The 56,333-nt window shown below is 68.4% G+C and carries 56 protein-coding genes and 6 tRNA genes (1 of these 62 only partly in view); 32 read left to right on the top strand and 30 right to left on the bottom strand.

Annotated elements, in window-relative coordinates; translation table 11 throughout:
• From sucC to purH, 6 genes are all read left to right on the top strand, one after another.
• Window positions 1–630 carry the 3' portion of an ADP-forming succinate--CoA ligase subunit beta gene (gene sucC, locus IEY88_RS10920; RefSeq protein WP_189154469.1) on the top strand. It extends 537 nt beyond the left edge of the window, so the window shows 630 of its 1,167 coding nt (coding positions 538–1,167); the start codon falls outside the window, past its left edge; the stop codon is at window positions 628–630.
• A gap of 5 nt (window positions 631–635) precedes the next feature.
• Window positions 636–1,523 carry a succinate--CoA ligase subunit alpha gene (gene sucD, locus IEY88_RS10915; RefSeq protein WP_189154468.1) on the top strand — a complete coding sequence of 296 codons (888 nt, stop codon included), beginning with the start codon at window positions 636–638 and terminating at the stop codon, window positions 1,521–1,523.
• A gap of 175 nt (window positions 1,524–1,698) precedes the next feature.
• The gene (locus IEY88_RS10910; RefSeq protein ID WP_189154467.1) at window positions 1,699–2,415 is read left to right on the top strand and encodes a DUF5336 domain-containing protein; all 717 of its coding nucleotides are present in this window, start codon (window positions 1,699–1,701) and stop codon (window positions 2,413–2,415) included.
• A gap of 118 nt (window positions 2,416–2,533) precedes the next feature.
• A complete protein-coding gene (locus IEY88_RS10905; RefSeq protein ID WP_189154466.1) occupies window positions 2,534–4,057 on the top strand; it encodes a cell division protein PerM in 1,524 nt (507 codons plus the stop codon).
• 45 nt (window positions 4,058–4,102) lie between these two features.
• Window positions 4,103–4,720 (top strand): phosphoribosylglycinamide formyltransferase, encoded by a 618-nt coding sequence (purN, locus tag IEY88_RS10900; RefSeq protein ID WP_268241225.1) that lies wholly within the window; start codon window positions 4,103–4,105, stop codon window positions 4,718–4,720.
• A complete protein-coding gene (gene purH / locus IEY88_RS10895; RefSeq protein ID WP_189154464.1) occupies window positions 4,717–6,288 on the top strand; it encodes a bifunctional phosphoribosylaminoimidazolecarboxamide formyltransferase/IMP cyclohydrolase in 1,572 nt (523 codons plus the stop codon). The genes purN and purH overlap by 4 nt, the downstream gene beginning before the upstream one ends.
• Window positions 6,289–6,339: 51 nt before the next feature.
• Here the strand turns inward: purH and IEY88_RS10890 are convergent, their stop codons facing one another.
• Complete coding sequence (locus IEY88_RS10890; protein ID WP_189154463.1) at window positions 6,340–6,912, bottom strand: NUDIX hydrolase; 573 nt, start codon at window positions 6,910–6,912, stop codon at window positions 6,340–6,342.
• Between the two features lie 225 nt (window positions 6,913–7,137).
• Between IEY88_RS10890 and imuA' the strand changes: the two genes are divergently transcribed.
• The 9 genes from imuA' (at window position 7,138) to IEY88_RS10845 (ending at window position 20,189) form a co-directional block, all read left to right on the top strand.
• The gene (gene imuA', locus IEY88_RS10885) at window positions 7,138–7,908 is read left to right on the top strand and encodes a DnaE2-dependent mutagenesis accessory factor ImuA' (protein WP_229693247.1); all 771 of its coding nucleotides are present in this window, start codon (window positions 7,138–7,140) and stop codon (window positions 7,906–7,908) included.
• Complete coding sequence (locus tag IEY88_RS10880) at window positions 7,905–9,407, top strand: DNA polymerase Y family protein (protein WP_229693246.1); 1,503 nt, start codon at window positions 7,905–7,907, stop codon at window positions 9,405–9,407. Before imuA' ends, IEY88_RS10880 begins: the two co-directional genes overlap by 4 nt.
• A gap of 60 nt (window positions 9,408–9,467) precedes the next feature.
• Window positions 9,468–12,755, top strand: coding sequence for an error-prone DNA polymerase (locus IEY88_RS10875; protein ID WP_189154462.1), 3,288 nt, complete (start codon window positions 9,468–9,470; stop codon window positions 12,753–12,755).
• A 445-nt stretch (window positions 12,756–13,200) separates the two neighbouring features.
• Complete coding sequence (locus tag IEY88_RS10870; protein ID WP_268241223.1) at window positions 13,201–13,911, top strand: Crp/Fnr family transcriptional regulator; 711 nt, start codon at window positions 13,201–13,203, stop codon at window positions 13,909–13,911.
• 110 nt (window positions 13,912–14,021) lie between these two features.
• Window positions 14,022–14,732 (top strand): Crp/Fnr family transcriptional regulator, encoded by a 711-nt coding sequence (locus IEY88_RS10865; protein ID WP_189154460.1) that lies wholly within the window; start codon window positions 14,022–14,024, stop codon window positions 14,730–14,732.
• A gap of 32 nt (window positions 14,733–14,764) precedes the next feature.
• Window positions 14,765–15,496, top strand: a complete 732-nt coding sequence (locus IEY88_RS10860; protein ID WP_189154459.1) for a hypothetical protein — start codon at window positions 14,765–14,767, stop codon at window positions 15,494–15,496.
• Window positions 15,480–17,492: a hypothetical protein gene (locus IEY88_RS10855; RefSeq protein ID WP_189154458.1), complete on the top strand. Its 2,013-nt coding sequence runs from the start codon at window positions 15,480–15,482 to the stop codon at window positions 17,490–17,492. The genes IEY88_RS10860 and IEY88_RS10855 overlap by 17 nt, the downstream gene beginning before the upstream one ends.
• Window positions 17,493–17,557: 65 nt before the next feature.
• Window positions 17,558–18,859: a hypothetical protein gene (locus IEY88_RS10850; protein WP_189154457.1), complete on the top strand. Its 1,302-nt coding sequence runs from the start codon at window positions 17,558–17,560 to the stop codon at window positions 18,857–18,859.
• Window positions 18,849–20,189: a DUF4407 domain-containing protein gene (locus tag IEY88_RS10845; protein ID WP_189154456.1), complete on the top strand. Its 1,341-nt coding sequence runs from the start codon at window positions 18,849–18,851 to the stop codon at window positions 20,187–20,189. The genes IEY88_RS10850 and IEY88_RS10845 overlap by 11 nt, the downstream gene beginning before the upstream one ends.
• 40 nt (window positions 20,190–20,229) lie before the next feature.
• On the opposite strand, the gene IEY88_RS10840 is transcribed toward IEY88_RS10845, so the two are convergent.
• The 6 genes from IEY88_RS10840 to IEY88_RS10815 form a co-directional block, all read right to left on the bottom strand.
• A tRNA-Asn gene (locus tag IEY88_RS10840) sits at window positions 20,230–20,301 on the bottom strand.
• A 17-nt stretch (window positions 20,302–20,318) separates the two neighbouring features.
• Window positions 20,319–20,407: transfer RNA gene (locus IEY88_RS10835), tRNA-Ser, on the bottom strand.
• Window positions 20,408–20,417: 10 nt separating this feature from the next.
• A tRNA-Ser gene (locus IEY88_RS10830) sits at window positions 20,418–20,502 on the bottom strand.
• 11 nt (window positions 20,503–20,513) lie between these two features.
• Window positions 20,514–20,585 (bottom strand) — tRNA-Phe (locus IEY88_RS10825).
• Window positions 20,586–20,688: 103 nt separating this feature from the next.
• Window positions 20,689–20,760 (bottom strand) — tRNA-Arg (locus tag IEY88_RS10820).
• Window positions 20,761–21,025: 265 nt separating this feature from the next.
• Window positions 21,026–21,598, bottom strand: a complete 573-nt coding sequence (locus IEY88_RS10815; RefSeq protein ID WP_308425970.1) for a dihydrofolate reductase family protein — start codon at window positions 21,596–21,598, stop codon at window positions 21,026–21,028.
• A gap of 192 nt (window positions 21,599–21,790) precedes the next feature.
• Here IEY88_RS10815 and IEY88_RS10810 point away from each other — a divergent pair, with 192 nt between their 5' ends.
• Complete coding sequence (locus IEY88_RS10810) at window positions 21,791–22,360, top strand: TetR/AcrR family transcriptional regulator (RefSeq protein WP_189154455.1); 570 nt, start codon at window positions 21,791–21,793, stop codon at window positions 22,358–22,360.
• On the opposite strand, the gene IEY88_RS10805 is transcribed toward IEY88_RS10810, so the two are convergent.
• From IEY88_RS10805 to IEY88_RS10795, 3 genes are read right to left on the bottom strand one after another with little or no spacing between them, the layout of a single operon-like run.
• Complete coding sequence (locus IEY88_RS10805) at window positions 22,350–22,643, bottom strand: DUF3017 domain-containing protein (RefSeq protein WP_189154575.1); 294 nt, start codon at window positions 22,641–22,643, stop codon at window positions 22,350–22,352. The two genes, IEY88_RS10810 and IEY88_RS10805, sit on opposite strands and share 11 nt — an antisense overlap.
• A gap of 13 nt (window positions 22,644–22,656) precedes the next feature.
• Window positions 22,657–23,505, bottom strand: a complete 849-nt coding sequence (locus tag IEY88_RS10800; RefSeq protein ID WP_189154454.1) for a bifunctional methylenetetrahydrofolate dehydrogenase/methenyltetrahydrofolate cyclohydrolase — start codon at window positions 23,503–23,505, stop codon at window positions 22,657–22,659.
• Window positions 23,502–24,422: a DMT family transporter gene (locus IEY88_RS10795; RefSeq protein ID WP_189154453.1), complete on the bottom strand. Its 921-nt coding sequence runs from the start codon at window positions 24,420–24,422 to the stop codon at window positions 23,502–23,504. The genes IEY88_RS10800 and IEY88_RS10795 overlap by 4 nt, the downstream gene beginning before the upstream one ends.
• A 207-nt stretch (window positions 24,423–24,629) precedes the next feature.
• Here IEY88_RS10795 and IEY88_RS10790 point away from each other — a divergent pair, with 207 nt between their 5' ends.
• Window positions 24,630–27,332, top strand: a complete 2,703-nt coding sequence (locus IEY88_RS10790; protein WP_444543324.1) for a glycohydrolase toxin TNT-related protein — start codon at window positions 24,630–24,632, stop codon at window positions 27,330–27,332.
• Here IEY88_RS10790 and IEY88_RS10785 read toward each other — a convergent pair.
• Entirely contained in the window at window positions 27,318–27,929 is a 612-nt protein-coding gene (locus IEY88_RS10785) for a pentapeptide repeat-containing protein (protein ID WP_189154451.1), read from the bottom strand. The two genes, IEY88_RS10790 and IEY88_RS10785, sit on opposite strands and share 15 nt — an antisense overlap.
• Before the next feature lie 95 nt (window positions 27,930–28,024).
• Between IEY88_RS10785 and IEY88_RS10780 the strand changes: the two genes are divergently transcribed.
• Both IEY88_RS10780 and IEY88_RS10775 read left to right on the top strand, forming a co-directional pair.
• On the top strand, window positions 28,025–29,005 hold the full coding sequence (locus IEY88_RS10780; protein WP_189154450.1) for a malate dehydrogenase: 981 nt from the start codon (window positions 28,025–28,027) through the stop codon (window positions 29,003–29,005).
• Window positions 29,006–29,046: 41 nt separating this feature from the next.
• Entirely contained in the window at window positions 29,047–29,859 is an 813-nt protein-coding gene (locus IEY88_RS10775) for an inositol monophosphatase family protein (RefSeq protein ID WP_189154449.1), read from the top strand.
• Here IEY88_RS10775 and IEY88_RS10770 read toward each other — a convergent pair.
• From IEY88_RS10770 to IEY88_RS10725, 10 genes are all read right to left on the bottom strand, one after another.
• Entirely contained in the window at window positions 29,856–30,047 is a 192-nt protein-coding gene (locus IEY88_RS10770) for a DUF1918 domain-containing protein (RefSeq protein WP_189154448.1), read from the bottom strand. The two genes, IEY88_RS10775 and IEY88_RS10770, sit on opposite strands and share 4 nt — an antisense overlap.
• Before the next feature lie 98 nt (window positions 30,048–30,145).
• Window positions 30,146–30,493 carry a DUF8711 family protein gene (locus tag IEY88_RS10765; RefSeq protein WP_189154447.1) on the bottom strand — a complete coding sequence of 116 codons (348 nt, stop codon included), beginning with the start codon at window positions 30,491–30,493 and terminating at the stop codon, window positions 30,146–30,148.
• Window positions 30,494–30,538: 45 nt separating this feature from the next.
• Entirely contained in the window at window positions 30,539–31,510 is a 972-nt protein-coding gene (locus tag IEY88_RS10760; RefSeq protein WP_189154446.1) for an ABC transporter ATP-binding protein, read from the bottom strand.
• Window positions 31,507–32,304, bottom strand: a complete 798-nt coding sequence (locus IEY88_RS10755; protein ID WP_189154445.1) for an ABC transporter permease — start codon at window positions 32,302–32,304, stop codon at window positions 31,507–31,509. Before IEY88_RS10755 ends, IEY88_RS10760 begins: the two co-directional genes overlap by 4 nt.
• Window positions 32,297–33,007, bottom strand: coding sequence for an ABC transporter permease (locus IEY88_RS10750; protein ID WP_229693244.1), 711 nt, complete (start codon window positions 33,005–33,007; stop codon window positions 32,297–32,299). The genes IEY88_RS10755 and IEY88_RS10750 overlap by 8 nt, the downstream gene beginning before the upstream one ends.
• 297 nt (window positions 33,008–33,304) lie before the next feature.
• A complete protein-coding gene (locus tag IEY88_RS10745) occupies window positions 33,305–34,678 on the bottom strand; it encodes a serine/threonine-protein kinase (protein WP_189154443.1) in 1,374 nt (457 codons plus the stop codon).
• 38 nt (window positions 34,679–34,716) lie between these two features.
• Entirely contained in the window at window positions 34,717–35,622 is a 906-nt protein-coding gene (locus tag IEY88_RS10740) for an esterase-like activity of phytase family protein (protein ID WP_229693243.1), read from the bottom strand.
• 109 nt (window positions 35,623–35,731) lie between these two features.
• Window positions 35,732–36,298 (bottom strand): HhH-GPD-type base excision DNA repair protein, encoded by a 567-nt coding sequence (locus IEY88_RS10735; RefSeq protein WP_189154442.1) that lies wholly within the window; start codon window positions 36,296–36,298, stop codon window positions 35,732–35,734.
• A 34-nt stretch (window positions 36,299–36,332) separates the two neighbouring features.
• On the bottom strand, window positions 36,333–37,490 hold the full coding sequence (locus tag IEY88_RS10730; RefSeq protein ID WP_189154441.1) for a toll/interleukin-1 receptor domain-containing protein: 1,158 nt from the start codon (window positions 37,488–37,490) through the stop codon (window positions 36,333–36,335).
• Window positions 37,491–37,847: 357 nt separating this feature from the next.
• Window positions 37,848–38,963, bottom strand: coding sequence for a J domain-containing protein (locus tag IEY88_RS10725; RefSeq protein ID WP_189154440.1), 1,116 nt, complete (start codon window positions 38,961–38,963; stop codon window positions 37,848–37,850).
• A 106-nt stretch (window positions 38,964–39,069) separates the two neighbouring features.
• On the opposite strand from IEY88_RS10725, the gene IEY88_RS10720 reads away from it, so the two are divergent.
• The 3 genes from IEY88_RS10720 (at window position 39,070) to IEY88_RS10710 (ending at window position 39,994) form a co-directional block, all read left to right on the top strand.
• A tRNA-Trp gene (locus IEY88_RS10720) sits at window positions 39,070–39,144 on the top strand.
• Between the two features lie 197 nt (window positions 39,145–39,341).
• On the top strand, window positions 39,342–39,713 hold the full coding sequence (locus IEY88_RS10715) for an MmcQ/YjbR family DNA-binding protein (protein WP_189154439.1): 372 nt from the start codon (window positions 39,342–39,344) through the stop codon (window positions 39,711–39,713).
• 20 nt (window positions 39,714–39,733) lie between these two features.
• Window positions 39,734–39,994, top strand: coding sequence for a metallothionein (locus IEY88_RS10710; RefSeq protein WP_030478439.1), 261 nt, complete (start codon window positions 39,734–39,736; stop codon window positions 39,992–39,994).
• Here the strand turns inward: IEY88_RS10710 and IEY88_RS10705 are convergent.
• Window positions 39,991–40,605, bottom strand: coding sequence for a TetR/AcrR family transcriptional regulator (locus IEY88_RS10705; RefSeq protein ID WP_229693242.1), 615 nt, complete (start codon window positions 40,603–40,605; stop codon window positions 39,991–39,993). The two genes, IEY88_RS10710 and IEY88_RS10705, sit on opposite strands and share 4 nt — an antisense overlap.
• 60 nt (window positions 40,606–40,665) lie before the next feature.
• Here IEY88_RS10705 and IEY88_RS10700 point away from each other — a divergent pair, with 60 nt between their 5' ends.
• Entirely contained in the window at window positions 40,666–41,001 is a 336-nt protein-coding gene (locus IEY88_RS10700) for a nitroreductase/quinone reductase family protein (RefSeq protein ID WP_189154438.1), read from the top strand.
• Between the two features lie 5 nt (window positions 41,002–41,006).
• Here the strand turns inward: IEY88_RS10700 and IEY88_RS10695 are convergent, their stop codons facing one another.
• Genes IEY88_RS10695 through IEY88_RS10685 form a run of 3 tightly spaced genes read right to left on the bottom strand, consistent with a single transcriptional unit; the run spans window position 41,007 to window position 43,101 of the window.
• Window positions 41,007–41,582: an ABC transporter permease gene (locus IEY88_RS10695; RefSeq protein ID WP_189154437.1), complete on the bottom strand. Its 576-nt coding sequence runs from the start codon at window positions 41,580–41,582 to the stop codon at window positions 41,007–41,009.
• On the bottom strand, window positions 41,579–42,055 hold the full coding sequence (locus IEY88_RS10690; RefSeq protein ID WP_189154436.1) for a TetR/AcrR family transcriptional regulator: 477 nt from the start codon (window positions 42,053–42,055) through the stop codon (window positions 41,579–41,581). Before IEY88_RS10690 ends, IEY88_RS10695 begins: the two co-directional genes overlap by 4 nt.
• Window positions 42,052–43,101: a medium chain dehydrogenase/reductase family protein gene (locus IEY88_RS10685; RefSeq protein ID WP_189154435.1), complete on the bottom strand. Its 1,050-nt coding sequence runs from the start codon at window positions 43,099–43,101 to the stop codon at window positions 42,052–42,054. The genes IEY88_RS10690 and IEY88_RS10685 overlap by 4 nt, the downstream gene beginning before the upstream one ends.
• Window positions 43,102–43,214: 113 nt before the next feature.
• Between IEY88_RS10685 and IEY88_RS10680 the strand changes: the two genes are divergently transcribed.
• Complete coding sequence (locus IEY88_RS10680; protein ID WP_229693241.1) at window positions 43,215–43,841, top strand: TetR/AcrR family transcriptional regulator; 627 nt, start codon at window positions 43,215–43,217, stop codon at window positions 43,839–43,841.
• Between the two features lie 16 nt (window positions 43,842–43,857).
• Here IEY88_RS10680 and IEY88_RS10675 read toward each other — a convergent pair whose 3' ends face one another.
• Window positions 43,858–44,568, bottom strand: a complete 711-nt coding sequence (locus tag IEY88_RS10675) for a hypothetical protein (RefSeq protein ID WP_189154433.1) — start codon at window positions 44,566–44,568, stop codon at window positions 43,858–43,860.
• 451 nt (window positions 44,569–45,019) lie between these two features.
• On the opposite strand from IEY88_RS10675, the gene IEY88_RS10670 reads away from it, so the two are divergent.
• From IEY88_RS10670 to IEY88_RS10660, 3 genes are all read left to right on the top strand, one after another.
• Window positions 45,020–46,072, top strand: coding sequence for a hypothetical protein (locus IEY88_RS10670; protein WP_189154432.1), 1,053 nt, complete (start codon window positions 45,020–45,022; stop codon window positions 46,070–46,072).
• Window positions 46,073–46,104: 32 nt separating this feature from the next.
• A complete protein-coding gene (locus IEY88_RS10665; protein ID WP_189154431.1) occupies window positions 46,105–46,716 on the top strand; it encodes a histidine phosphatase family protein in 612 nt (203 codons plus the stop codon).
• A 97-nt stretch (window positions 46,717–46,813) separates the two neighbouring features.
• Complete coding sequence (locus IEY88_RS10660) at window positions 46,814–47,644, top strand: radical SAM protein (protein ID WP_189154430.1); 831 nt, start codon at window positions 46,814–46,816, stop codon at window positions 47,642–47,644.
• A 7-nt stretch (window positions 47,645–47,651) separates the two neighbouring features.
• On the opposite strand, the gene IEY88_RS10655 is transcribed toward IEY88_RS10660, so the two are convergent.
• The 4 genes from IEY88_RS10655 to IEY88_RS10640 form a co-directional block, all read right to left on the bottom strand.
• A complete protein-coding gene (locus IEY88_RS10655) occupies window positions 47,652–48,596 on the bottom strand; it encodes a ribose-phosphate diphosphokinase (protein WP_189154429.1) in 945 nt (314 codons plus the stop codon).
• Between the two features lie 10 nt (window positions 48,597–48,606).
• Window positions 48,607–49,089: a hypothetical protein gene (locus IEY88_RS10650; protein ID WP_229693240.1), complete on the bottom strand. Its 483-nt coding sequence runs from the start codon at window positions 49,087–49,089 to the stop codon at window positions 48,607–48,609.
• On the bottom strand, window positions 49,086–50,594 hold the full coding sequence (locus tag IEY88_RS10645) for a PHP domain-containing protein (RefSeq protein ID WP_189154427.1): 1,509 nt from the start codon (window positions 50,592–50,594) through the stop codon (window positions 49,086–49,088). The genes IEY88_RS10650 and IEY88_RS10645 overlap by 4 nt, the downstream gene beginning before the upstream one ends.
• Before the next feature lie 78 nt (window positions 50,595–50,672).
• Window positions 50,673–51,479, bottom strand: coding sequence for a metal-dependent hydrolase (locus IEY88_RS10640; protein WP_189154426.1), 807 nt, complete (start codon window positions 51,477–51,479; stop codon window positions 50,673–50,675).
• A gap of 261 nt (window positions 51,480–51,740) precedes the next feature.
• Here IEY88_RS10640 and IEY88_RS10635 point away from each other — a divergent pair, with 261 nt between their 5' ends.
• The 5 genes from IEY88_RS10635 (at window position 51,741) to IEY88_RS10615 (ending at window position 56,301) form a co-directional block, all read left to right on the top strand.
• Window positions 51,741–52,964 carry an NADP-dependent isocitrate dehydrogenase gene (locus IEY88_RS10635; RefSeq protein ID WP_189154425.1) on the top strand — a complete coding sequence of 408 codons (1,224 nt, stop codon included), beginning with the start codon at window positions 51,741–51,743 and terminating at the stop codon, window positions 52,962–52,964.
• Between the two features lie 177 nt (window positions 52,965–53,141).
• The gene (locus IEY88_RS10630) at window positions 53,142–53,444 is read left to right on the top strand and encodes an SH3 domain-containing protein (protein WP_189154424.1); all 303 of its coding nucleotides are present in this window, start codon (window positions 53,142–53,144) and stop codon (window positions 53,442–53,444) included.
• Between the two features lie 10 nt (window positions 53,445–53,454).
• Window positions 53,455–53,673: a hypothetical protein gene (locus IEY88_RS10625; RefSeq protein WP_189154423.1), complete on the top strand. Its 219-nt coding sequence runs from the start codon at window positions 53,455–53,457 to the stop codon at window positions 53,671–53,673.
• Between the two features lie 11 nt (window positions 53,674–53,684).
• Window positions 53,685–54,479 carry an exodeoxyribonuclease III gene (locus IEY88_RS10620; RefSeq protein ID WP_189154422.1) on the top strand — a complete coding sequence of 265 codons (795 nt, stop codon included), beginning with the start codon at window positions 53,685–53,687 and terminating at the stop codon, window positions 54,477–54,479.
• A 160-nt stretch (window positions 54,480–54,639) separates the two neighbouring features.
• A complete protein-coding gene (locus tag IEY88_RS10615) occupies window positions 54,640–56,301 on the top strand; it encodes a TIGR03767 family metallophosphoesterase (RefSeq protein WP_189154421.1) in 1,662 nt (553 codons plus the stop codon).
• The last annotated feature ends 32 nt before the right edge of the window (window positions 56,302–56,333 follow it).

Here is a 56,333-nt window from a genome sequence, read left to right as displayed (position 1 = left end):
TTCGTCTCCGAGGACGCCACGCTGGTCGAGGTCAACCCGCTGGTCCGCGACCCGCAGGGCAAGATCGTCGCGCTCGACGGCAAGGTGACGCTCGACGAGAACGCCGACTTCCGCCACCCGGCCCACGCCGAGCTGGTCGACAAGGCGGCCGAGAACCCCCTCGAGGCGAAGGCCAAGGAGAAGGGCCTCAACTACGTCAAGCTCGACGGCGAGGTCGGCATCATCGGCAACGGCGCCGGTCTCGTGATGTCCACTCTGGACGTCGTGGCGTACGCCGGTGAGCAGTACGGCGTGAAGCCCGCGAACTTCCTCGACATCGGTGGCGGCGCGTCCGCCGAGGTCATGGCCAACGGCCTGGACGTCATCCTCGGCGACGAGGCCGTCCGCTCGGTCTTCGTCAACGTCTTCGGTGGCATCACCGCGTGCGACGCCGTCGCCAACGGCATCGTGAAGGCGCTGGAGATCCTCGGCGACTCGGCCACCAAGCCGCTCGTCGTCCGCCTGGACGGCAACAACGTGGAGGAGGGCCGCGCGATCCTCGCCGAGGCCAACCACCCGCTGGTGACCGTTGTCGACACGATGGACAACGCGGCCGCCAAGGCCGCCGAGCTCGCGGCTGCGGGGGTCTGAGTCAGATGGCTATCTTCCTCAACGAGAACAGCAAGGTCATCGTCCAGGGCATGACCGGTGCCGAAGGCACCAAGCACACCAAGCGCATGCTCGCGTCCGGCACGAACATCGTCGGTGGCGTGAACCCGCGCAAGGCGGGCGAGAAGGTCGACTTCGACGGCACCGTCCTCCCGGTCTTCGGCACCGTCAAGGAGGCCATGGAGGCCACCGGCGCGAACGTGACCGTGATCTTCGTCCCGCCGGCCTTCTCGAAGGCCGCCGTGGTCGAGGCGATCGACGCCGAGATCGAGCTGGCCGTCGTCATCACCGAGGGCATCCCGGTGCACGACACCGCCTACTTCTGGGCGCACGCCGTCGCGACGGGCCACAAGACCCGCATCATCGGCCCGAACTGCCCCGGCATCATCAGCCCCGGCAAGTCGAACGCCGGCATCATCCCCGCGAACATCGCGGGCGCCGGCAAGATCGGCCTGGTGTCGAAGTCGGGCACGCTGACCTACCAGATGATGCACGAGCTGCGGGACTTCGGTTTCTCCACCGCGATCGGCATCGGTGGCGACCCGATCATCGGCACCACGCACATCGACGCCCTGGAGGCCTTCGAGGCCGACGAGGAGACCGTCGCGATCGTGATGATCGGTGAGATCGGTGGCGACGCCGAAGAGCGTGCGGCCGCGTACATCAAGGAGAACGTGACCAAGCCGGTCGTCGGCTACGTCGCGGGCTTCACCGCTCCCGAGGGCAAGACCATGGGCCACGCCGGCGCCATCGTCTCCGGCTCGGCGGGCACCGCGCAGGCGAAGAAGGAGGCCCTCGAGGCCGCCGGCGTCAAGGTCGGCAAGACGCCGTCCGAGACCGCCGACCTGATGCGCGAGATCATGAAGGCGCTCTGAAAGTCTGACGTTTCGGGCACGTAGAGCAACGCGAGGACCGGATTCCGAGTACTTTCGGAGTCCGGTCCTCGCTCGTACGGCGGAACCGGCGTGATCAGTCCGACGTCTTAGTGGCGGGTGGCAGAGCACTGCTAGCGTCAATCGACGCACCCTGGTTTGAGGAGGAGACCTCGACATGTCCGTGCCTTACGGCGCACCCCAACAGCAGCCGCCGGGTCCGGCACAGCACCAGGCACCGCCGCCGGCCCACGGGGCCCCCGGCGCCAACAGCATCAACCTGGCCCTGATCCTCCCGCTGGTCGCGGCGGGTCTCGGCCTGGTGGCGTACCTCGTCGCGTTCGCGGACGACGTCAGCAGCGGCAACGTGGTCTACCTGCTCGCCGCGGGCCTGCTCGCCGGCCTTTCGGTGCTCCCGAGCACCCCGAAGGGCTTCATCCCGGTCGCGGCGGTCCTGGCGGGCGTGCAGACGCTGCTGCAGCTGCAGGGCGTCATCAAGTCGGCGTCCGTGCAGGGCCTCGACATCGTGCTGCTCATCGTCGCGTTGCTCGAGACGGCCGCGATCGTGCTCGCGTTCCTGCTCGCCGAGGGCATCGTGAAGTTCGAGCCGAAGCCGGCGAACCCGTACGCGGGCCACCCCGGTCAGGGCCAGCCGGGCGGCTGGAACCCGCAGTCCGGTGCGTTCCCGCAGCAGGGCCAGCAGGCCCCGCAGCAGCACGGCGCGCCCCAGCAGCAGGCGCCGCAGCAGTTCGGCCAGCAGCAGCAGTTCGGTCAGCAGCCGCAGCAGCCCGCGCAGCCGGGTCAGCCGCCGCAGCAGACCAGCTTCATGCCGCAGCCGGGCCAGTTCGGCTCGCCGGGCACGCCGCCCGGCGGTTTCGGCGGACCGCAGCAGTAGGGTCCGCACACCGTTCGACCTCAGGGGTGGTGCCGGTTCGCCGGCACCACCCCTGTCGTATGACCCGGCGTGCCTGCCTCGAATGGCCCAGCCGGCCTGACACAGTGGAGAAGTGCCCGTGCTGCAACGCGATGTGACCCGCGAGGTCAACACCGTGCGCCCACCGGAGTTCTCGCGGTCCGAACGCACGCGGGTGCTCGTCGCCGCCGCGGTCGGCTCGGTGGTCGTCGGATACGCCGCGGTCGCCGCGGTCCTCGCGCTGGTCTCTGCGACGGCCACGTACGCGGACTTCTCGACCTCCGGCGTGCTCAGCGCCGCCGCGCCCGCCTGGCTGGCGGCACACCACGTGCCGTTGCGCTTCGACTCGGGCCAGCTCGGCGTGCTGCCGCTGCTGCCGACCGCGTTGCTGATGCTGCTGGTCAGCCGCACCGCCGCGGGCACCGCCGACCGCCTCGGCCTCTACGAACCGCTGCAGGCCCGCGGGGTCGTGCTCAGCATCGCCGGGTCGCACGCCATCGTCGGCGGCGCGATCGCACTGGTGATGGGCGACGGGGTCGTGCGTGCCACACCGGCCGTGGCGTTCTTCGGCTGTGCGGCGGTCTCTGGTCTCGCGGCCACGATCGGTGTCGCACGCCGTTGCGGCCTGTACGAGGTGGTGTTCGACAAACTCGACCCGGTGGCGCTGCACGGCCTGCGCGCCGGGTTCATGGCGTTGTTCGCGCTGGTCAGTGTTGGCGCGCTGGCGGTGGCGGCCGGTCTCGCTGCCTCGTGGCCACGCACCAGTGAGCTCTTCGCGGGCGCCGGTGCGTCGTTCGGCGTCGGCCTCGGCGTGCTCCTGCTGTGCCTCGCTTACCTGCCGAACGCGATCATCGCGGGCTTCTCGTACGTCGTGGGCGCCGGGTTCTCGATGGGCGGCGTCGAGGTGACGCCGTTGAACTTCGTCGGCGGCCAGGTGCCCCCGGTGCCGCTGCTGGCGGCCATGCCGGAGAGCGAGTTCGGGTGGAGCCCCGCCGTGCTGGCCGGCGGTCTGGTGATCGGTCTGGTCGTCGGCTGGACCTGCCGCAAGGTGTCCGACCGGCCGACCTCGCGGTTCCGTGCGGTCCTGGTGGCCGCGATCACGGCGGGCGTGGGCAGTCTCGTGCTCGCCGCGACGGCCGGTGGACGGCTCGCGGGCGGCGCGTTCGACCCCGTGACGATCCCCGCCGGCCTGCTCGCGCTGGCCGTGGCGCTGTGGGTGCTGGTGCCGGGCGCGCTGGTGGCCTGGCTCGCCGGCGACCGCGGGAAGGTCGCGGTGGCGGCGGGTGCCGCCGAGTTCGCCGAGCCGGACGTCGACGAGGACGCCACCGAGGACCCGGACGTGGTGTTCGAGGACGACGAGCTCACCGAGCAGTTCGAGCAGCTCGAGGTCGTGGACTCCGACGAGTTCGAGGTCGACGAGGACCTCGAGGACGACGACTACTACGACGAGGACGAGTACGAGTCCGAGGACGAAGAGTTCGAAGACGTTGAGGACGAAGAGGAAGACGACGCCGAACCCGAGGACGAGGAGGACCTCGAGGAAGAAGAGGACCTCGACGCGGAGTTCGACGAGATGCTCGGCATGGAGGCCGAGGAGGACCTGGACGGCAAGCCGGGACGGTGACGTCATAGGCTGCTCCTGAGCTGCTGCAACGACCAGGAGTAGACGCTGAGCACCGAACTTCGGCTTCCCACACCGGCGCGCGTCGTCGTACTCGTCTCCGGTTCCGGAACCCTCATGCAGGCCCTGCTGGACGCCGACCTCCCGATCGAGGTCGTCGCGGTCGGCGCGGACCGCGAGAACATCGAGGGCCTCAAGCGCGCCGAACGCGCGGGGGTCCCCCATTTCGCCGTCAAGCTGCGCGACCACGCCGACCGCGCGGCCTGGGACGAGGCGCTGACCGAGGCGGTCGCGTCGTACGAGCCCGACCTGGTCGTGTCCGCCGGCTTCATGAAGATCATCGGTGAGCGGTTCCTCGCCCGCTTCGGCGGCCGGATGATCAACACCCACCCCGCGCTGCTGCCGTCCTTCGCCGGCGCGCACGCCGTGCGCGACGCCCTGGCCTACGGCGTGCACGTCACCGGATCGACGGTGCACCTGGTCGACGCGGGCGTCGACACGGGGCCGATCCTCGCGCAGGAGGCCGTGGTCGTCGAACCCGGCGACACCGAGGACACCCTGCACGAACGCATCAAGGTCGTCGAACGCCGGCTGCTCGTCGAGACAGTCGGCCGGCTCGCCCGCGAGGGCTGCACCGTGAACGGACGAAAGGTGAGCATTCCGTGAGCACTCCTGCCGAGAGGCGACCGGTCCGCCGGGCCCTGATCGGGGTCTCCGACAAGGCCGGCCTGCTGGAACTGGCCACCGGCCTGCACGCGGCCGGAGTCGAGATCGTGTCCACCGGCGGCACCGCCAAGGTGCTGGCCGACGCGGGCGTTCCCGTGACGAAGGTCGAGCAGGTCACCGGGTTCCCCGAGTGCCTCGACGGCCGCGTGAAGACGCTGCACCCGCGCGTGCACGCCGGTCTGCTGGCCGACCTGCGCAAGGACTCGCACGTCCAGCAGCTGCGCGAGATGGACATCGCGCCGTTCGACCTGCTGGTCGTGAACCTGTACCCGTTCACGCAGACCGTCGCGTCGGGCGCCTCCCCCGACGACTGCGTCGAGCAGATCGACATCGGCGGCCCCGCGATGGTCCGCGCGTCGGCGAAGAACCACGCCAACGTCGCCGTCGTCGTCGACCCGGCCCGCTACGACTGGGTGCTGGAGAACGTCCGCGAGGGCGGCTTCACCATGACCGACCGCCAGCGCCTGGCCGCGGACGCGTTCCGCCACACCGCTTCCTACGACGTGGCCGTGGCCTCGTGGATGGGCAACGTGCTGGCGCCGGACGACGAGGGCAGCGGCTTCCCCGGCTGGGTCGGCGCGACCTGGAACCGGTCGAACGTGCTGCGCTACGGCGAGAACCCGCACCAGAACGCCGCGATCTACACGCAGGGCGACGGCCGCACCGGCCTGGCGTCGGCGAAGCAGTTGCACGGCAAGGAGATGTCGTACAACAACTACCTCGACGGTGACGCCGCGTGGCGTGCCGCGTGGGACCACGAGCTGCCCTGCGTCGCGATCATCAAGCACGCCAACCCGTGCGGCATCGCGGTGTCCGAGATCAGCGTCGCGGACGCGCACCGCAAGGCGCACGAGTGCGACCCGCTCAGCGCGTTCGGCGGCGTCATCGCGTCGAACCGCGAGGTCACCGTGGAGATGGCCGAGTTCGTCTCGGAGATCTTCACCGAGGTCGTCATCGCTCCGTCCTACGAGGACGGTGCGGTCGAGGTGTTGCAGCGCAAGAAGAACGTGCGTCTCCTCGTCGCCGAGCCGCCCGCCCGCGGTGGCGCCGAGCTGCGTCCGGTGTCCGGCGGCCTGCTGCTGCAGCAGCGCGACGCCATCGACGCCGACGGCGACTCGCCGAAGAACTGGACGCTGGCGTGCGGCGAGCCCGCGGACGAGAAGACGCTGGCGGACCTCGAGTTCGCGTGGCGCGCCATCCGCGCGGTGAAGTCGAACGCGATCCTGCTGGCGAACGACGGCGCGACCGTCGGCGTCGGCATGGGCCAGGTCAACCGGGTCGACTCGTCGGTCCTCGCGGTGAAGCGCGCCGGTGAGCGGGCCAAGGGCGCGGTCGGTGCCTCCGACGCGTTCTTCCCGTTCCCGGACGGCCTGGAGGTGCTGCTGGAGGCCGGCGTGCGCGCGGTCGTGCAGCCCGGCGGTTCGGTGCGCGACCCCGAGGTCATCGCCAAGGCCGAGCAGGCGGGCATCACGCTGTACCTGACGGGTACGCGTCACTTCGCCCACTGACGCTCGTTGCAAGGAAAGGGGCCGCTTCCGTCGGGGGAGCGGCCCTTTTTGCTAGAGCTTGCCGACGAACTCCTCCGCGATGCCCTTCGCGGCGGCTTCGAGCTCCGCGACGTCGGGTTTGCCGCCGGGCTCCCGGGCGATGTGGCGGACCACGACGAGCCTGTTGTCCTTGCGCACGACGACCGAGATCTCGGTGAAGTGCTCGCCCGACGACCCCCGCTCCGCCTGCAGGACCGCGGCTTCGTCGCCCAGTCCTTCGAGCGGCCGCTGCCGCGGCAGGTCCGGGGCGTTGCTCAGATGCCCTCTGACGAACTCGTCGAAGTCGGCCTCTCGACCGGGGAGGACGCTGACGTCGGTGTTGCGCAGGCCCGGACCCTCGGTCCGGATCCAGGAGCAGTTCGTGCGGACGCCGTTCAGCAGCTTCGTCTCGTACGAGCCGCTCGTGTTCGGAGTCGGCGTGCGGGCTCGGGCGAGAGCGGCCGCGGAGACGTTGCCGCACACCGCGGGCTGCTCGCCACTGCCGCCATTCGTGTCGTGGACGTGGCTGACCGTGAGCGCGGCGACGACACCGCCGAACACGAGCAAGCCCGCCGCGATGCCGCCGACCAGCAGTGGCCGATTCATGGTTTCCCCAGTTCCCCCACGGTGATCGGGCCACGTTAGAGGACCTCCCGCACCCGTGTGGCCGTGTCCACCAAAAGGGTGACGATCCGGCGTTGACACAGGGGTGTGTCCACGCGCTACGATCACCCCGTTCGTTCGAACAAGAGTTCGAATAAGCAAGTCGCCGAACTTCCCTCGGCGGCCGTGCACAGGGGTGCGCACGGTCCGTGAAGGGAGGTGGGTGGAGTGTCCAGGTCGGCAACGGCGTCGTTGGCCGCGCTCGGGGTGAACCCGGCCAGCGAGCTGACCAGCACCACCACCGACCACGCCACGGGGCGGGTCCTGCCGGTTCGCGGGGAACTGGCGGGCCTGCTCCCGTGGGGCGGCTTGCGGCGTGGCAGCACGGTGTCGGTGGGCGGATCGACATCGTTGCTGCTCGCCCTGCTGGCAGGGGCGACCGCGGACGGCTGTTGGGCCGCCGTGGTCGGCCTGCCGCAGCTCGGGGTGCTGGCCGCTGCCGAGTTGGGTGTCGCCGTGCAACGGCTGGCGCTCGTGCCGCGCCCCGGTTCCGATCCCGGCCCGGTGATCGCGGCCCTGCTGGACGGCGTCGACCTGGTCGCCGTTGCCTGCCCACTTCCCCCTTCCCTCGCGCGTCGCCTGACGGCGCGTGCCCGCCAGCGCAAAGCCGTGCTCATCGCCTTCGGCTCGTGGCCCTCGGCCGACGTGGAGCTGACGGCGGAGTCCGTGGGCTGGAACGCCCTGGACGACGGCGCGGAAACGTTGCGGCGTCAGCAGATCAGCGTGCGCAGCGGCGGCCGCGGTTCGGCCGGGCGCGCCAAGCAGGTGCTGCTGACGTTCGGCGAGGAAGAGATCGAGCTCCCGCTGGTGGCCGGTGGACCGGCCCGTTCCGACGAGCCGGCTGATGCCGGTCCGGAGCGGTCCGACGAACTGGCCACCAGGCGGGCGGAAGCAATCGAACGCCTGGTCAAGCTCGCGCACAAGGGTTCCGCCACGTGAAGGACACCCGGCTGCTCGCGGTCTGGTGCCCCGACTGGCCCGTCATCGCCGCCTGCACCGCCACCGGCACCGCCCCGCACGTACCGGTGGCGGTGGTCGACGGCAACGAGGTCGTGTCCACCTCGGCCGTGGCGCGGGGTGAGGGCATCCGCCGGGCGATGCGCAGGCGCGCGGCCGAGGCGATGTGCCCCGAGCTGATCACCTTCGAGCACGACCCGCAGCGCGACGCCCGGTTCTTCGAGCCGGTGGCGGAGGCCGTCGAGGAGCTCGCGCCCGGCATCGAGGTCGTGCAGCCAGGGCTGGTCGCGGTGCCGGCGCAGGGGCCGGTCGGCTACTTCCAGTCCGCGGAGCGGGCGGCCGAACGGATCGTCGACCACATCGCCACCCGCACCGGGACCGAAGCCCAGGTGGGGGTGGCCGGCAGCCTGTTCGCGGCCACGAAAGCCGCGCACCGCAACGTGATCGTGCCGCCGGACCGGACCGCGGAGTTCCTCCGGCCGCTGGGAGTGCACGAACTCGACGCGCCCGAGCTGGTCGACCTGCTCAGGAGACTCGGGCTGAAGACGCTCGGCGCGTTCGCGGACGTGCCGGAGAACGCGGTGGCGTCCCGGTTCGGCGGGCCGGCGACGCGGCAGCACCGGCTGGCGCGCGGCTTGCCGGAGCGTCCGCTCGACAAGCGCAGGCCCGCGCCGGAGCTGGCGGTCACCGAGACCTTCGACGAACCGGTCGAGCGGATCGACTCGGCCGCGTTCGCCGCGAAGATCCTCTCGGAACGGCTGCACGAGAACCTCACGGCCCGCAGCCTCGCGTGCACCCGGCTCGGCATCCACGCGCGCACCGAGAACGGTGAGGAGCTGCACCGGGTCTGGCGGGCCGCGGAACCGTTGACACCGCGGGGAATCGCGGACCGGGTGCGCTGGCAGCTCGACGGCTGGCTCACCCGCGAACGCCTCACGTCCGGCATCCGCACGCTCACCCTCGAACCGGTCGAGGTCGTCGACGGCACCGCGCTCCAGCTCGGGTTGTGGGGCCACGACGACGAACGCGCGGTGCGGGCGTTGCTGCACGTGCAGGGGTTGCTCGGCCCGGACGGCGTGCTCACGGGGGTCATCGACGGCGGCAGGGGGCCGAAGGAGCAGGTCAGGCTCGTGCCGTGGGGTGACGAGCGGGTCCCGTCGCGGAACCCGGACCACCCGTGGCCAGGCCGGCTCACCAGGGCGCCCGCGACGCTCGCCGACGACCCCGCGGAGCTGACGGACGAGGCGGGCGGCGAGGTCGGCGTGACCGGCAGGCTCGAACTCACCGCGAGGCCGAAAGAGCTGACCGTCAAAGGGAAAACGCGCGAAGTCACCGCCTGGGCCGGGCCGTGGCCGGTCGACGAACGGTGGTGGGCGCCGGATCCGCACCGGGCCGCGCGCATCCAGGTGCAGACGAACGACCAGGCGTTCCTGCTGATCCGCAGGGACCAGAGGTGGTTTCTGGAAGGGGTGTACGACTGATGCAGGACGACTACTGGGATCTGCTGGAGACTCTGATTCCGTTGCCACGCAAGGAGATCGATGGGCTGGAATAACCCGCCGGTGCGCTGGCGGGACCTGGAGCGGGCCCTGTCCGGCAAGCCGTCCGAGCAGAAACCCGACGGCGGCGACAGCCCGGCGTGGAGCAGGCGTCGTGACCGGTACGCCGCCCCGCCGGGTTTCCGGCTGCGCGCGGACGAGATGGCGGCCACCCGCAAGCGCGTCCCGTACGCGGAGCTGCACTGCCACTCCAACTTCAGCTGGCTCGACGGCGCGAGCCACCCCGAGGAACTGGTCGAGGAGGCGCAACGGCTCAAGCTCGACGCCATCGCGATCACCGACCACGACGGCATGTACGGCGTCGTGCGGTTCGCGGAGGCGGCCAAGGAACTGGGCATGCACACGGTGTTCGGCGCCGAGCTGAGCATCGGGCTGAGCAGGCCCGCGAACGGCGAACCGGATCCCGAGGGTGACCACCTGCTTCTCCTGGCACGCCAGCAGGACGGCTATCACGCGCTGTGCCGCACGCTGACCACCGGACATCTGGAGGAGGGTGCCGAGAAGGGCAAACCCGTCTACGACATCGACCGGATCGTCGCCGACACCAAGGGCGACGTCGTCGTGCTCACGGGCTGCCGCAAGGGAACCGTCCGCCGGGCGCTCGTCAGGGAGGGCCCGGAGGCGGCCTACGAGGAGATCGTCAGGCTCACCGACCTGTTCGGCAAGGGACGTGTCCACGTCGAGCTGACCGACCACGGCCTGCCGGAGGACAGCAGGCGCAACGACATCCTCAACGCGATGGCGCAGAAGCTGCAACTCCCTGTCGTGGCAACGAATGCGGCGCACTACGCGACCCCGAGCCGTGGCAGGCTCGCCGCCGCGATGGCCGCCGTGCGCGCACGGAGCAGCCTCGACGACATGGCCGGGTGGCTGCCGCCGTCACCCGCCGCGTTCCTGCGCAGCGGCGAGGAGATGTTCCACCGGTTCCGGCGTTTCCCCGGCGCCGTGCACAACGCCGCGTTGCTCGGCATGCAGCTGGCGTTCGACCTGCGGCTGGTCGCGCCGAAGCTGCCGCCGTTCGACGTGCCGCGCGGCCACACCGAGATCACCTGGCTGCGCGAACTCACCTACATCGGCGCGCGACGCAGGTACCCCGACGGTGACGAGAAGGCGTTCCGGCAGATCGAGCACGAACTGAAGATCATCGAACAGCTCGGCTTCCCCGGCTACTTCCTCGTCGTGCACGACATCGTGGACTTCTGCAAGCGCAACGACATCCTCTGCCAGGGCAGGGGAAGTGCCGCGAACTCCGCGGTGTGCTTCGCGCTCGGCATCACCAACGTCGACGCGGTCCGGTTCGACCTGCTCTTCGAACGGTTCCTCGCCCCCGCCCGCGACGGCCCTCCCGACATCGACGTCGACATCGAGTCCGACCGGCGCGAGGAGGTCATCCAGCACGTCTACGCGAAGTACGGCCGGAGGCACGCGGCGCAGGTCGCGAACGTGATCACCTACCGCGCCCGTTCCGCGGTGCGCGACATGGCCAGGGCGCTCGGGCACTCGCCGGGCCAGCAGGACGCGTGGAGCAAGCAGATAGACAGGTGGGGCCCGCTCGGCACCACCACCGACGACTGCGACATCCCGCGTGACGTGCTGGAGCTGTCCGCGCAGCTGGAGAACTTCCCGCGCCACCTCGGCATCCACTCCGGCGGCATGGTGATCTGCGACCGCGCCGTCAGCGAGGTGTGCCCGGTCGAGAAGGCGCGCATGGACAAGCGCACGGTCCTGCAGTGGGACAAGGACGACTGCGCGTCCATCGGCCTGGTGAAGTTCGACCTGCTCGGCCTCGGCATGCTCTCCGCGCTGCACTACGCCATCGACCTCGTCCGCGACCACGAGGGCGTCGACGTCGACATGGGCCGCATCGACCTGGGGGACCAGCGCGTCTACGAGATGCTGCAGAAAGCCGACTCGGTCGGGGTCTTCCAGGTGGAGAGCCGCGCGCAGATGGCGACGTTGCCGCGCCTGAAACCGCGCGAGTTCTACGACCTGGTCGTCGAGGTCGCGCTGATCAGGCCGGGCCCGATCCAGGGCGGCTCGGTGCACCCGTACATCCGGCGCCGCAACAAGCAGGAGGAGTGGGACTACGACCACCCGTTGCTGGAGAACTCGCTGAAGAAGACGTACGGCGTGCCGTTGTTCCAGGAACAGCTCATGCAGATCGCGGTCGACGTGGGCGGCTTCACCGCCGCCGAGGCCGACGAACTGCGCCGCGCGATGGGCGCCAAGCGGTCGACCGCCCGCATGGAACGCCTGCGCGACCGCTTCTACGAGGGCTGCGCGGAACGGGGCATCACCGAGGACCTCGCCGGCCGCATCTACGCGAAGCTGCTGGCGTTCGCCAACTTCGGCTTCCCGGAGTCGCACGCCCTGTCGTTCGCGCACCTGGTGTTCGTGAGCGCGTGGTTCAAGCTCTACCACCCGGCGGCGTTCTGCGCGGCCCTGCTCAGGGCCCAGCCGATGGGCTTCTACTCACCGCAGTCGCTGGTGATCGACGCCCGCCGCCACGGCGTGACGGTGCACGGCCCGTGCGTGAACCGGTCGCTGCCCTGGGCAGGGCTGGAACCGTTCGAGGGCGCGCAGGCCGTCCGCATCGGCCTGTCGGCCGTCCGCGGCATCGGCGAGGCGGACGCTGACCGGATCGTTGCCGCCCAGCCGTTCCGCGACATGGAGGACTTCGGCACCCGCGTGCAGCTCACCGCGGCCCAGGTCGAGGCCCTCGCCACCGCGGGCGCCTTCTCCTGCTTCGGCCTGGAACGCCGCGAGGCGCTCTGGGCCGCCGGCGCGGTGGCGGCGATCCGGTCCGACCGCCTGCCCGGCACCGTGGTCGGCGTCGACGCGCCCGCGTTGCCCGGCATGGACGACGTCGAGCTGGCGGTCGCGGACGTCTGGGCCACGGGCCTGTCCCCGGACAGCTTCCCGACCCAGTTCGTCCGATCCACCTTGGACTCGATGGGCGCACTGCCGGTGGACGCGCTGGCGTCCGTCGAACCGGGCACCCGCGTGCTGATCGGCGGCGCGGTGACCCACCGGCAACGGCCGGCGACGGCGGGCGGGGTCACGTTCCTCAACATCGAGGACGAGACGGGGATGGTGAACGTCGTGTGCTCGCCGGGGTTGTGGGCGCGGTACCGGCGGGTGGCGCGGGGCAGCGGCGCGATGCTCGTGCGGGGCACGGTCGAGTCCGCCGAGGGCGTGATCAGCCTGCTGGCGGACCGGTTGCAGCACCTGGACCTGCGGATCCCGTCGAAGTCACGGGACTTCCGCTGAGCGGGGCGTGTGGGCGCGGCTCGGTCTCCGCTGTCCGGGAGAGGAAGAAACCCATCACCAAGCCGATGACGAGCGAGAGCAGGACTACCTGGATCACCTTGGAAACCTTGCACAGAACGACCACGGGCACGCTCCTCGGGAAGGGGATGAGCGACCGCTCTTCATGCGGAGCGGCGCTCGTCCCAGCATGGTGCGCGGGTGCGGATCCCACCGCGTCACGTGACCCAGCGACTCTGTGCCATGTGACCCGTTGCCGATCAGATGATCATGGGATGTTCGGAGTACCGGCCGGATCTGGTTGGTGCTGGACTTCGTTCCTGAAGTGGAGCTGAAGTTCGTAACCGTTCGGCGACGAATGAACGCCGTACGCCGCAGTAGCTAGAAATCTGCCATCGGAATGAAGCAAGGTGTCTCGCGTTGCTTCGACCGACATCCGGGGGGATGAGTGCAGGGCGCCAGTGAGCCGACGCCGGGATCGTTCCGAGGCCGTATAGGTCAGGGCGATTGGGAATGGCTCACGGACTTGGGTTCCGCGCGTACTTACGGGGCGAACGAGGCGTTGTTCCGGCACGGGGACCCTGCCGGCCACGTGCTTCTGGTCGTCGACGGCTGGGTCAAGATCACAATGACGTCCTCGACGGGATATGAGGCCGTCCTCGCGATTCGGGGCAGTGGCGACGTGCTCGGTGAAGTCGCCGTTCTGGACGGCAGAGCACGTTCCGCGAACGTGTGGACGCTCGGCGAGACCAAGGCCGTCCTGCTCGCGGCGGAACGGTTCGTCGGGGCGCTGCACGAGCGGCCCGCCCTCGCGATCGCGCTGGTCGTGCACGTCGCGGACCGTCTGAGAAGGGCCGACAACAGGCGGCTGGAGCAGGCGGCGCACAGCGCCACGGAGCGCCTTGCCGCGTTCCTGCTGAGGCTCGCGGGTCAGCACGGTGTCGCGGCGCCGGATGGCGTGGAGATCTCCGTGCAACTGTCTCAGCAGGAGGTGGCCGGGGCGATCGGCGCATCCCGTGAGGCTGTCGCACGAGGGTTGCGGACACTTCGCGAGCGTGGCGTCGTGATCACTCGACGGCGCAAATTGGTGGTCATTGCGCCGGGAGCGTTGAGCGCGATGGCGTCGAGTGTGCCATTTGACGCAGAAGAACCGTGCTGAACGACATCGCGTGAGCTCCTGCTATTGGGCAGGCTTTTGCGTGCACAGATCGTGGGTTTCTTATCCGCTTGGAATTTCGCATGCGCTGAGCGCGTGCGGAAAGGGGAGTCATGCGTGACGGAGGAAACTTCGCCACCCGTTTGTCCGCGCGGGAGCTGACCGAACTGCTCGGAAGAGGGCGAGCGGTCGAATATCAGCCGGGTGACCACCTCATGCGGCAGGGAGAGGAGGGTGACTGCGTCATCGTCGTCCGCTCGGGCGTCGTCAAGGTCATGAGCAACGACCACTCCGGCGGTACGCGGTTGCTCGCCGTGCGCGGCCCTGGCGAGTTGCTGGGCGAGATCGCATGTGTGGACGACGGAGTGCGGTCGGCGTCTGTGCTCGCACAGGGACGGGTGTCGGGCGTGAAGATCGCCCGCAGCCGATTCCTCGAATACCTCGACGACCACCCCAAGGCCGCGCGTGAAGTCACCAGGCAGGTCTCGCTCCGTCTCCGCGCTGCGGAGAACCACGCCGCGGCCATGACGTCGGAGTGCGTCGACATCCGTGTGCTGCAGGCGTTGGCGGACATGATCGTGGTCTTCGTCGAGGACTCCTCGCGGACGCAGGTCGAGGTTCCGCTGCGCCAGTGCGAACTCGCTCACCTCGCCACGGCGTCGCTCGTGGCCACGCACCGGTCGTTGCGGCGTCTGTGCGACCGGAACCTCGTCACCACCCGGTACGGCCGCGTGCAAGTCCCTTGTGCCATTTGCCTGAATCGCGCGATCTGCTCGAAAACCATCACAGGATGTGGTGGCTCGCCGGAGTGCGTCTCAGGGTGACCACCACACCACCGCAGCACCTGAGGAGTCCCGTGACCTCGCTTGCCCTTTCCCAGACGGTGATCAGCTCGGACGTGGTCGGCTCGTCCGGTGAAAGACGTCGTCAGTCCCATCTCGACTCCGCCCACAACACCGTGCTCGACCTGGCTTTCTCCGCGGCCAAGGCAGCGGGACAACCGCTGGTCTCCGCCTTCAGGCGGGTGGACGGGGACAGCGCGACGATGGTGATCAGCGCCGAGGTGTCCCGGTCCTGGATCCTCGCTGACTTCGTCCTGCGCGAGATCGCCATCGCGCTGGCAGACGTGAACCGTGTCGCCGGCGAGCAGTACCAGCTCAGGCTGCGGATGGCGGTCGACTTCGGCGAGGTCGTCCTGAACCCACCGCACGTCCAGGGAGACGCGGTGGTGCGAGCGGCGCGGTTGCGAGACGCGCCCGCGTTGCGCGAAGCCATGTCGGGATCGCCGGAGGCGCGGCTCGGCGTGATCATCTCCGACCGCTTCTACCGTGAAGTGGTCGTGCACGGCGAACGCGGTCTCGACGCCGGTGAGTTCCAGGCGGCCGAGGTGAAGGTCAAGACCTTCTCGGAACGTGGCTGGGTGCGTCTGCCGGCCGTCGCGGCGCAACCCCTGCCCTCCGCGCCCGCGCCGACCGGCAAGTCCACTTCGGACGGTCCGGCGATTCACGCCGAGGTGTTCAACAAATTCGAGGAGCGGGTGTACGCACCTCACGGAGTGTTCGGAGTGGTGCGTGACCGCCGCGGCTGAGAACGAGGGAGATCCGGTCGACGACGGACCGCCCGAGGAGAACGAACGGCCTGCGGGCACCGTAAAAGTCGGCGCGCTGAACGTGTTCAACGACATCGTGCACGCGCCGAACGGCACGTTCGGTTCGATGGAGTCCGGTGGGCGGAGCAGGCGCCTCGGCCCCGACATGGGCAAGCTCGATCCGCAGGAAGTCCGCCGGGAGCTCGAGCATTACGTGGCACCTCTGTGCCAGGCGAACGCGGAGTCGGCGCTGTCGAAGGACCACGTCGTGGCCATCAGCGGCCTGCGGGGCTCCGGCAAGCGGGCGGCCGCGTTGTCGATGCTCCGTGCTCGCACCGACGGACCCCTGGTCGCGCTCTCGCCCGTCATCACACCCCAAGAGCTCGCCACGCGGACGTACGAACCTCGTCACGGCTACATCGTGATCGACCAGGTCGACACCGCGAAGGAAGCGGACACGGACTTCGCCTGGACCGCTGTCCGAGAGGCCGTGCGAGAGGCGGGTGCGTTTCTCGTGATCACTCGCACCGCTTCCGTGGCCGATGTCTCGGGTGCGGTGAAGAACGTCTTCTGGGAGCGCGTGAGCGTCGAGACGGTCCTTCGTGCGCACCTCGACAACGACGCGGACGTCGTGAACGAACTCATGACGGTCCTTCCCGACGACTGCCCCATGGACGACCTGGCTGATGTGACGGCACGGGTCAGGTCGGGCGAGCCGGTGCAGGAAGCGTTGCGGCACCTGGACATCGCGGCTGCGCAGAGTGCACGCGAGTGGTTCGAGCAGACCCGTACCCGCAAGGAGATCTTGGAGATCGCCACGCTGGCGTTCGGGACCGGGGTGACCGAGCGCGAGTTCGAGTCGCGTCTGGCGGCGCTGGAGGCCCAGCTGGAGGTGCTGCTTCCGTTGCCGGAGCAGGAACCTGTCGAGGGTGGCACCGAACCCGTGCTCGACCAGTCCCGTGCGCGGCGGCTCGGGAAAGACAGCTTGATGAAGACCGAGAAACTGATTCGCGAGCAGACCGCGATCCGGGTCCTGACGTTCAAGGACTCCGGTTGCCGGGTCTGCGTGCTCGCCGAGCTCAACAAGAGGATGCCGACCCCGTTCTGGGACGCGGTCAAGGTCTGGATCCACGACATCGTCGAGGGCGGGGCCGACTTCGAGGTCGCCAGCGGCCTGGCGTTGCTGGCCAAGACGGATGCGGTAGAGGTCGAGGAGTCCTACCTCGACCCGTGGTCGCGCGGTGAGCTGGGCGAGGAAGGCCGTGACACGGCGGCGATCGTGCTGTGGCTGATGTGCTTCGACGAGGACACGGCGCCGGTGGCTTTGCGCATCGTCCGGGGCTGGACGATCTTCAGTTCGCGATCGCAGCGGCTCACCGCCGCGATCGCGCTCAGCGGAGAGCTGGCGGCGAGGTTTCCTTACGAAGCGGTGCGCATGTCCTGGAAGCTGCTGGAACGGAGCCCGGACTCCGACGTGGAGGCGTACGTGCAGGCGTTCGCGATGCTGTTCGCGACGCTCGTCCACGAACCTCGCCACGGTGCGATCGTGCTGGGCCTGCTCGTCCGCGTGCTCGACGACTTCGAGGTCAGACCACCTCCGCTGCACAAGCGTGAGCTGGTGACCAGGGCGATCCTGGCGGTGCTCACCGTCCGCGGCGGACCGCGGTACCAGCTGGCGATCCACCACTTCATCCGAAACCGGCCGGACCGGCTCGACCTGGTCGCTCGTGTCTGGGCCGCGGTGTTGCTCAGCCGGCCGCATCGCCGTGACGCGGTGCGCGCGTTGCTCAGATCCCTCGACCTCCTCAGACCGGACGAGGCGAGGAGTCTCGGCGAGGCGTTGGCCGATGCCGTGCCGGTCGAGGAGTTGGTGCCGTTGCGCGAGTCCCTGGACGTCGTGCGCCACCGGAACAAGCGCAGCGATCAGGACGCGCTGATCGACGTGTTGCTCGAGACGTTGCAGAACAGAAGGAAGACCGAGGGGCCGACATCATGACTCGTCCTTATCCCATCGTGACGCACCGGCCGCTGGCTCCCTCTCCGAAGCGAGGGCCACTCGGGATGGGCAGGAAGTTCCGCGAGCCGGACGAACTGCCGAAGGCCGCGGCGCACGAGACGCTCGTGTTCCGCGTCGACGGTGAGTACCTGCCGGACTTCGGCAGACTCGGCCCGCGTGACGAACAGGTCGTCCGGGCGTCCCACGTCAGCCTCGTGGACATGAGCCGCGATGCCCCGGTGCTGGTCGCCGTCAGCATCCAGAGCGGCGAGGCGAGCGCCTTCACCGTGCACGTCACGTTCACCTGCACGGTGATCGACCCCGTTGTCGTGGTGCGGGACGGCGTCAACGCCGCCACTGTGCTGCACAGCTACCTGACCAGCCATCAGCGCCTGTTCGAGCTCGGGCTGGCGCGGAAGTACTCGGACATCAACGAGGTCATCCGGGATGTCTCGGCGCAGGTCCGCGCGTACTTCGAGGTCCGGCCGATCAGCGTGCCGGGCATGATGATCAGGCTCGCCGGCGTCGAGGTGCTGACGCCGCAGGAGCTGGTCGAGTTCGAGAAGACCGTGCGGGACAAGGAACGCGAGCACGCGCTGGCGTTGAAGCAACAGGCCCAGGCCCACCGGCTCGTCTACGAGTCCGAACGCGACGATCAGACGCTGGACGAGGTCCGCAGGCGGTACCGCAACGACGTCGAGCTCGATCAGCGCGGCCACGAGCGGACCGTGCAGGTGGGTGACCAACGCCACCGGCACGACCTCGAGACCGTCGACCGCAGTCATGTGCACCTGATCGAGACGGCGGACGACCAGCACGAACTGAGGCAGGCGGCCGCGCGCCGGGAGTTCGAGCGCGACCAGTTCGAACGCGATCTGGCGCTCGTCAACGGGGACACCCGCAATGCGCTGCTGTACGCGGTGGCGACCGGAAAGCTGGACCAGCGCGAGCTCGTCAGCGAACTGCGGGTCGAAGCTGACCGGGAGAGCGCGCTGGCGGACGGCCGGGAGGCTCGTGACCGCGAGTACGAGCTGCTGAAGCTGGAACGGGATCAGGACTACCAGCGGCTCCAGCTGGAGTCGGACCGGTACGACCGGGACGCGGCGCGCGCCGAGCGGTTGCGTCGCGACACCGCCGACCGCGAGGACGAGCGACGCCGGTTCGACGCGAACGTCCAGCTCGTGCAGACCCTTGCCGCACGCGGGTTCCTGGACACCCAGAACCTCCCGGTCGAGAAGATCCTGGCGGACGTGCTCGACATGACCCCTCCCGCGATCGAGCCGGAGGTCGTCGCGGACGACAAGCCGAAGGAGATCGAGGACGAGCGGAGCGTGGCCGACGAGCTGAGGGAAGAACATGCCGACTGACGCCCTGCCGAAGGACCTCACCGAGATCCCGGTCAGCCCGTACCGGCCCGCGTTCCCCGACCTGGGGTTCGGCCGCAGACTCCGTTCTGTCATCGGGATCAAGGAGGACGTGCTCGACTGGGCGCCGGAGGAACGCCCGCGCTACACCAAGATGGGCGTGATCGTGCTGACCACGGGTGCGCTCAGCGGGTTGTCCATCCTGGTGGTGCTGAGCCAGCTGCTGGGTGGCGACGCGTGGTGGCGAGTGCTCGCCGTGGCACCGGTGGCGATGTTCTGGGCGCTCATGATCATCAACCTGGACAGCTGGCTGATCGCCAGCATGCACGGCGCGACCGGCACGCGGTTCATCGTCTTCGTGCCCCGGCTGGTGATCTCGGTGCTGCTCGGGCTCACCATCGCCGAACCCCTGGTGGTCTGGGTCTTCCACCCGGCGATCGAGAAGCAGGTCGAGGACAGCCGCGCCGACGAGATCGCGCGCTACGCCGGCGCTTGGAAAGCGTGCAACCCGTCGAACGGCGCGGTGGTGGACACCCCCGAGTGCGCCGACTTCCACCTGAACCTGACGAGCTCCCTGGGCGCCCTGCGCGGTGAGTACGACGGTCTCGTCGTGAAGCGCGACGAGCTCAAGAAGGAGGTCGACGAGTACCTGCGGAGGTGGAACGAACTCGAGACCATCGCGCAGGCCGAGTGCAAGGGCGTCGCGGGCGCGCTGACGACGGGTGTCCCGGGAGAGGGCCCGGAGTGCACGCGCAACCGCAACAGTGCTGACCAGTACCGCAAGGACACGCGGCTCGACCAGCGGCAGGTCGACCTCGGGGGTCTCGACACCCAGATCGTCGGCCTCAAGGCCAAGCTGCAGTCCGCCGAGGCGTCTTACAGCTCCGAGGTCACCGAGGCGATCGAGAAGAAGGTCGAGGAGCGCAAGGCGAACCGCATGAAGACCGGCATCCTCGAGGAGTTCGAGGCCCTGGGCGAGCTCTCCGAGGAGAGCCTGCCGGTGACCCTCGGGCACTGGGCTCTGCGGTTGTTGCTGGTGCTCTTCGACTGCCTGCCGGTGCTGGCCAAGTGGATGAACGGCTCGACGACGTACGACAGGCTGATCGCCCGCCAGATCGAGGCGGACAAGCGGTTGCACGGCGGCCACGTCAACCTGTTCGAGCGGCGGGACTCCGCGATCATGGACGTGAAGCTGGAGCGGATCGAGCGGGAACGGCAAGGGCGGATGGAACGCCTCGACGTCGCCGATCGCCAAGCCCGTGCCCAGCGTGAAAGCGAGCTGGACGAGGAGATCGAACGCCTGGCCGCGCGTCTGCGCGGCGACCCCGGCTGAGCCGGAACGGCCGGTGTCGCCAGAGCGGCACCGGCCTCGGTTCCCCTGCCAGGATTCGAACCTGGTCCTCCCGCGTAACAGTCGGGCGTGCTGCCATCAGCACTTCAGAGGACACGAACTCGGATGGAGCGGAGGATGCAGGATTCGAACCTGCGCAGCGCTCGCGCGCTGACCACTGTTTTCGAGACAGCTGCCTTACCGGGCTCGGCCAATCCTCCTTTCAGGACACGGAGGGCGCGCGGATCGAACGCGCGCCAGACATCGCTGGACCACGGATTAGCAATCCGGTGCCTTACCACTCGGCCAGCCCTCCCTCGTCCTGCGCGGCTCCCCGGGGAGTCGAACCCCGACCACCGGATCTTCACCCCGGTGCTCTGCCAGTTGAGCTAAAGAGCCTTGCGCGCCCCGAAGGGCGCCTTTCCGTCGGATGCCCGCGAGTCGAACGCGGTGTGTCCTCATCCCAAATGAGGTGGGTTGCCGTCTCCCTCGCACCCGGAAGTACCCCTGCCAGGAGTCGAACCTGAATCTCGGCGTTCGTAGCGCCGCACTCTCTCCATTGAGCTACAAGGGCAAGAATTAAATGCACGACAAAGAAAGAGAGCCGCCCATCGGTTTCCCGATGGGCGGCTCCCTGAGTGGCCTTGGTGCTCGTGCCACTACAAGGAGCTCACCTGCGAAAACGGTCGCGAGGAGCTGGGACGTCGTGATGAGCGCACGCACGCGACGAAGCTGCTAAAGCTCTCGCCCCGCATCTCCTGGCTGCTCATCGCGATCCCCTTCGGCTTGGTGTGTGGCACAAGTATTACGGCGAACACTGCTCGCCGTCAATCAATTTCTCAACTGCGTTCGTAAGTCATGAACGAAACTCCGCTCTCGAACAGCTGCGCATCGGTGCGCTGGAACTTCCTGATGTCGGCTTTCCCGTCGAACAACGGGATGCCGCGCCCGAACACCACGGGGTGGATCTTCAGCAGCATCTTGTCGATCTCGGGCAGCAGTTCGGCGGCCAGCTTGCCGCCGCCGCACAGCCAGATGTCGAGGCCGTCCTCCGCCTTCAGCGCGCGCACCCGCCCGGCCACGTCGGAGCGGATCACCTCGACGTCGGACGGGGTGTCGGTCACCTGGGTCGACACGACGAACTGGCGCAGGTGCGCGTACGGCGAGGCCAGGCCGCCGGGCACCTGGTAGGTGTGGCGGCCCATCAGAACCGTGTCGAAGTGCTGGTTCGGTGCGTCCGTCAGGCCGAACGGCTCGCGGAGCTGCGTCGGCAGGGTCTCCGGGTAGTGCGCGTTGATGCCGGCCATGTGGTCGCCTTCGAAGATGAAGCCGTCGAAGGTGCCGTCCTCGGCGGCGATGAAGCCGTCGAGAGTCACTGCCACGTAGTAGACGAGCTTTCGCAAAACGATCATCCCCTCAGTGTCTGATTGCCGCTGCTCCGCAGGCGGCGGCGAGCTCGCCGGGAAGTCGGTCGTCCGGCCTCCGCTCCGGCCCGAATCGCCTGCGGCGGTTGACCCGAAGAGGAAACCGGACGACCGACGCGAACTCGCGTCTAACCACGACAACTGTAGTACTATGCCTGTAGTGGTTGTCAAGGAGGCATCGTGGTCCGGAACGAAGCACGGCGAACTGCTCTGCTGGACGCGGCGATCGACGTCCTGGCGCAAGAGGGCGCACGGGGGCTGACCTACCGCGCGATCGACGCGAAAGCCGCGACACCGGCGGGCACGGCGTCGAACTACTTCGCGAACCGCGACGAGCTGATGTCGGAGGTCATGACGCGCGTGCACGACCGGCTCATGCCGTCGGACGAGTCGGTGGCGGAGTCGTTGTCGCTCCCGCGCGACCGGCGGCTCACGGTCAAGTTCATGCACGACATCATCAAGCGGGCGGACGCCGACAAGGCCTGCTACCTCGCGATGATGGAGCTGCGGCTGGAGGCCACGAGGAGGCCGGAGATCCGCCAGGCGCTCACGAGGACGATCGCCGGCAACATCGAGGCCAACGTCGCGTTCAACGAGGACTCGAAGCTGCCCGGCGACCGGATGACCGTCGTCTCGCTCTACTTCGCGATGACGGGGCTGATCTACGAACGGCTGACGCTGCCGGACGTGGTCGCGTCCATGGACCTCGACGAGCTCGTCGAGGTCATGGTGAACCGCGCTATCGGCTGAGTGGACCGCCGGTGATCGTCAGTGCGACGGCGATCACCACGATGCCCAGCGTCGAGTACAGGAACGCGTCCATGCCGCGGCCGCGGATCTTGATCAGACCGGCCTGCTCGTCGGTCACGAGGATCCGCAGCACGGCCGCGACCAGCAGTGCCACGCCGAGCAGCACGGCGCCCTGCCGCCAGTGGTACTGGAAGGTCCGCACCAGCCCGAGCGCGCCGATGCCCAGCACCAGCGCGAACGGCAGGTGCTTCGCGGGGCCCGAGCGCCAGCGCTGTTCCGGCATGAGCGCCTCGGCGTCAGACCGCTGCATGGGCGCGCTCGGCGGCTTCGACGGTGTTGGTCAGCAGCATCGCGACGGTCATCGGTCCGGAGCCACCGGGGATCGGGGCGAGCCAGCCGGCGACCTCGCGGACCTCGGGGGCAACGTCGCCGACGAGGCCGGCCTCGGTGCGGGTGATGCCGACGTCGACGACGGCTGCGCCGGGCTTGACCATGTCCGCGGTGATCAGACCGGGGCTGCCGGCTCCGGCGATCACGATGTCCGCGCGGCGCACCTCCGCCGCCAGGTCCTTGGTGCCGGTGTGGCACAGCGTCACGGTGGCGTTCTCGGAACGACGCGTCAGCAGCAGGCCGATCGGGCGGCCGACGGTGACGCCACGGCCGACGACGGCGACGTTCGCGCCCGCGATCGGCACCTCGTAGCGGCGCAGCAGCTCCACGATGCCGCGCGGTGTGGCGGGCAGCGGGGCCTCCTCGCCGAGCACCAGCTTGCCGAGGTTGACCGGGTGCAGGCCGTCGCCGTCCTTGGCCGGGTCGATGCGCTCCAGGATCGCGTTCGCGTTCAGGTGCTTCGGCAGCGGCAGCTGGACGATGTACGCGGTGACCTCGGGGTTCGCGTTCAGCTCGTCGATGACGGCCTCGAGCTCCTCCTGCGTGGTCGACTCGGGCAGGTCGCGCCGGATCGAGGAGATGCCGACCTTCTCGCACGCCCTGTGCTTGCCCTTGACGTACGAGTGCGAGCCGGGGTCGTCGCCGACCAGCACGGTGGCCAGGCCCACGGAACCGGGCAGCGCGGCGACCCGCGCTTTCAGGTCCTCGAACAGCGCGTTCCGGGTTTCGTTGCCGTTGAGCAGCGTCGCAGTCACACCTTCATCCTCCCACTGGGCAGCGCGGCGACGCCCACCGACACCAGCGTCAGCGCCACGCCGATCGCCGTCGGCAAGGCCAGGTGCCCACTCACCACGTCGAGCATCACAGCCCCGATGAGCTGCCCGGAAACACCGCACAGCCCGACCATCAGCACGCCGATGAACCGCACCGACGTGATCGCGCCACCCACGCCGACGATGCCCAGCAGCCCGCCGAGGTACAGCCACCAGCCGGACGGGAACGCGCCGGGCACTCCGCTCCACGTCACGGCGTTGACCAGCAGCAACGCCGCCGTGCCCACGCTGAAGTTCACCAGGATCGTCGCCACCGAGTTGGCCGCGGCCTCGCGCACCAGCCCGTTCACCGCCTGCTGCCAGCCCATCAGCAGGCCCGCGACCAGCGGCAGCACCGCGAGCCACAACCCGCCCGGCGACGTGAACCGGTCCGACACCGCGATCGCGACGGCGATAACGCCGACGGCCGCTCCGGCGACACGTGTCTTCGTGATCGGCTTCGACTCACCGGGACCGACCCCGAGGTTGTCCATGACCATGCTGCTCACGACCTGTCCGATCACGACCGCGACCGTGAAGACCGCCACACCGATGGTCGCGACCGCGAGCCCTTGCGAGCCCACGAGCACCGCGCCGCTGATGCCGCCGCCGCACTCCCACCAGCGGATGCGGCGGTGCCTCAGCGCGTCCCGCAGCCGCAGCAGGCCGTCCCGTCCGGACTGTCGCGTCAGGACCACCGCGAGCAGCACGAACCACCCGCCGGCGAAGGAGATCAACGCCGCGAGCAGGCCGTTGCCGAGCTCCTGGGCGAGCGATCCGTTGACGCGCGCCTGGACCGCGATGGCCACTCCGCCCGCTGCCGCCAGCAGACCGCCGGTCACCTGCGCGGACCGCGCCACATCGCCTCCAGACGGACCAGAAGTGTTCTTGATCAGCTTTAACCTTGCACGTCCACCGCGTTATGGTCGGGTCTCCACCGTTCGGCGCAGTGGCGGGGGACGTGTGCGATCCGGCGAGTTGCGGGGGAAGATGTTGGCGTGTCCGAGCCGAAGCCGTTGAACCCTACCGAGCAGGACGCTCTGGTTAAGCAGATCGGCCTGACTCTGATGCGGGCCGCACCAGAGGACTGGCGCAGTGTGATCGCGCAGTACCGCGCCACCGGCCGGTACTTCGAACTGGAGGCCGAGCTCCGGCTGCAGGACGGATCCAAGCGCGCGTGGGCCGTGCCCCAGGAGGTGGCCTCGCTGTTCGCGCGGCTGCGGGCCGGCATGCACCGCGAGGGCCGTGGCAGCTGGACCAACGCCAAGTACCAGCTCGATCACCCCTCCAGCTACAACCTCGACTTCGACCGCGCGGAGCCGAGCTGGCAGACCCCGCCGCCGCAGCAGGCCTACGTCGACGAGATGCGGTTCTTCCCGCGCATCGAGGAGAACGTCCCCGACTGGCTGCGCCGCAGGCTGAACCCGCCGACGCCGGTGTTCCGCACGGTCCGCGTCTTCGACGGCGCCGGACCGAACGGTCGTCCGTCGGTCAACCGCCCGCCGGTGCCGGAGCCCGAGGTCGCGCCGCTGCTCACGTACCTGTCGAACGCACCGGTCGCCGTGGCCGGACGTGGCTTCGACAACGACGTGCTGCACCCGGACGCGCCCCCGGTCGTGCCGTCCGGGTTCCAGACGGACGGTGTGTGGATCTGGCCCGCCGGGGTCTCGTACTACCTGCGCAAGTACGGCGTCCCGCCCGAGCCGGAGCTGGTCGAACGGGCGCGTGCCGCCGGGTTCGGCCTGCCGGAGGTGAGCGAGGAGTCGAGGCTCGCCGCCGCGGCGAACCTGGGTGCTCCCGCCGCGCCTCCCGGCACCGTCGTGCCGGTGCCGGTCGAGCCCGAACCGGAGCCGGAGCCCGGACCCGCCGCGGACGCGACGCAGTTCGTCGCCGCCCCGAAGTTCGACCCGGCACCCCAGTTCGACGCCGCGCCCAAGTTCGAGGCCACGAAGTTCGAGGCCGAGGACGAGCAGGAGGAGTACGACTTCGAGCCGATGTACCCCGAGCCGCGCGCGGCCGAGGTCACGGCCGAGCAGCCGCAGTTCGCGCCGGAACCGCTGCCGGCCCGCGACGACCTGGGCGAGACGCTCGCGGTGGCCGTGCCCCCGCTGGGCGGCGACGGTCCTCCGTACCGGGTGGTCTTCGACTCCGACGGCGTGCCCGGCACGGTCGACGACCGGACCCTGCGCGACACGTACGGCGCGGGCATGGACCTCTTCGCCCCGCACCCGAGCGATCTCGCGGAGCCCGAGGCGCCGGAACCGGTCCGGCCGCCGGAGCCCGTCCGGCCGCCCGCGCCGGTCCGGGAGAGCGCACCGGAGATCGTCCGCCAACCCGTCCGCGAGGTCCTTCCCGAGCCGGTCGAGGAGTTCGTCGCCGAGAACTCGAACGAAACGGCCGCCGAGGACGAACACGAGGACGTGCACGTTCCCGAGGAACCCGAGATCCCCACCGCAGGCCCGGACGAGCCCGAGCTCCTCACGCACCACCACGACGCCGAGCTCACCGACCACCTCGACGCCGAGACCGAGGAACGTCCGCGCGACGCCATGCAGGACACGATGGCGTGGAGCCCGGTCCTCGACGAACCGCTGGAGAGCCCGGCCGAGGTCACCGAGGAGCACCCGGTCGTCGAGGTGACCGGGGACGAGCCCGATCTCGCCCCCGAGGAGGAGATCGAGTCCACGACGTCGTTCGAGGCGCAGCTCGACTCGCACTTCGAACCGGAGCAGGAGCCGGAACCCGAGCCCCTGCCCGTTCTCGCGGCTCCCGCGCCGACGCGGTCCGAGGAGACGACCCAGTTCGACGCGGCGCTGTTCAACGAGCCCGAACCGGAGCCGGAACCCGAGCCCGAGCCGGAGCCGGAGCCGGAGCCGGTCAGGCCGCCGAGGCAGGTCACGCCGGAGGAGGACCGCGAGCTGGCGGGCACCCGCCGCGCGCTGGACGACCTCAACGTGCCGCACGGCGTGTTCCGGATCGGCGGCGAACCCGCCGACCGCACCTGGACGCTGCGCCTCGACGGCGACAGCTGGGAGGTCAGCTGGTTCGACCACGGCCCGAAGAACCCGGTGCGGTTCGACAAGGTCGAGGACGCGTCGGCGTACCTCATCGGCAGGCTGGTGCTGGGCAACTTCCGCACGGTCCCGCCGAGGGCACCCCAGCCGCCGCAGCGCCCGATGACGAACGGCTTCCGCGAGGAGCCACGCCGTCCCGTGCCGCCGCCGCAGCGTCCGCCGATGCCTCCGCAGCAACCGCAGCCGCAGCCACAGCAGGCGCCGACGCAGGTGCAGCAGGCCCCGCCGATGCCGTCACCGGCAGCCGCACCGACCCAGGTGCAGCCGGTTCCGCCACCCGCACCGCAGCAGGCCCCGGCCCCCTCGCCGGTCGCCGCCGCCGTGGCGCAGGAGGAACCGTCGAAGAGGAAGTTCCCGATCTCGCCGCTCGCGGGCGAGCCGCCGCTGACGTTGTTCCGCCACAAGCAGATGTTCGAGCTGCCGGCGGGCACGGAGGTCGACCGCTACGGCGACCAGACCGGCAACCTCGTCTACGTGGCGGGGACGCCGTTCCCGGAACGCAGCCTCGTGCCGTCGTGGATCAACCGCCCGTACCGCGTGTACCGGTTGCGCCGCCCGCTCGAGGTGCTGACCGGCGTGGCCGTGCCGTGGTTCGAGCAGCCGGGCGGCGGCACCGCCTACCTGCTGCCGAAGTCCGTCGACGAGATGGTGGCCGACGGCGTCCTGGTGGAGATCACGGGATCAGCTGACAACTAGTCCGTAGGCGGCCGCGAAGGCGATCGCCTGCTCGACGTCGATCAGGGCTCCGGCGAGCTTGGCTTGCCGGAGCCCGTTCGCGTCCACCTTCGCCCCGCGCAGGTCCGCGCCTCCGAGCTTCGCGTCGAGCAGCCGCGCGCCCATCAGGTCCGCCCCGCTCAGGTCGGTGTTGCGCAGGTCGGCCTCGCTGAGGTTCGTCTCGCGGAACCGCTGACCGGCGAGCTTCAGGTCGTGCAGCGGTGCCTTCACGAACGACGCCAGGGTGAAGTCCACCTCGGTGAAGGTGACGGGCCGCAGCACGCAGTCGACGAAGTTCGAGCCCATCAGGCTGCACGAGTCGAAGCTCGACCGGGTCAGGACCGTGCGGTCGAAGGTGCACTGCCGGAACGCCGTCGCCCGGTGCTTCGACTCACCGAGGTCCGTCCGGGTGAAGTCGCAGCGGGTGAACGTGCAACCCGTCGTCTCGAGTTCGCGGAGATCGGCCTCGGTGAAGTCGCAGTCGGTGAAAGACCGCTTCTCCCAGTGCTGACCCGGCAGGTTGGCGTCGGCGTAGTCGGCACCGATCTCGGGCGCGATCTCTCCAGAGGGGTTGTCCACTCTCACACTCTGCCATCGGCCACGTGTTGGTAACGTGCGGGACGCCGGGCGACCTGCCCGACGTCAACGAGGACGATCGTCATTCGGGAAGGCTCATGACCCGCACGCCCGTGAACGTCACTGTCACCGGTGCAGCCGGCCAGATCGGCTACGCACTTCTCTTCCGCATCGCTTCCGGCCACCTGCTCGGCCCGGACACCCCGGTCAACCTGCGGCTGCTGGAGATCACCCCCGCGCTCAAGGCCGCCGAGGGCACCGCGATGGAGCTCGACGACTGCGCCTTCCCGCTGCTCAAGGGCATCACGATCACCGACGACGCGAAGACCGCGTTCGACGGCGTGAACGTGGCCCTGCTCGTCGGCGCCCGCCCCCGCACCAAGGGCATGGAGCGCGGCGACCTGCTCGAGGCCAACGGTGGCATCTTCAAGCCGCAGGGCGAGGCGATCAACGCCGGTGCCGCTGACGACGTGAAGGTCCTCGTGGTCGGCAACCCGGCCAACACCAACGCCCTCATCGCCCAGCAGCACGCGCCGGACGTCCCGCGCGAGCGCTTCACCGCGATGACGCGCCTGGACCACAACCGCGCCCTGTCGCAGCTCGCCAAGAAGCTGGGCGTCGCGGTCACGGACATCCAGAACATGACGATCTGGGGCAACCACTCGGCCACCCAGTACCCGGACCTGTTCCACGCCAAGGTCGGCGACAAGACCGCCGCCGAGGCCGTGAACGACCAGGCGTGGCTCGAGAACGACTTCATCCCGACCGTCGCGAAGCGCGGTGCGGCGATCATCGAGGCCCGTGGCGCGTCCTCGGCCGCCTCGGCCGCGAACGCCGCCATCGACCACATCTACGACTGGGTCAACGGCACCGAGTGGACCTCGATGGCCATCCCATCGGACGGTTCGTACGGCGTGCCCGAGGGCATCATCTCCTCGTTCCCCGTCCGCACCTCGGGTGGCTCGTACGAGATCATCCAGGGCCTGGAGATCGACGAGTTCTCGCGCGGCCGCATCGACGCCTCGGTCGCCGAGCTGGTCGAGGAGCGCGACGCGGTCAAGGGCCTCGGCCTGATCTGAGCTGGGCACTGATCTGAGTTTCCCGTGGCAGTGTTGGGGACGTGCTGATTCCCTGGGACGTCCCCGCGCCACAGCTCTCCGATGACGTGCACCCCGCGCTCGCCGACGCCGCCCGCGCGGCGTCGGCGGCGTACGGGCGTGCCCGATCTCTGCACACGCGCCTCGAACTCCGCGAAGAAGTGGCGGACGGCGCCGACGGAACACCGACGATGCGCGTCGACCGCATCGTCGAGGACGCGATCCTGGAGTCGATCCACCGCAGTCGCGTGAACCTCCTCTCCGAAGAAGCCGGGTTCGTCGACAACGGCTCCTCGATCACCCTCGTCATCGACCCGGTCGACGGGTCCGCGAACGCCGCGTTCGGCGTCCCTCTCTCGTGCTTCGCCGGTGCGCTCGTCGAAGACGGCACGGCAAAAGAAGCCTTGACGACGTGGTTCGACACGGGCCGTGCGTGGCATGCGCACGCAGGAGTGCCGACGTCGTTCCGCACCACCGGGCGCACGACGTTGAAGGGCGCATCCGTGTGTCTGATGCGCCCCAAGACAGGCACTCAGGACGCGTGGCTGCGCATCGCGAACAAGGCCGACCGCATTCGTGTGCTGTGCACGACCTGCCTGGAGACCATGCTGGTCGCGGAGGGCACGGTCGACGCCTTCATCGATCCAGGCAGCGACACGCACCGGATCATGGACCTCGCTACGGCGCTGGTCACCGTCCCGGCCGCGGGCGGTGTGCTGCTCGACCTGCACGGGCGGCCGTTCACGTTCGAACCCGACCTGACCCACCGGTGGTCAGGCGTGGCGGCAGCGACTCCTCAGCTGGCCGAGGAGCTGATCGCGACCGTGCTGGGTTAGACGCTTCCGCGCGACTCGACGACGCAGTCGGGTCCGGGGAACACCAGACCTTCGTGGCCGTCGTTGAAGCGGACGAGGTACGGCGGATGCCCGTCGTTCCCGCGCACTTCGAGGATCTCGCCCAGGCGCTCCTCGAGTCCGATGGAGCGGCTGTGGACGTGGAGCCTGTCACCCACTGTTGCTTGCATGGTGCTGCAACACCTCCGGTGTGCGGCGTGAGGCCTTGGCACGATTGACGCGTCAAAGCCTAGGCCGCCACCGGAGGTGCGCAACAGGGCTCTAGTGCTCATCCACCGCAGGCCGCGGAGACCTTCGCGACGAGGTCGGCCTTCTGGGTCACCCAGTCCGCCGCGGAGTTGACGTTCTGCATGCCGTTCGCGGCCTCTTCGAGAGCCTTCTTGACCTGCTCGTCCGGCGCGGAGTTCGCGAGGGTCTCGAGCTCCTTCGCCTTGGCCTGGGTGTCCTCCAGGGCCTTCTGCGGGTCGCTCATGTCCGGCGAGAAACCCACGAGCGAGATCGCGTCGGCGCACAGCTTCACCTTGTCCGCGGTGTCGCTGACGCCCTGGATCGTGTCGCATGCCGTCAAGCTGCCCAGCGCGATGACAGCCGCGGCAAGCGGTCCAACTAGGCGCATTCGCTCTCCTTGTGCCCGAAGTGTCCGTTTCAGTTACTCATGACTCTACCGATCGATGTTCAGACCGGGTTGGCGTTGGTAGAGCTTTCGGATGACGTCGTCGATTTCCGGCTCCACCACGGCGAGGTCGTGCACCTCGACCTGCTGCACCACCCGAGTGATCAACTGAGCCGCCGTCGTCTCCGCCCTCCTGAACGTGAGGTGGTGGCGCAACCCGCTGGCCTCGCTGCGCACCGCCGTCACTCCTGGGACGTCCGGTGCGGGGCCGGGTTCCCTGAGGTCGATGACGAGCTCGCGGTCCGGGGTGACCTCGGCGCGCAGCTCCTCCAGCGGGCCGTCGGCGAGCACCCGGCCGTGGTCGATCACCATCAGCCGCGGGCAGAGCCGTTCGATGTCGTCCAGGTCGTGCGTGGTGAGCAGGAGGGTGGTGCCGCGGCGGGTGTTGATGTCCGCGAGGAACTCCCTGAGGCGTTCCTTCGACTCCAGGTCCAGGCCGATCGTCGGCTCGTCCAGCACCAGCAGTTCCGGCGCGTGCAGGAGAGCGGCGGTGATCTCGCCCCGCATCCGTTGCCCCAGCGAGAGCTGCCGCACCGGGGTGATCAGAAGCTCCTGCAGGCCAAGGAGTTCGACGCACTCGTCGAGCCGCCGCCGGTAGTCCTCCGCCGACACGCGGTAGATGGACCTGAGGAGGTCGAAGCTGTCCTTGAGCGGCAGGTCCCACCAGAGCTGGCTGCGCTGGCCGAACACGACGCCGATGCGTTTCGCGAGATCGCGCCGCTGCTTCGACGGGTCGACGCCGTTCACCTTGATGTCGCCGCTGGTCGGCACCAGGATCCCGGTCAGCATCTTGATCGTCGTGGACTTGCCGGCGCCGTTCGGCCCGACGTACCCGACGGCCTCACCGGCCTGCACGCCGAACGTGACGCCGTCGACCGCCGTGACGGTCTTGTAGTTGCGCCGCAAGCCTTTGGACGTGGCGACCTTGAACTCCCTGCGGAGCTCCCTGACCTCGATCATGATCCCGTTCCCCGGTAGTGCCTGACCGCGAACCGCCACACGAACCCGGCGACGACCGCCGCCAGCGCCGCGACGAGCGGTGATGTCCAGCCGACCCAGCCAGGCAGGCCGAGCGGATCCTGCTTCCCGAGCAGCGCGAGGCTCGGGTAGTACGCGACGAACGCACCCGGCACGATGAACGCCATCAGCCAGCGCAACGGCCGCGAGTAGACGTTGATCGGGTACGACGTGAAGGCGTTGCTGCCGTAGGTGACCGCGTTGGCGAACTCGCGTCCCTCGACGATCCAGAAGCAGATCGAGCACGCCACCACCCAGACCGCGCTGTAGATGACCGCGCCGGCCAGCGGCGTCACGATCGTCAGCACGACCTTCGCCGGCGTCCAGGCGATCTCCACGTGCGTCAGCGCGTAGATCATCACCGCCAGGGCGCCGGTGATCCGCCCGATCCTCCGCAGCCGGATGTCGGAGCACATGATCTGCGGCAACGTGCCGAGCGGCCGCATCAGCAGCACGTCGAAGCTGCCCGTGCGGATGTAGGTCGGCAGGTTGTCGAGCTGCCCGGCGAACAGGTCGGCGACGCCGAACGCGGCCCCCGCGAACGCGTACATCAGCAGCACCTCGTTCTTCGAGAAGCCGCCGAGCGCGTTGATCTGGGTGAAGAGGATCAGGATGACGATCAGCTCGTACCCCTGGGCCAGCACCTGCGTCACGAAGTCCATCGCGAACGACGCGCGGTACGACAGCTGGCTCCTCAGACGCGCGCCGATGAGCTTCGGGTAGATGAACTCAGCCACCCTGCAGCACCACCTTCCGCACGGCGCGTTGCAGCGTGAAGTGGCCGATCGCGAGGACGACCACGGCCCAGAAAGCCTGCAGCAGCAGGAGTTCCACCGGGTCGCCGTGCCCGAGGAACACGTCGATCGGCGCCTGCAGCACCGCCGGGAACGGCGTCAGCCACAGCACCTCGCGCGCCCACCCGGGGAAGAACGCGATGGGTACCGTCAGCCCGCACAGCAGGCCGGACGAGATGTTCCAGAACCCGTACAGCCCCCGGTTGTCGATCAGCCAGAACGAGCTGATGTCGATCAGGAACCGGAAGCCGAAGCTGATCACGAGCGCGAGGAGCCCACTGACCAGGAACAACGGCCACTGCGCCGCGGTGGCGGGGAACTGGAACGGGAACAGCAGCATGCCGAACGCCATCGGCGGGGCGAGCCGGGTCAGGAACGCGTAACCGCCCCTGCCGACGTCTTCCGCGAGAAGGGCGCCCTGCAGGTTCCACGGCCGATAGAGATCTACTACTACGTCACCGGATCGCACGCGCTCGGCGAGCTCGTTGGTTCCCCACAACAGGACGAACCCGAGCAGCCCCTGCCCGATCCAGACGTACGTGTTGGCGGCAGCGATGTCGTAGTCCGCGATCTCGCCGTTCGCCGCCTTGAGCGCGGCGACGAGGACGGCGACCCGCAGCAGGCCGAAGACCACGTTCGTGGTCATTCCGGCCAGCATCGCTTGTCGGTAGGTCGAGTACCTTCGGAATCCAGCAATGATCAAATCGGCGTGAACACGCACGTCGATCTACGTTAGTGACCGTCGCAAGTGGATTTCAGTCGAGGGAGACCTTGGACTCGCGGTCGGGACCGGGGAGCTGCCAGGTGAAGGGCACCGGGCCCTCACCGGGGTGGGCCGTGGTGTCGCCGAAGCCGCCGGGACACCCGGCCAGTCCGGGAATCGCCTCCCAGTTGCCGCCCGCCGAGCATGGTCCCCCCAGGACGTGTGGTGGAGGGATCCTGGTCAGCTACCGAACGCGCTGGTCACCACTTCGCCCGCACCGGGTTCGGAGCCGAAGCACAGGAAGTAGTTGCGACTGCCGTCCGCGTACCCGACGGCGGTCATGTCCCAGCCGGTGGTGTCGACGGACGGCCGGGTGTTCGCCTTCATCAACTCAGGCGTGCAGACGCCCTTCACCTCGGCGGAGCTCAGCAGTTCGTCCGACGAGACCGCCGGGATCTCCCCGGAGAGCCAGCCACCTCCGAACGCCTCCCAGAAGTGCTCGTCCGCGCAGCTGCCCACCTTCCGCGCCGTGGACGGCTTGCCACCGAAGTTGTTGATCCCGCGGAAGCAGGTCGACTTGTCGATGCAGAACTTGTCGTCGCACTTCTTCAGGAACGGCGGCGCCTCCTCGGCGCCGACCGGCTGCGTCGTCGCCGCGCCAGGCCCCTGAGCGGTCGTCTGCTGCTTCTCCCCGAACGAGTTCCACACGACCAGGCCCACCACGAGCGCCACCACTCCGGCCGCGGCCGCGACCAACGGCCACACCTTGCGCCTGGGCGGGGGAGGGACGGGCACGGTCGGCATGCGCATCGGGTCGACCAGCTCGTCCCGCAGCTGCGCCGCGCTGGGCGTGCGCAGGTTCGCGTCCGGGTGCAGCGCCCGCGCCAGCGCCTCGTGCATCGCGGCCGGCACCCCCGGCACCGCCATGACGGGCCGGCGCAGGATCTCGCCGAGCTGGTCGAACGACGTGATCGGCCACGGCACCGGCCGCGGCGGCTTGCCCGCGAGCAACGTGTAGAGCGTCGCGGCGAGCGAGTAGACGTCGGCCTGCGGTGTCGGCTCGGCCATCGCGAACGCCTCGGGCGGCGCGTAGCTGGGGCTCAGGGCGTCACGCGTGACCGTGCTGCCGCCCTGCGCGTCGAGCAGCGCCGCGAGCCCGAAGTCGGCGAGCTTCGGCGTCCCGTAGCGGTCGACGAGGATGTTGCCTGGCTTGATGTCCCGGTGCAGCACGCCTGCCTGATGTGCCGCGGCCAGTGCGTCCGCGAGCTTGATGCCGAGGTCCCGCACCTGGTCGGGGTGCAACGACCCCTGCCGGTCGAGCTGGTCGGCGAGCGACCCGCCCGTGCACAGCTCCATGACGATGTACGGCGTGCCGCTGACGGTGATGTCCGCGTCGTGGATCCCGATGATGTGCGGATGACCCGACAGCTTGGCCGCCGCCTGCGCCTCGCGCAGGAACCGCCGCCGGTCGCGTTCGTCGGCGAGCACCCGGTTGTCGATCTTGACGGCGACGTCCCGGCCGAGTTGGGGCTGGTGGGCGGTGTAGACGGTGGCGAACCCGCCCGCGCCCAACGGTCTCAGTTCGGTCAGGCCGGGAATGTGGGGTGCGGTCACGCGGCGCAGCTTAGTTCCGCACCCCGACAATCCCCGGCCTAGGCCGAGCAGTTCAGTGTGCCGCTCCTCAGCGCGTGACTGCTCGTGTTGTCGTCGTCCGCCCACAACACGGCCTTCTTGCCGTTGACGCACGTCGGCGAGATCGCAAAGCCTTCGAGGTTCACGTTCGGCAACGACGACGGCCGGTTGTACGTTGCCGTGGCCCTGAACTTCCCACTGCTGATGGCCAGCGTCGTCGTGCGGCCGCCGCAGTGGTTGTCGCAGGTGCTCCACAGCTTGGCGCCGTCGAACTCCAGTTCCATCACCTGGCTCTGCCCGCTCGCGAACTTGCTGAGCAGCTTCGCGTTCGAGCCCTGCAAGGCGTACACGTACACCTCACCGGTCGCCTCCAGCCCGACGAAGAACAGCCCGGTGCCGTGACCGGGGTAGGCAGCGGGGTCGTAGGTCTTGCCGCTGTCGTCCTTGAAGCCGTTCCGCGTGAGGTATGAGTCAGGCACCCAGGAGATCGCCTCGGGCCCGTCGTTGGGGTCGACCGCGGGCATGCCGCCGAGTTCCCACTCGCCGACCGCGTTGCTGCCGCTGCCGTACCTGAGGATCATCGGCCTGCTCACGTCACCGTCGTCGTTGTCGCGCTCGACAACGACGAAGAGCCCGTCCGGCGTGCTCACGACCCCTTCGGCATCAGGATCACCCGACCCGTCCGCGAACTCGAGCGCCCGCTTCTGGTCGACCTTCCACGTGCTCCCGCTGGGCACGAGCCGGTACAGCGTCGAGGGCCCGTTCTTCACCGCCCACACGACGTTCGGGCTCTCGAACGACAACCCGCTGAGGTTCTTGCCGAAGACGTTCGTCCCGTCCGCGTACTTCGTGGCGGAGTCACCCGGCCACGACGAGGCAGCCTCCGCGGGCGAACCCGCCAGACCAAGCACGAGAACCGTGAACACGCCGATCACCTTGATGCGCAACGCAGACGCCCCTTCTCTCACGAGGCGAGGTCACACCTCGTGCAGGCTGGCGGCGGACGTCCAGTGCACCAGACGACGAACAGTCGTGCTACTCCTTGGCGGCGGCCTTCGCGGCCTTCTTGAAGTCGCGGACCTCCAGCAACGACACCTGGTCCCGCACGTCAGCGACGCTACGTCGGCTTCCTTCGTCCCCGTAGTGCCCAGCCGCCGCCCGCCACCCCTCGGGCCGGACGCCGAACTGCTTGCCCAGAAGTGCAAGGAAGATCTTGGCCTTCTGGTCCCCGAACCCCGGCAGTGCCTTGAGCCGCTTGAACACCGCGGCCCCGTCCCCGTCCGCCCAGATCCGCGTGACGTCCCCGTCGTAGTTCTCGACGACGAACCGCGCCATCGCCTGCACCCGCTTGGCCATGCTGCCGGGGAACCGGTGCACGGCAGGCGGCGTGGCCATGATCGCGGCGAAGGCCTCAGGGTCGGCGTCGGCGATGCGGTGCACGTCCAGGCCGCCCATGCGGTCGGCGAGCACCTTCGGGCCGGAGAACGCCTTCTCCATGGGGATCTGTTGGTCTAGCAACATCCCTGTGAGCAGGGCGAACATGTCCGACGCGAGGAGTGCGTCCGCGTCGGGGTTCTGCGCGAGGCACACCGTGCGGGTCATGGCGGCAATCCTGACATGCAGCGTGGCTGGCGGCTCAGCCGTGCGGAGCAGGGTCTTCCATGAGTGCTGCGACGGCGGGGAAGTCGTTCTTGATCGTTTCGATCTTCTTCAGCCACATTCGCATTACCTCGCGGCCGTCAGCAATTAGTGTGAGTGCCTTGCGAAGGTTTCGTAGCGGCCGACGTAGGCTGCGTGAATTCTTCTCTGCCGGCTCGATATTCTGAACCATTACCTCCAGCATGCCCAGTCCTTCTTCGCTGTTGTCTGCTAGGTACTTCATTGATTGCAGGAAGCTCGCTACCTCGCTGGCGGTGACGTCGTTTGATTTAAGTTCTTCTGGGATCTTTTCGAGAAGTGCACTGACGCCCCGGTCGACGTCCTGAAGAAACTTGCTGAATTGTCCGCCAAGGACCTCGAGATCGCCGGTGGGGGATTCAATGTCCTCTGCGAGCTCCTGGAAAACAGCGATTCGCGCGGCCATTCCACGGCCTTGCTGGTTTCCTTCTTCGATTTTTTCTTTTGCCTTGTTCATTGCTTCGGAAACTAGGGTTATATTATCCCCGATGGAAGTGAGGTTGGCAGTCCATCGCGGCAGTGCCTCTTCGGCCATCGCCACTAGATCGACAAAGCCAGGTGCGTCGTCATCATCTGTGTCTGTATCATTCGGGCTGACGGTCGGGGTCGTCGCTTCTGCGGCGCTGTTAGCGTCAGCGAGTCTTGCCGCCAGGTTTGCGACCGTCCTTCTGTATTCTGGCGAGTCCGCTGCGGCGAATCGCAGATCGGTCCAGTCTTCCCATTGAAATGATCTCGCCATACTGATGTATGGGTCGACTGGCGTGTCCTCTCGAAAGGCGGCAATGTCCACGTAAAGAATCGGTAGTACGAGATCTTTGACGCCGAGATCTGTTGCTCGCCTGGCGAAGAAGTCGAGCTCCCTTCTGCACTCTTTGCTTTGAAAGTATCGAGGAGTCAGGATTGCAATAAAGAACGCGACCGAGGAGAGGGTGGAGTCGATCTTTTGCTTCCATTCGTCTCCCCACTCTAGGTTGTCCCGATCGAGGAATAGGTCGATGGAGTCGCCGGTGATCATTTCATATTGTGCAACGACGTCTCTGGCAAGCTGTGCGATTCGACCGTTCTCGGCTGTGTCGTCGGCATGTGCGTACGACCAAAAGCCGCAGATGGGCGCCATATGACCATTCCTTTCGGGAGATGTCACTGACGTCGGCGTCAAGGTCGCCCTTGTTGCGCATTGAGGGAAGGACCACCCGAATGGGCTAGCTGGGTAGTGGACGAGAGGGCTAGCTCTGCGGACGGCCATGATGGTCATCACAAGGCACGTATCCAAGGCGAACATGTCCGACGCGAAGAGTGCGTCCGCGTCGGGGTGCTGCGCGAGGCGCAGTACGGGCCATGGCGAGAGGTACGTCATGGTGCGTTGCTGAGGCAGTCCTACGGCAGGAGTCCGGCGCTGCAGAGATCGGTGCCGAGGCGCTTGCCGGTGGCCTCGTTGCGGAACAAGACCGGTCACTCGTGGAGGATGAACGAGTCAGGCCCCGGCCACGCGGACTTCCGAGACGACCTGGCGCACGAGAAGGCGCAACGCCTCGCGGTCGACGGTGGCCGGGTCGTCGGCGAGCCAGTCGCCGATCTCGCTGACGAACTGTTCGGGGGTCATCGGCGGTACCTCGAAGTCGAGGTCGTCGTCGCACGTGACCTCGCCGGCGCGGCTCGGGTAGACGAGCAGGGCGCCGCGGATCTCGAGCCACGGCAGGAGTTCTGCGAAGCGTTCGACGCTCTCGACCAGTTGGGAGCCGCCGCCGCGGAACGGGTGGCCGTTGCGCCAGAGTTCGCCGTCCTCGTCGCAGTAGTAGTGGCCGGGCAGCCACGACTTCGACTCGATGAGGACCAGGCGGCGGCCGCAGAGCAGGGCGTGGTCGACGTCGGTGAAGACCGAGCCCGGCCAGGCGAGGCCGTGGAAGATGCGCACGCCCGGTAGTTGGGTCATGTACTCCGTGAGCAATCCGGCGGTCAGCCGTTCGCGTCTGTTTTCACCCGGACGGCCGAAAATCGTGTTCCCGTCGTACTCGCCCGCGAACGCCCGTTCGGCCCTCGCGACCGTCAGGTAGCGGCGCACCAGTCGGAACGCGCCGTAACCGGCGGCTGCCACGAGCGGTAGCCAGATGGCGAGCAGCAGTGGTGAGAGCGTCATCGTCAACGGGACGAGGAGGACGAACCACCCGCCGATCGCGGCGGCCGCGGGGGCGTGGCCGAGGCCTGTCGCGGGGACGTAGCGGACGCGCGCGCCGAGGTCGATGCGGTGCCACCACTCCATCGAACCGAGGTCGACGCGGGGGCGCGGCGCCATGTAGTTCGGGTCGTCGCCGAAGTCGCGCAGGCGGCCCGTGTGGCCTGTTCTACGAGGTCGCGGCCGTGTCGGCGGTCGCACGAACGCCGGTGCCGCCGGGGCGGGGCGGTCGTAGTCGCGGCGCCGGACCGGGTCCTTCAGCGTCTCGTAGGCCTCCTGGAGCAGGCGGAAGCCGCCAGACGTCCCACCCGCGTCGGGGTGCATGACCTTGGCGAGAGAGCGGTAGGCCGACTTGATCTCCGAGGCGCTGGCGCCCCGGTCGACACCGAGCAACTCGTAGTAGTCGATCCCTGGCACGACACCGTCCAGTTCGGGGTTGGTCCGTGAACCTTATTGGGTCCAACACTTTCGCAGGGCATACGGCCCGGAGTTCGCCGACTAGTGTGAGTGGTGCGGTGGCGATGGGGCCTGTAGCGCAGTGGTTGACGCGCCCTCCTCCAGGGGAGGGAGAACGCCGGTTCGAATCCGGCCGGTCCCGCTCAGCACACTCCCGCACTCCCTCCTTCCCAACGGCGGCAACCACCACGTGGAGAACATCCGCACGTCCAGTGCGGTAGAAACCGAGTTCCAGCACTGTCTTGTTCGCCGTACCGTCCACAGAGGACGTAACGTCGCAGAACCGGCTGCACGCAGGCATCGGCTGATAAAACGGCCCGCAAGGCGCAGGATGTCCGGGTGGACGCACTCGAACACCTGCGCAGCCTCTGCCTGGCACTGCCAGAGGTGACCGAACGACTGAGCCACGGCGAACCGACCTGGTTCGTGCGCGGCAAGAAGACCTTCGTGACGCTCGCCGACCACCACCACGACGACCGCAGCGCGTTCTGGTGCGCGGCCGGCCCCGGCGTGCAGCAGACGCTCGTCGCCCAGGCGCCGGAGCGGTACTTCCGCCCGCCCTACGTCGGCCACCGCGGCTGGCTCGGCGTGTACCTGGACGCGCCCCTCGACTGGGACGTCGTCGCCGACCTCGTCGAGGACGCCTATCGGGTGATCGCCCCGAAGGCGCTGGTCGCGCAACTCGACGCTTCGAGTTGCCGACCCGACTGACCTGCCGCAGTCTTCCGCGCATGGCGACCTGTGACGTCTGTGGCAACGAGTACTGGATGGCCTTCGAGGTGCGCACCGTCGGCGGTGGTGTGCACACGTTCGACAGCTTCGAGTGCGCGATCCAACGGCTCGCGCCGCGCTGCGAGCACTGCGACTGCCGCGTGATCGGGCACGGCGTGGAGGTGGAGGGCAAGTTCTTCTGCTGCGCCCACTGCGCGCGGATGGGATCGGCCGACCTGGGCGCGATGATCCGCGACACCGTCGGCGCGCATCCCGGCTAACCGAGCACGAGGTCGAGGCTGACCGGCACGGGCGGCGGCAGCACGTCCGTGCCCGCCCGGAACGACTCCAGCAGGTACGCGACCAGGCGCTGGGAGGCGGCCGTCGCGATCTCCACGGGCAGGCTGGACAGGCCGCCGTTGGCGATGAGCACCAGCGTCAGGTCGTGCGGCGAGAAGTCGGCCCGCAGCTGCCCGCTGTCCTTCGCCCGCCGCACCAACGCGCCGAAGTCCTGCCAGGTCCGGTCGCGCACCTCGGTGTGCAGGTCGGGGAACGACGCCGTGAACGCGGCGGTGAACCCGCGGTCGCACGCCTGGAGCCGGCACACCTTCTCGATCACCGTGCAGAACCCGCGCCACGGGTCGGGGTCCTTCAGCGCCTCGTCGATGAAGGCCTGGCACACGGCGAACTGCTCGGTGAAGGCCTCGGCCACCAGCGATTCCTTGGTGGGGAAGCGCCGGTACAGCGTCGCGACGCCCACGCCGGCCCGGCGCGCGATCGCGGCCATCGGCACCTCGAGGCCGCGCTCGGCGAACAGTTCCCGTGCGACGGTCAGCACCCGTGCGCGGTTCTCTTTCGCGTCGGCTCGCATCTGAGACGGTTCGGCAGTCACTTCTTCTCACTTCGCGCCAAGCGGACGGGGGTCTCCACTTACCAGGCTACGGTGAAAAGCATGAGAGTTCAGGGACCTGCTGTGCGCACGGTCAACAGGTGGATCGTCGGACTGCGCAACGCGCCGCTCGTCGGCAAGCTCGTGCGCAAGGGGCTCACCGTCGTGACGTACACGGGCCGCAAGTCGGGTCGCACGTTCAGCACACCCGTTGGCTACCAACGCAAAGGTGACGTCGTCGAGATCCGCGTGATGATGCCGGACGCGAAGACGTGGTGGCGCAACTTCAACGGCGAGGGCGGCCCGCTCACCCTCGAACTCGATGGCGCTGAACGGACCGGACACGCGACATCGCACCGTGACGACAAGGGTCGTGTCACGGTGCGAGTGCAGCTGTAGACGCCTTACGCGGCAAGGCGTCGGCGCTCCAGGAACGCCGCCACGAGGTAGGCGCCGCCGCCCAGCACGGCCAGCACGCCGAAGAACCCGGCGCCCGGCACGAACAGCGTCGCGGCGGCGACCAGCATCAGCCAGGTGCCCAGGTTGTAGTGCAGGGCGTTGCCGCGGATCGCGCCCTCGGCGATGTAGATCAGGCCGACGACGATGGTCGAGCCGGCGGGCCACAGCACGGTCTGCAGCTCCGGCTTGTCGAACACCGTGCTCAGGCCCGTGACCGCCAACGCGAGGGCGGCGAACCCGGTGATCCAGGCCGTCCCGACCAGCTTCTCGGCTCGTCGCCGGGCCTCCGATGCGGTTTTCTGGGCACGCAGCGACGCGGACATGGCGAAGACCGTGCCGGCGATGAGTCCGAACGCGAGCAGCGCGATCGGCAGCCAGGCCGGCATCACCACCGTGCCGGACCTGGACAGCAGCGCGGCGCCGTGGCCGAAGACGTAGGCGAACGCGAAGCCCAGGTAGGCGGCGCGGTTGTCGACCTCGGTGGACGCGACGGTGGTGGCGCGGACAGCGGTGGCGTTCATGATGAGGACTCCTGGGAGACGAGTGAGGTGATCAGGCGCGGTGCGATGACGGTGAACTGGGGCGAGCGGCGGATCGAGGCGCGCTGGTCGGCGAGGCCGTGCAGACCCAGCCAGAACGTCAGCGCGCGGCCGGGATCCGGAAGGACCCGGGTGAACAGCCGCAGCGCCTGCGAGGAGAGATCGGCCGCACCGAACATCACGCGGTAGCGGCGGGGGTGCAGGACGGCGAAGTCGAGGTAGGCGAGGCCTGCGGAGTAGGCGTCGGGTGCGCCGAGAACGGCGGCTTCGAGCTCGTCGAACGCCTCGTGGCACACGGCCAGCAAGATCGCTGTCGGATCGGGGAAGTGCTGGTAGATCGCAGAAGTGGGCACGTCCGCCGCGCGGGACACCGCTCGCAGCGTCACGGCGTGGTCGGAGTCGACCAGGGCGGTCGCCGCCGCCACGATCGCCTGGCGGCAGCCCGGCCTGCTCACGGCTCCGGGACGATGACGACCTTGCCCAGCACCGTGCGCGACTCGGCCAGCGCCAGCGCGGCACCCGCCTCGGACAACGGGATGCGTGCGGCGATCTGCGGCTTGAGCGCACCGGCCTCGACCAGCCTCAACACCTGCGTGAGGTCCTCGGCCAGACGCGCGCGGAACGCGGCCGTGCGGAAACGCTTGCCGGCCCAGAAGTTGTAGAAGCCCGCGCGCTTGCCGTTGGGCAGCAGGTTCCACAGCGCGAGCTGGCCGAAGTTCTTGAGCACCGGCAGCATCGCGTTGCCCTGCTCGTCCTTCGTCGCGGCCGAGCCGTAGTTGACCAGCGCGCCGCCGCGGCGGACCAGCTTCCAGGACTCGTGCACGCCGGGGCCGCCGACGTGGTCGAACACGGCGTCCACGCCTTCGGGCGCCAGCTCGCGGATGCGGTCGTACATGTTCGGGTCGCGGTAGTCGACGGGGATGGCGCCGAGTTCGCGCACCGCGTCGTGGTGACGTTCCGACGCCGTGCCGATGACCTTGATGCCGGCGTGGCGGGCGAGCTGGACCAGCGTCGAGCCGACGCCGCCGTTCGCGCCGAGCACGACGATCGTGTCGCCGCGCTCGACCTTCGCGGTCCGGTACATCATCTGCCACGCCGTGACGCCGTTGACGGCGACGGTCTCGGCGGCGGCGGAGTCCACGCCGTCCGGCACGGGCACCAGGTCGGCCGCCTCGACGATCAGGTGGCTGGCCCACCCGCCGATCTTGGTGACCACGGCGAACCGGTGTCCGCGCAGGTCGCGGTCCACGCCGGGGCCGATCCCGACCACCGTGCCGACGACGTCGTAACCGGGCACGAAGGGGAACGCGGGCTGGTCGTAGTACTTGCCCAGGCGCATCTGCTGCTCGGCGAACGAGACGCCGGTCGCCTCCATGCGCAGGACGACCTGGCCCTCGGCCGGCGCCGGCAGGTCGCGGACCTGGACGTGCAGGCCGTCGGGCTCGACGACACCCGGCAGGACGATCTCGGTGGCGCGGGTGGTGGCGGTCGTGGCGTTCATCGCGGGGCTCCTCGGTGTGTCTGCCAGTTGTGCTTACGGACATAAGCTAACGCCCGTAAGTCTGAGAGCGCAAGGCCTAACACCCATAAACTTTCAGGTGTATGGTTACGGCCGTGACGAACACGGAACCGCGCAGGCGCAACCGCCGGGGCGAGGGCGGGAAACTGCGGGACGAGATCATCGCGGCGGCGCTCGCGCTCCTGGACGAAGGCGGCGACGAACGCGCGGTCACGCTGCGCTCGGTCGCGCGGAAGGCGGGGATCGCGGCGCCGTCGATCTACCCGCACTTCGCGGACCAGCCGTCGATCATGCTGGCCGTGGTGCAGCGGGAGATGGACGCGCTCACCGCCACCCTGCGCGAGGCCGACGACAACGCGGCCGGTGGCGCGCGAGCGAGGCTTTTCGCGGTGTGCAACGGATATCTGGACTTCGCCCAGGCGCACCCGCAGCGCTACCGGATCATGTTCGGCGGCCTCTGGACGCCGTCGGTCGAGGACACCTCGATCACCGACGCCGACCTCGACTCACTGGGCGTGGAGGCGTTCACGCTGCTGGTCGAGGTGCTCGGCGTGTGCGTCGACGAGGGGATCGCGCACGCCAGCGACGACCTCTACGGCGACGCGGTGGCGTTGTGGCTGGGGTTGCACGGCCTCGCGCACCAGCGGGCCGTGGTGCGCAAGATGCCCGGACCGGCCGACGTCGGGGACCGGCTGATCACGGCACTCGCGCACCTCAAGTGACTACTCGGCGGCCGGCCTAGTCGAGGTTCTCGCGCAGCCGGGCCAGCAGGCGGCGGAGGACGTCCGTCGAGAACCGCGGTGGGTCGGGTGGCAGTGCCTTCCCCTTCGCCGGGTTGAGGCTGTACAGGTCGGTCGACTCCCTGATCGGTCTCAGGGTCAGCATCGCGGTCGCGGTGAACTGCCCGCCGGTCGAGTTGACGCGGTGGACCGTGTGCGGTGGGAGGTAGTAGCCCGTTCCCGAGGCGACCTGCTCGACAGCGTCCTCGTGCAGCGTGCAGGTGCCTCGCGGGCTGAACCGGTAGCCGGGGGCGGCCGCGATGGGGAGCTGGAGGTAGCGGAAGTGGTCGCCTGAGGGATCGCCCTCGGCGACGTACGTCGTCTGCGTGACCGTGCCGGCCACGATCCTGGAGATGAAGGGCCAGCGGTGGTTGTGGGCGTCCTGGGGAAGCGCGGGCGGGGCGGCCGCGGGATCCCAGAGGTGGATGCGGAACTGGCCGGGACAGCCCGCGGGGAGCGGGATTCTCAGCTTCGCGAACCCGTTGTCGTGGAAGTACGAGTGCGCGGCCATTTCCCGGAGCACGGCCTCCGACGGGTCGGACAGCAGTTCCTGCACGAGCTGCTCCACGGACAGCCTCGAGAGTTCCGTCCAGGCGGCGTTCGTGTTCTCGGCGGCTCTCGCGACGGCCAGGGGTCGCAGTGCCGAAATGACGTGGGTAGATCCGATCATCTGGTCTCCACTGAGAATCTTGAGCTCAATCTGTGCCGGTCTCTGGCAGGGAGGTGCCGTGCTCGTCTCCGTCAGCGGTGTTGCGTCGAGATCATGATCGTGTGCGGCGAAAATCTTCCAGCCCGCTGCGAATCAGGTGTCCGATGTGATGGCCAGTTTCATGCTTTTGTCAATGAATGATCAGTTCGCCTGATTGTCGTCGTGTGCGTTGCTTAAACCCAATCGGGTGAACCTTCTTGTTTCGAGGTCGCGTGCGGACGTGCGGTTTTTGCTGGAACGAAGCTGTGAACTGGGCAAACCCGATGGTGTTGCTCCTGTACGGTACGTGCTTCGCTGCCCTCTGTTCAATGCTCTGAATGGGAAGGCGGAAGTAACGTTCGACCACCTGGAAGACATACAGATCTCTAGAGGATCGGTAAGCTCGGCATGAGGTTGGCACCGGAGGTCCAGTGTGGCAGCTGCGTTGGACAGAAGCGAAGTCAAACTGGCCCAGGACCTCCAGCGCAAAGGCATGTCCCGATCGGCGTCCGTGCTCGCCGTGGTCATGGCGACCCGTGCGCATGCGCGGCCGGAAGCCGAGCTGGTGGAGATTGTCCGGCAGTATTCCGGGCTGGAGTCGGCCGCGGACGCCCGGCGGGCGATACAGGAGCTGCTGACGAGAGGCTGGATTCAGCAGACGGGTTCGTACGGGACGACGTTGACGCACCAGGTGCCGAAGCTCCGGGAGCTCATAGCGACGGAGCTGGGCGACCCGGGCATTCCCGACCAGCTGCTCGCGATGCGCGCGAATCTCGAACCGCATGTGCGGGTCCTGGGTGCGATGAAGGACGAAGTCGTCTATCACACCTTCATGGATCTGCTGCGTTCCGCGCAACAGGAGATCTGTCTCCCGATGCTGGCGACGCCACCCTATGACGAGACGGTGCGAATACTCCGCGAGCGCGCCGATGCCGGTGTTCGAGTGAGAATTCTTCTCGCGGTGCCATCGTTGGTCGCCAAGTGGCGCGGTGAGACCATGCGTTCCATCTCTGCCACTCGAATTCGGCAGTGGGTCGAGCAGTTCGACGATCGTGACACGGTCGAGGTGCGGCTCAGCAGCTCGCAGGAGGACATGGAACTGGCCACCTGCGTTTCGGTCGACGGTGGTGTGGTTCGTTATGACATCTACGATCCTTACAGCCAGCGAAGCCTTGAAGGAGTGATGGTCGAGTTCGGGTCACCGCAGGGGCTGGTGCCCAATCTCGTGCGGCTCTTCCAACGCGTGTTCGACGACGCGTGGGATCGCTCGATCAGTCCTCGGCGGGGCGCTATCGTGTGGCGCTTCCTGAAGAGGTGGTGGAAGCTGTGGTTGACCATCGCGGTCATCGCGGCCGCATTCATCCCGGTTGACGTCGACAACTGGGCAGAAATTCTCATCGGTTTCGGTGGCGGTATCGGTGCTCCCTTCATCGTGGAAGAAGCGCCCAAAGCGTATAGGACGGTGCGGAAATGGCGGGTTCAGTAAAAGCCGAGGCCAGGCTGGGAAGCAGGACTACTTTGCAGTCCTTCATTCTGATTCGGCACGCGGAGACACTGTCGAACAGCAGGGCTCGCTGGCACGGCGATTCCGATGAGCCGATCTCGCCGCAGGGAAGAGCGGAAGCCGAGGTCGCGGCGCTGAGGCTCCGTTCCTCGGGTGCGCACCCTCGGCTGGTCGTCTGTTCGGGACTGCTCAGGGCCAGGCAGACGGCGGAGATCTTCGCGAAGGCGGTCGGGCTTCACGACGTGGTGAGCGACAGCGCCCTCGGAGAACGCGACATGGGCGACTGGAAGGGTCTGGCGCCCACCGAGGTCGAGGCCAGGTGGCCTGGTCACCTGGCCGCCTGGGAGGCAGGAGCCGTCGAAGGCCCGCCCAACGGTGAGACCGACACCGCGGTGACGCTGCGGGCTCTCGACGTGCTGGCGAAGTTCACCGAACTGGGAGAGGGCCCGGTCCTGGTCGTGACGCACGGTGGCGTCATCCGGTCGCTGCGGAAGGCCAAGGGGCTGCCGAACATCGCGGTGCCTCATCTCGGCGGGTGCTGGACGCGCCTGCACGGCTCCGCCTCCGACTGGGAGGTCGGATCCGAGGTCGTGTTCGGGGATCCCGACTCGCGCCCGAAGACCTGATCCCGCGCTGAGGGGGCGTGTGATGCAGACGCGGTTTTGCGGAGGGTGCGGAGACCGGGTTCGAGAGCTTTGCGTCGACTCCCTGGCGGGTGCCGGGGTGAGGAAGGTCCATTGGGAGTGCTGGTCGGACTGCAACCTGCGCTGCGGTTTCTGCTACCGCACCACCGGGGAGCCGCTGCTCACCGATGAGGCGGTGCGGCTGCTGCGCGCCATCAGGACCGGTGGCGCGGGCGCCGTCGTCTTCGCCGGCGGTGACCCGAGCCTGCGGGTGGACCTGCCTCTTCTGGTTTCCTGCGCCGAGAACATCGGCCTGGTGCCGATCGTGCACACGAACGGCCATCACACGTCCGAGCTGCTCTGGTCCGCCTACCGGAAGTGCGACCACATCGGTCTCTCCCTCGACTCGGCGGTCGCGGAGGGGCACGACAGGATGCGAGGCCGGCGCGGCAACTTCGACCGGGTGGTGAACGCGCTGTCGAGGTGTGACCAGGAGGGCATCCAGGTCTCGGTGCGCACGGTGGTGAGCGCGGTGAACGCGCGTGACGTGCACCGGATCGGGACCCTGCTGGAAGGCCATCCGTGCGTGCGCAGCTGGAAGCTGTTGCAGTTCAGCGCGATCGAGCTGGGGTGGACGAACCGGGCCGTGCACGAGCTAGCGTTCCCGGAGTTCGCGGACGCGTTCGTGAGGGCTCGCGAGACCTACTCGGGTCCGCTGGAGATGCTGGCGAACTCGGACAAGGTCGACGCGTACCTGATGGTGTCCCCAGACGGGTTCGCCTACGGGGTCACGCTGGACGAGTCGATCCGCGACGGCCGGCACCGCAAGGTCGGGTCGTTCCTGACGGAGCACCTGAGCGAGCTCGCGGGAGGCGTTCGCATCGATCCTCAGCGGCACGACCAGCACACCAGGTACGAACGCCACCTCTGACCAGTGACTACGGGGCCTCGAACAGCGTCGACACCGACTCGCCGACGTTGATCCGCCGCATCGCCTCGGCCATCGCCGGCGCGATCGACAGCACCTCCAGCTTCGGCACCACCTTGTCGTCCGGGATCGGCACGGTGTTCGTGGCGACGATCTCCAGCACGTCGTCGAACGCCTGCAGCCGGTCCAGCGCCCCGGCGGAGAACAGCCCGTGCGTGCAGGCGACCCGGATCGACCCGGCCCCGCGCTCGCGCAGCTTGTCCAGCAGTTCGATCACGGTCGAGCCCTTGGCGATCTCGTCGTCCAGCACGATCACGTCCCGCCCGCCCACGTCGCCGATGACGGTCGAGATCTGCACCTTGTCGTCGGCGAACCGCTGCTTGGCGCCGGCCGCGACCGGCAGCCCGAGGATCCGCGCGAAGTGCGCGGCCTCCTTGGCGTTGCCCAGGTCCGGCGACACCACGACGGTGTTCGACAGGTCGTACCGGGAGAAGTGCGCGGCCAGTTCGCGCAGGGCGTGCAGGTGGTCGACGGGCACCGAGAAGAACCCGTGCACCTGCGGCGAGTGCAACGTCATCGCCAGCACCCGGGACGCGCCCGCGGCCACCATCAGGTCGGCGACCAGGCGGCCGCCGATCGAGATCCGGGGTGCGTCCTTCTTGTCCGAACGCGCGTACGCGTAGTGCGGCAGGACGACGGTCGTGCGCGCGGCGGAGGCGCCACGGGCAGCGTCCAGCATCAGCAGGAGTTCGACCAGGTGCTCCTGGACGGGCGGCACCAGCGGCTGGATCAGGAACACGTCCCGCTCACGGCAGTTCGCCTGCAACTGCACTTCCAGGCAGTCGTTGGCGAACCGCGTCAGCCGGCTGGGCGAGAGATCGACACCGAGGTGGCCACAGATCTCGGCGGCGAGTGAGGGATGGGCAGAACCACTGAAGACAGCGATGTCACGCACATCCGCGAACCTAGTCGATGACCAGCACCAACTTGCCGTCGCGGAAGAACGGCATCAGGTTTCCGCGCGTGTCGACCGTATGGGTGCCGCGCGGGAAAACGGCCTCTATGGCCGTGAACGCGATGATGTCCGACACGCCGTGACGGCCGCGCAACGACCGTTGGCCTTGGTACCGCAGAGCGCGCCCCTCGCGGCGGTACTGGTGGGCCTCGGCAGCAGTGGAGGCGCCTACTCGAAGCGCCTCCGGGCCTACCAGTCGTCCTGAGGACGCACCACGTACAGCGACGCCGAAACCCTGCGCGACCAGTGAGTTCACCACTGCGTCGGACGGGGGAACCGGCAGGAGGAAGGACATCGCGAAGTGGCTGTCGACCTCGTGCACCGCGACCGTTCGGGCCGTGGTCAGCACGGTGTCGTGCAGCTCCAACGCGATCTTCTCCGCTTCCCAGCGGTTTTCATAGCCGGCGTCGACGCCGACGAAGGTGCTGGTCACCTGACCTCCACGAAGATCGGGTTGGTGTAGCACCACAGGTCCTCCCACGGGTTCGCGGCTCCCGGTGCGTCCGCCTGCGGCTCGAACGCGCCGCGGTTGCCGTCGGTTCCGCGCAACCGGAGGTAGAAAGGCTCCCGGACGTTGCGGAACGTGTGCGTGAAGACCGCATGGTGCCAGCGCGGCTCGTAGGATCGCTCGACCTTCACATGTGGCGTGGCCAACGTTTCAGATGATGATCGTCCGGTTACCGCGCCCTTGATGAGGTCCAAACGGCGCAATCGTGGCACGAATCCCGCGCTGTTGGGGCGAGTTGCGAGACGTGCCTTGACCAGCACCGTCACGTCCGAGCCGCGGCGGACCCGCAGCCGCCCGCCCATCGTCTGCGTTCCGCCGGTTGCGCAAACGTCGAAACGCAGGTCGTCGACCAGGCCTCCGTGCGACACCCACACCCGGCCTGCGCGAAGGCCCTCCATCACGGCTCCGCGCGTCCGACGGGTCGCGCCGACGACGGTCCGTGAGAATTCACAGGGGAAGAAGTCGACGTAGGGCGGCGCCACCTGCGGCACGGCGCCCTCGACCGCGTCGAGGTGCTTGCCCGTGAGATCGAACTGGTTGCCCGGCTCCGGCACGCGGACGATCGTGTCGCGCGAGTTGAAGTGCGAGTCGGAGTTCGACGTGATCCACCAGCCGAGGCCCTCGGCGAGCAACGAGTCCCAGACCCCGCCGACCTTCGCCGTCATCCAGTCGAAGCCGCCGTAGGTCCGGTAGGCCTCTGGCGGGTAGGGCGTGTACGAGTTCGAGCCGGGGCTGTTCGCGTAGCCGCCGCGATGGCCGCCCGGACCGCGCAACGGGTCGCCGTCGCCCTGCGCTCCCGGTGCGCCTTCCATGCCGACAACGATGTCGGGTGCCAGGTCGTGCATGGCCCGGAGCTCGTGGGGCGCCACCCGGCCGTTGCGCATCGGGTGGTTCACGAACACCAGCGCGGACTTCATGGTGCCGTTGCGGATTTTGGTCTGCAGGAACCGGATCGCGTCGAGCGCCTTGCGCTCGTTCGCCGGGTTCGAGGCCTCGGCGCCGTTGAGCCGCCAGTCGAACTGCCGCTCGAAGTCGCGCAGCACGCCGGCCTCGTCGTGGCAGTCCTCGAAGAACAACGTCGCGTGCTCGGCGCCGGGGACGTTCCACTCCATCCCGTGCCACAGCAGCAGTTGCGGGAACTTCCGGGCGGCTCGGCGGAGATCGGCCGCCGTCGCCTCGACCGAGTGCGCCTCGTGCGAGGCGTGGCCGTGGTCGGTGACCGCGAGCCAGTCCGTGCCGTGCCGCAACGCGCCGCGGATCTGCTGCTCGACGGTGTACATGCCGTCGTACGAGTACTGCGTGTGCGCGTGGTGATCACCGGAAAGCCACTGGTAGCGGGACGTTGCCGACGCCGTTCCGCTCCCCAGCGCACCCGCCACACCGAGCACGCCCGCTCCCTGCAGGAAGCGTCTGCGAGCTACTTCGGACATGGCTTGACCTCCACGAGACGGGTCGGGGTCCGTGGAGGCTAGGCCGATCGGGTGTGGCGCAGGTGGACTGCGGATGAACTAGACGGGAAGCAGGTCCACCCAGTCCAGGAACGGCAGTGCGCCGGTGCCCTGCAACGCCGCGAGTCCCAGCCAGATCGACAGGATCGTCACGACCGGCCCGACGATGGCCATCTCCACCACGCCACCGGTCTTCATCCGCATGATCTTCGGCGGCGCGACCGGGTACCAGGTCTTGCCGAAGATCGGGATCGGCCACAGGATCGGGCAGCCCTGCTCGGTGATCGCGTCGCCGACGTAGTGCGCGAAGCACCCGATGCCGACCGCGATCCCGCACGCCGCCGCGGAAGCGTCCGTCTGCGAGGTCCACGCGATCATCGCCCAGGTGATGCCCGCCGACACCACGGTGATCAGCAACGCGTCCTGCTTGGGGCACCAGTCGTTCATGATGCCGCGCACCGCGAGACCGGCGAACACGAACATCAGCACGGGCAGCGCCCACTTCTGGCTGTTCTGGATGACCGCGGCGGTGAAGACGGCGGAGAAGATCGCGAAGACGAGCGTGTGCGTGAGACCGCGATGTCCGCCGTCCCGCTTGGAATCTCTCTTCAGCCGGGTGGTCCGGTAGACGAAGCTGCTCAACGCGTTGATGCCCGCGGACAGCCCGCTGCTCAGTGCTCCGAACGTGCGCGAGATGGTCGAACCGGGGTGGTCGAGGTCGGGCAGGAGTGCTGCCCCGGTGGCGAGAACCGCTCCCACGGCCCAGCTCTGCGGCGAGAGCTGGCCGATCGGGTGAGTCGACGCGAGTGCGGTGACAGCGCTCCAGGCGAGCAGCCCGCTCATCGCATGTGTTGGCCCAGTTGACACTTACGCCCCTTCTGATGATCACCCGACAGGGAGACCTTATCGCTCGCACGTTCGAACCGGCGTGCTTCTCAACACGCCTGTCGGAGCGGTTCTGTTGCACCGCGCGTGGTAGCCATGAAGGAGGCACCGCGTCCGCTGCTGGGCGCAGGCGCGGGGGCTATGGTGCGCCTGAATCGGTGTAACCAGGGTCGCAGGCACGAGTGGGCGTTCTACCAGTACGCTTGTCTTGCTTGCATCGTCGCGAGAGGAGCGCCCGGAGTTATGGGCAAGATCAAGGTTCAGGGCACCGTCGTCGAGCTTGACGGCGACGAGATGACCCGGATCATCTGGCAGTTCATCAAGGACAAGCTGATCCACCCGTACCTGGACGTCACTCTGGAGTACTACGACCTGGGCATCGAGCACCGGGACGCCACCGACGACCAGGTCACCGTCGACGCCGCCAACGCCATCAAGAAGCACGGCGTCGGCGTCAAGTGCGCCACGATCACGCCGGACGAGGCGCGCGTCGAGGAGTTCGGCCTCAAGAAGATGTGGGTCTCGCCGAACGGCACGATCCGCAACATCCTCGGCGGTGTCGTCTTCCGCGAGCCGATCATCATCTCCAACGTCCCGCGGCTGGTCCCGGGCTGGACGAAGCCGATCATCATCGGCCGTCACGCCCACGGTGACCAGTACAAGGCCACCAACTTCAAGGTGCCCGGCGCCGGCAAGCTCACGATCACGTTCCAGCCGGAGGACGGCTCGGACCCGATCGAGCACGTCGTCACCGAGTTCCCAGCGGAGGGCGGTGTGGCGATGGGCATGTACAACTACAACAAGTCCATCGAGGACTTCGCCCGCGCCTCGTTCTCCTACGGCCTGCAGCGGGGCTACCCCGTCTACATGTCGACGAAGAACACGATCCTCAAGGCCTACGACGGTGCCTTCAAGGACATCTTCCAGGCCGTGTTCGACGCCGAGTTCAAGGCGGAGTTCGACGCCAAGGGCCTGACCTACGAGCACCGCCTCATCGACGACATGGTCGCAGCGGCCATGAAGTGGGAGGGCGGCTACGTCTGGGCGTGCAAGAACTACGACGGTGACGTCCAGTCCGACACGGTCGCGCAGGGCTTCGGCTCGCTCGGCCTCATGACGTCGGTCCTGATGACGCCGGACGGCAAGACGGTCGAGGCCGAGGCCGCGCACGGCACCGTGACGCGTCACTTCCGCCAGCACCAGGCCGGCAAGCCGACCTCCACGAACCCCATCGCGTCGATCTACGCGTGGACCCGTGGCCTCATGCACCGCGGCAAGCTGGACGGCACCCCCGAGGTGATCCGCTTCGCCGAGGCGCTCGAGGAGGTCGTGATCGAGACCGTCGAGTCCGGTCAGATGACCAAGGACCTGGCCCTGCTGATCAGCAAGGACCAGGCGTGGCTGACGACCGAGGACTTCCTCGCCGCGCTCGACGAGAACCTCAAGAAGAAGATGGCGTCCTTCTGATCCACGCCCGCTTCTGAAGGCCACCCCGGTCACACCGGGGTGGCCTTTCCCGTTGCGCGTCACCCGGTCGGTTCCTCTTGCGGGTGGTAACCGCGCCGAGCCGTCCACACAGGCCTTTCAGCCGCTATATCTGCTGTTCCAGGGCTTGTGGTGTGCGGAGGGTACGAGATGTTCGGTGTGCCGGTTCGGGGAATGATCGTCATCGGTGTGCTCGGGGTCGCCGGCGTGATGTACGCGGCGAACGGCGGCAAGCCGATGGGCAGTGAGAAGGGGTCGGAGATCTGCAAGATCACGGTGACGGCGGACATCCTCAACGTCCGCTCCGGCCCGGGCGACATGCAGCCGATCGTCTCGACGATGCCGCGCGACGCGGTGTCCGAAGCCCAGGACCGCGTCGAGAACGGCTACCGGATGCTGAGCGACCGCCGCTGGGTAAGCCAGTCGTTCGTCGCGCTGACCAGCGACTCGACCTGCAAGTAAACTCGCGGGCATGTTGCGGAACATGTTCCGGTGGGGCAGGGGCAAGAGCGTCGTGCAGTGCTCCTGCGACCCCGAGTGGCAGGGCCTCTACACCGAGGTCTACGGCGAACGCCAGCTCGCCCTGCCCCGCGACGAGATGGCGACCCTCGTGGGCTACCTCGACCTGACCGCACGCTGCGCGGGCTGCAACGCCGAGTACCCGAAGCCCTGGGGCCTCGCCTCCCAGTAGGCTCCTCGGTCGTGCTCACGGTCTCCACGGTCAACGTCAACGGTCTGCGCGCCGCCGCGAAGAAGGGCTACCTGGAGTGGCTCGCCACTTCCTCGGCGGACGTGGTGTGCCTGCAGGAAGTCCGCGCGGAACCCTCCGAGCTTTCTGAGGAGGTCCACTCGCCCGCCGGTTGGCACGGCGTGTACGCGCCTTCCTCGTTGAAGGGCCGTGCGGGCGTGGGCGTTCTCTCGCGCGTTGAACCGACCTCGGTCCGTGTGGGCTTCGGCGTCTCGGAGTTCGAGGCGAGCGGCCGTTACGTGGAGATCGAACTGCCGGGCGTCGTCGTGGCGTCGCTGTACCTGCCGTCCGGCGACGTCGGCACCGAGAAGCAGGACGAGAAGGACCGCTTCATGTCGGCCTTCCTGCCGTACCTGGTGTCGTTGCGGGAGAAGGCGGCTGTCTCGGGCCGTGAGGTGCTCGTGTGTGGTGACTGGAACATCGCGCACCAGCAGGCGGACCTGAAGAACTGGAAGACGAACCAGAAGGAGTCCGGCTTCCTGCCGTACGAGCGGGAGTGGATGACGTCCGTGTTCGCGTCCGGGTACAACGACGTGATGCGCTCTTTGCACCCCGATGTCGTTGGGCCGTACTCGTGGTGGTCGTACCGCGGGAAGGCGTTCGACAACGACTCCGGGTGGAGGATCGACTACCAGGTCGCGACGGACGGGCTGGCGGCTCGGGCGCGGACCGCGGTGGTGGAGCGTGCGGCGACGTATGCGGAGCGCTGGTCGGACCACGCGCCGGTCACCGTGGTCTACGGCGACTGATGCCGGAGCGGTGAGCCCGGCTACGAGGTCCTCGCCGAGTGACCCGACTGGCTCAGCCCGACCAGCCTTTATCGCTCTTGTCACCCACCTGACGGCTCGATTCAACCCAGCCGCTCCCTGAACATGAACACGATTCACCATCGATGAATCGGGGGCGGTTATGGCAGGGTTCAACCGGCGGTCTTTCCTCCTGGCGATGGGTGTGGGCGCGGCAGGCGTGCCGCTGCTCGACCGCCAAGCGTTTGCGTCGACCGCGGGCACCACACTCGACGTCACGGCCGCACCGATCGGGACCAGCGGTTATCGCCGGCTCCAGGCAGGTCCCGGCTGGCCGACGGTCGTGCGCGGCGACCTGATCGCGGCCAAGCCGAACAGGGAGGCCAGGCGAAAAGCCTTGGCCAGCTTCGTGCAGTTCAGCGACATGCACATCTGTGACGCGCAGAGCCCGCTCCGGTTCGAGTACCTGCACCCGATCATGGGGTCCAGCGCGCACCGGCCGCAGGAGGCGCTCACGGCGCAGGGTTCGACGAGCCTCGTCCGCCGGGTCAACGCGATCAAGAACGGTCCGCTGACCGGCAGGCCCTTCGACTTCCTCATGACGACCGGTGACAACACCGACAACCACGAGAACGTCGAGCTCGACTGGTACCTCGCGGTCCTCAACGGCGGTCGCATCACCCCGAACACCGGCGACAGCAGGTACGAGGGCGTGCAGAACGCGGGCATCAGCACGTTCTGGCAGCCGGACCTGAGCGGCAGCGACGACTACAAGGCGAAGGGCTTCCCCCAACTCGACGGACTGCTCGACGCGGCGGTCCGCGAGTTCACCAGCCCTGGTCTGAACATCCCCTGGTACTCGACGATCGGCAACCACGACGACAGCGTGGTCGGCGCGCTGCCGGACGGGCTGCTCGACAGCTGGTACACCGGCCGCAAGAAGATCGTCGGGTTCGGTGACCCCGTGCAGAACGCGAAGGTCGCGCGGGCGTTCAACGATCCCACGGCGATCCCTGAGACCCTCGCCATTCTCGCGAGCAACAGCGGCGTCGTCCGGACCGTGACTCCTGACCCGAGGCGAAGGCTGTTCAACACCGGTGAGTACGTGCGCAAGCATCTGCCGTCGGGCGGGCACGGTTACACGGACGCCAACGCGGATGGCGTGGACGTCTTCTACACGTTCCGGATGGCGCCCGGTGTCACCGGCATCAGCATGGACACCACGAACCTCGCGGGGTTCTCCACGGGCTCGATAGGGCTGCATCAGCTCAACTGGATCGAGAAGACCCTCAAGCGCAACAGTTCGCTCTACTACGACTGGCTCGGCCTGCCGCAACGGCAGAACGTCACCGACGAGCTGTTCGTGCTCTTCAGCCACCACACGAGCTCGACGATGGGCAATGTCCTGCCGGACAAGCGCCGCCCGTTCGACCCTCGGTTGAACGGCGACGCGTTGCTCAACCTCCTGCACCGCTTCCCGAACGTGCTGGCGTGGGTCAACGGCCACACACACCGCAACGTCATCACCCCGCACCGGCACGACACACCCGCACGGAGCTTCTGGGAGATCAACACCGCCGCGCACGTCGACTACCCGCAGCACGCCCGCGTGATCGAGGTGGCGGACAACGGTGACGGCACGTTGTCGCTGTTCACGACGTTGCTCGAAGCGGATGCGCCCTACCAGGTCGACTACGACGACCGCAGCGACACGGCACTCGCCAGCCTGTGCCGGGAGTTCACCTACAACGACATCCACTCGCGGACGAACCCCCTCGGCACACCGCTCGACCGGAACACGGAGCTGCTCGTGGCCGTCCGCTGAGTGGGATGTCCCACAGCCGGTGCGGGGTGATC

The organism is Lentzea pudingi, assembly GCF_014646255.1.
Classification (GTDB): domain Bacteria; phylum Actinomycetota; class Actinomycetes; order Mycobacteriales; family Pseudonocardiaceae; genus Lentzea; species Lentzea pudingi.
The sequence above is the reverse complement of the archived record's forward strand: the minus strand, read 5'-3'. Positions and strand labels throughout refer to the sequence as shown.

Bases quoted from the DNA above. Each gene is read 5' to 3' on its own strand.
- sucD (WP_189154468.1), top strand. From the start codon at position 636: ATGGCTATCTTCCTCAACGAGAACAGCAAGGTCATCGTCCAGGGCATG.
- IEY88_RS10910 (WP_189154467.1), top strand. From the start codon at position 1,699: ATGTCCGTGCCTTACGGCGCACCCCAACAGCAGCCGCCGGGTCCGGCA.
- IEY88_RS10890 (WP_189154463.1), bottom strand. From the start codon at position 6,912: ATGAATCGGCCACTGCTGGTCGGCGGCATCGCGGCGGGCTTGCTCGTG.
- IEY88_RS10875 (WP_189154462.1), top strand. From the start codon at position 9,468: ATGGGCTGGAATAACCCGCCGGTGCGCTGGCGGGACCTGGAGCGGGCC.
- IEY88_RS10865 (WP_189154460.1), top strand. From the start codon at position 14,022: ATGCGTGACGGAGGAAACTTCGCCACCCGTTTGTCCGCGCGGGAGCTG.
- IEY88_RS10850 (WP_189154457.1), top strand. From the start codon at position 17,558: ATGGGCAGGAAGTTCCGCGAGCCGGACGAACTGCCGAAGGCCGCGGCG.
- IEY88_RS10845 (WP_189154456.1), top strand. From the start codon at position 18,849: ATGCCGACTGACGCCCTGCCGAAGGACCTCACCGAGATCCCGGTCAGC.
- IEY88_RS10815 (WP_308425970.1), bottom strand. From the start codon at position 21,598: ATGATCGTTTTGCGAAAGCTCGTCTACTACGTGGCAGTGACTCTCGAC.
- IEY88_RS10805 (WP_189154575.1), bottom strand. From the start codon at position 22,643: ATGCCGGAACAGCGCTGGCGCTCGGGCCCCGCGAAGCACCTGCCGTTC.
- IEY88_RS10790 (WP_444543324.1), top strand. From the start codon at position 24,630: ATGCGGGCCGCACCAGAGGACTGGCGCAGTGTGATCGCGCAGTACCGC.
- IEY88_RS10780 (WP_189154450.1), top strand. From the start codon at position 28,025: ATGACCCGCACGCCCGTGAACGTCACTGTCACCGGTGCAGCCGGCCAG.
- IEY88_RS10770 (WP_189154448.1), bottom strand. From the start codon at position 30,047: ATGCAAGCAACAGTGGGTGACAGGCTCCACGTCCACAGCCGCTCCATC.
- IEY88_RS10765 (WP_189154447.1), bottom strand. From the start codon at position 30,493: ATGCGCCTAGTTGGACCGCTTGCCGCGGCTGTCATCGCGCTGGGCAGC.
- IEY88_RS10760 (WP_189154446.1), bottom strand. From the start codon at position 31,510: ATGATCGAGGTCAGGGAGCTCCGCAGGGAGTTCAAGGTCGCCACGTCC.
- IEY88_RS10750 (WP_229693244.1), bottom strand. From the start codon at position 33,007: ATGACCACGAACGTGGTCTTCGGCCTGCTGCGGGTCGCCGTCCTCGTC.
- IEY88_RS10735 (WP_189154442.1), bottom strand. From the start codon at position 36,298: ATGACCCGCACGGTGTGCCTCGCGCAGAACCCCGACGCGGACGCACTC.
- IEY88_RS10730 (WP_189154441.1), bottom strand. From the start codon at position 37,490: ATGGCGCCCATCTGCGGCTTTTGGTCGTACGCACATGCCGACGACACA.
- IEY88_RS10710 (WP_030478439.1), top strand. From the start codon at position 39,734: ATGGCGACCTGTGACGTCTGTGGCAACGAGTACTGGATGGCCTTCGAG.
- IEY88_RS10700 (WP_189154438.1), top strand. From the start codon at position 40,666: ATGAGAGTTCAGGGACCTGCTGTGCGCACGGTCAACAGGTGGATCGTC.
- IEY88_RS10695 (WP_189154437.1), bottom strand. From the start codon at position 41,582: ATGAACGCCACCGCTGTCCGCGCCACCACCGTCGCGTCCACCGAGGTC.
- IEY88_RS10685 (WP_189154435.1), bottom strand. From the start codon at position 43,101: ATGAACGCCACGACCGCCACCACCCGCGCCACCGAGATCGTCCTGCCG.
- IEY88_RS10675 (WP_189154433.1), bottom strand. From the start codon at position 44,568: ATGATCGGATCTACCCACGTCATTTCGGCACTGCGACCCCTGGCCGTC.
- IEY88_RS10645 (WP_189154427.1), bottom strand. From the start codon at position 50,594: ATGTCCGAAGTAGCTCGCAGACGCTTCCTGCAGGGAGCGGGCGTGCTC.
- IEY88_RS10635 (WP_189154425.1), top strand. From the start codon at position 51,741: ATGGGCAAGATCAAGGTTCAGGGCACCGTCGTCGAGCTTGACGGCGAC.
- IEY88_RS10625 (WP_189154423.1), top strand. From the start codon at position 53,455: ATGTTGCGGAACATGTTCCGGTGGGGCAGGGGCAAGAGCGTCGTGCAG.
- IEY88_RS10615 (WP_189154421.1), top strand. From the start codon at position 54,640: ATGGCAGGGTTCAACCGGCGGTCTTTCCTCCTGGCGATGGGTGTGGGC.